Genomic DNA, 57352 nt, shown 5'->3' with positions numbered 1-57352 from the left:
CTCCAGCGCGGCGCCCTCGACGTCGAGCACCGGCAGCCAGCGCAGCCAGCGCGGCAGCCACCAGGCGGCCTTCCCGAGCAGCGCCAGCGCGGCGGGCACCAGCACCATCCGGACGACGAACGCGTCGAACAGGATGCCGATGGCGAGCGCGAAGGCGATCGACTTGATCGTCGCCTCGCCGGCCGGGACGAACCCGGCGAAGACGCTGAACATGATCAGCGCGGCGGCGACGACGACCGGGGCGGCCTGCCGGAAGCCGGTGCGGATCGCCTCCAGCGGCGGGGTGCCGTGGCTGTGCGCCTCGTGCATCCGCGACACCAGGAACACCTGGTAGTCCATGGCCAGGCCGAACAGGATGCCGATGACCAGGATCGGCGTGAGGCTCAGCAGCGGCCCGGTGGTGTCGAGGTTGACCACGTCGGCCAGCCACCCCCACTGGAACACCGCCACGGTCGCGCCGAGCGAGGCGCCGATGGTCAGTAGGAAGCCCAGGACGCCGACCAGCGGCACGAGCAGCGACCGGAAGACCAGCACGAGCAGCACCAGCGCCAGCCCGACGACGAGCAGCAGGTACTTCGGCAGCGCCTGGTCCAGGCTCTGCGCGACGTCGACGCTGACCGCCGTCGCGCCGGTGACGTAGGCGTCGACGCCGTCCAGGTCGGCCAGCTGCGCGCGCAGGTCGGCGACGAGCTGCTCGGTGGCCTGCGTGGTCGGGCCCGACTCCGGGATGACGGTGAGCAGCGCGGCGGTGTCGTCGGCGTTCGGGACCGGCGGCGCGACCAGCGCGACGTCGTCGAGGCCGCTGACCGCACCCGCGGCCTGCCCGGCGGCCTCGGCGGCCCGGTCGCCCTCGAAGAGCACGGTGATCGGGCCGTTGAAACCCTCGCCGAAGCCCTCGGCGAGCAGCGCATCGGCGCGGGCGGCGGAGGTCCCCTCGGCCGGCGACTGGATCAGCGTGGTCTGCATGGAGGCGACCGGGATCGCGATCACGCCGAGGCCCACGATGGCCAGCAGCAGCGAAGCCGTGCGGAACCGGGTGACGGTGCCGACCCAGCCGCCGAGGAGGCCCCGCGTGCGGGCCGGCGCCGGGATCCCGCCGGTCGCCGCGGCACGGCGCTTCCGGGGCAGCACCCGGTGCCCGAGCAGGGCGAGCACCGCCGGCACCAGCGTGAGCGCCACCAGCACCGCGACGACGATCGTCGCGGCCGCGGCCAGACCCATCTGGGTCAGGAACGGGATGCCGGCGACGAACAGGCCGGCCAGCGCGATGACGACGGTGAGGCCGGCGGTGACCACCGCGGAGCCGGCCGTGCCGACGGCCAGCCCGATGGACCGGCGGACGTCGGTGCCCCGCAGCAGCTCCTGCCGGTGCCGGGTGACGATGAACAGCGTGTAGTCGATGCCGACGGCCAGGCCGAGCATCGCGGCGAGGATCGGTGTGGTCGAGGACAGGTCGACGAAGCCGGTGGCGATGGTGATGCCGAGGACGCCGACGCCCACGCCGACGAGCGCCGTCAGCAGGTTCATGCCGGCCACCGCGAGCGCGCCGTAGGTGACGGCCAGGACGACCAGCGCGACGACGACGCCGAGGACCTCGGCCGGGCCGCCGACGGCCGGCACCTCCTCCAGCGCCTGCCCGGTGACCTCGACGGTCAGCCCGGTGTCACGGGCGTCGGCGACGGCGTCGCGCAGCGCGTCCTGCTCCTCGGGGGTCACCCCGCCGGCCTCGGCGTCGTAGGTGACGGTGCTGTAGCCGACCGTCTGCTGCGGGTCGACCGACGGCGCGGCGGGGTCCAGCGGGTCGGTCGCGGACACGACGCCGGGCAGCCCGCCCAGCGTGCCGGCCAGCTCGGTGACCGCGGCGGCGTTCTCCGGCGTGGTCAGCGTGGCGCCCTCGGGGGCGGCGACGACGACCCGCGCGGACACGCCGCCGGCGCCCGCGCCGAACTCCTCGCCGATCCGCTCCAGCGCGGTCGTGGACTCCTGGCCGGGGATGGAGAAGCTGGTCGACGTCGGCCCGGAGAGGGTGACCGCGCCGACGCCGCCGGCCACGAGGACCAGCAGCCACACGGCGAGGACGGCGAACCGGTGCCGCGCGGAGGAGGTCCCGAGACGGGACAACAGGACTGCCATGGACGATCAGGCCTCCGCCTGGGTGGGGTGGGAAGGGGTCGCGCGCGGACGGCGGTGGCCGAGCGCGTCGAAGCAGGTCGCGACGACGTACGGCCGCCACGCCGGGGTCAGGTCCGCCTGGCGGGCCGCCAGGGTGAGGACGGCGAGCGCTCCGAGCGCGCCGACCACGCGGACGCACCGCTCGGGTCCGGCGGTCTCCGGGTCGACACCGAAGGCGGCCAGCGCCATCGCGCCGGCCCCCTCGGTGAGCGACCCCTCGGCGCCGGGCTCGCCCTGCGTGGCCGGCGCCAGGAGCAGGGCGACGACGCCGGGGTGGGCCAGGGCGACGTCGACGAGCACCTCGACGGCGCGGCGGTCCCGGGCCGGGCCCAGCGGCAGGTGCGCCACCTGGTCGAGCACCCGCTCGCCGAGCGTCTCCGCCTGCGCGAGCACGGCCTCGTGCAGGGCGTCCTTGCTGGGGTAGTGGTGCAGCAGCCCGGCCTTGGACAGGCCGACCGCGTCGGCGACGTCCTGCACCGACGTCTTGGCGTAGCCGCGCCGGGCGAAGAGGGCGGCGGCGCGGTCGAGGATCCCCTCGTCGATCTGCTGCCGGAACGGTCGGGCCACGGTGCCAGGCTACGGCCGACCGACCGATCCGGTCGGCGGACCGCCCGATCCGGTCGGCGTGGATTCGCTCACAGCGTCCCGCTGGCCGGGAGTCGCTCCCGGCTCCCCGCGTACGCCGGGCGAGGATGACGACATGACGACACGCAGGAGGGTCGGCCCGGCGGACGCGCGCTCGTGGCTCCTCGTCAACGGCGCCCGTCCCGAGCTCTTCGCGGAGCGGTACGCCTCGCGCGCCGACCAGGTGGTGCTCGACATCGAGGACGCCGTCGACCCGGCCCGCAAGGACGAGGCCCGCGCCGTGGTCGTCGACTGGCTGCGGGACGGCGACCGGTCGACCTGGGTGCGGATCAACGACCACTCGACGCCGTTCTGGGAGGACGACGTCGCCGCCCTCGCCGGCCTGCCCGGGCTCGCCGGCGTGATGCTGGCCAAGACCGAGGCCGGCGAGCACGTCACCGAGACCTTCGACCGGCTCGGCGGCTCGACGCCGGTGCTCGCGCTGGTGGAGTCGGCGCTGGGCATCGAGGAGGCGGTGGGCATCGCCCGCGCCCGCGGCGCCTTCCGGCTCGCCTTCGGCAGCGGCGACTACCGCCGCGACACCGGCACCAGCGCCGACGAGCTGGCGATGGCCTACCCGCGCTCCCGGCTGGTCGTGGCCAGCCGCATCGGTGGCCTGCCCGGCCCGATCGACGGCCCCACGGTGAGCACCAGCCACCCGGTGCTGCGCGAGCAGTCGGCGGTCACCGTGACCCTCGGGCTCACCGGCAAGCTGTGCCTGGACCCCGAGCAGGCGCCGGTCATCAACGAGGTGATCAGCCCCGCGCCGTCGGACGTCGCGTGGGCGCTGGACTTCCTCGCCGACTTCGAGGCGCGCGGCCAGGTCATCCGCGACGGCAGCGACCTGCCCCGCCTGGGCCGGGCCCGCAAGATCGAGCGGCTGGCCGAGACCTTCGGCGTCCGGCCCGCCTGATCGGGTCGCCCGTCGGGCGGGTCGTGGTGCCGGGGGCCTCCAGGGCCCAGGATGGGGCTCTCGTCCCGTCCTGAGCAGGAGGTCCCATGACCCGGCAGCTGCCCCGCTCGGCCTCGGTCGTCGTCGTCGGCGGCGGGGTCGTCGGGCTGGCCACGGCGTACGAGCTCGCCCTGGCCGGGGTGCGCGACGTCGTCCTGCTCGAGCGGGACGCCCTCGGGTCGGGCTCGACGTGCCGGGCCGCCGGGGGCGTGCGGGCGATGTTCTCCGACCCGGTGAACGTCGCCCTCGGCGCCCGCAGCCTGGAGACCTTCCGCGACTTCCCGGCCCGCTTCGGCCAGGAGATCGACTTCGCCCCGGTCGGCTACCTGTTCCTGCTCGACGACGCCGCGGCCGTCGCGGACTTCGAGGCCGCGGTCGCGCTGCAGAACGACCTCGGCGTGCCCAGCCGGATGGTCGACGTCGCCGAGGCGGTGCGGCTGTCCCCGATGGTCGACCCGGACGGGCTGCTGGCGGCGGCGTGGTCGCCCACCGACGGGCACTGCACGCCCGAGTCGGTCGTGCTCGGCTACGCCTCCGCCGCCCGGCGGGCCGGGGTGACCGTGCTGCCGCACTGCCCGGCGACCGGCATCGACGTCCGCGAGGGGCGGGTCACCGCGGTCACCACGGCGGCGGGCACGGTCGAGACCGAGGCCGTGGTCTGTGCGGCCGGCCCGTGGTCGGCGCAGGTCGGCGCCTGGGCCGGCGTCGACCTGCCGGTGAGCCCGCTGCGCCGGCAGATCCTGGTCACCGAGCCGGTGCCCGGCCTGGACCCGCACACGCCGTTCACCATCGACTTCGGCACCTCGTTCTACTTCCACCGGGAGGGCGAGGGCCTGCTCATGGGCATGTCCGACCCCGACGAGACCCCCGGCTTCCGGCTCACCCGCTCCGACGCCTGGCTGCCGCGGCTGGGCGCGGCGATCGAGCGGCGGGCGCCCGCACTGGCCGGCGTCGGCGTCGCCAGCGGGTGGGCGGGCCTGTACGAGATGACCCCGGACCACAACGCCCTCATCGGCCGCGCCGCCGACGTCGAGGGCTTCCTGTACGCCACCGGCTTCTCCGGCCACGGCTTCCTCATGGGGCCGGCCGTCGGGGAGGTCGTGCGGGACCTGTACGTCGGCGCGCAGCCGTTCGTCGACGTCTCCGGTCTGGACGTCCGCCGGTTCGCCGGCGCCGGCGTCCGCCCCGAGCTCAACATCGTGTAAGGACCCCCGTGCCCCCACCGCTCGCACCCTCGCGGCGGGCCCCTGCACGGGGGCCGCGACCACAGAAGGAGTACCCCTGTGACCACCCTGCCCACCGCTGGGGACCTCGCGCGCCTGGCGGCCGACGCCGCCGGCCGGTGCGGCGTCGACCTCGACGCGATCGCGGGCGACTTCCCGGTGACCTCCCCGGTGAACGGGCAGCGGGTCGCCTCGCTGCGCCGGGACACCGCGGCCGACGTCGCGGCCGCCGTCGACCGCGCCGGCGAGGCGTTCCGCACCTGGCGCACGGTCCCGGCGCCGGTGCGCGGCGCGCTGGTCCGGCGGTTCGGCGAGCTGCTGCGCGAGCACAAGACCGACCTCGCCACCCTGGTGAGCGTCGAGGTCGGCAAGATCACCTCCGAGGCGGCCGGTGAGGTCCAGGAGATGATCGACATCTGCGAGTTCGCCGTCGGCCTCTCGCGGCAGCTGTACGGCCGCACGATCAGCTCCGAGCGCCCCGGCCACCGGCTGATGGAGACCTGGCACCCGCTCGGCGTCGTCGGCGTCATCAGCGCGTTCAACTTCCCGGTCGCCGTCTGGTCGTGGAACACCGCGCTCGCGCTGGTCTGCGGCGACCCCGTCGTCTGGAAGCCCTCGGAGCTCGCGCCGCTGTCCGCCCTCGCGTCCGCCGCGCTGCTGGACCGGGCGATCGCGGAGACCGGCGCGCCGGAGGGCCTGAGCCAGGTCGTGCTCGGCGGCGCCGACGTCGGCGAGGCGCTGGTGGAGTCGCCCGGGGTGGCGCTGCTGTCGGCGACCGGGTCGACGCGGATGGGCCGGCTGGTCGGGCCGCGGGTGGCCGACCGCTTCGGCCGGTCGCTGCTGGAGCTCGGCGGCAACAACGCCGCGATCGTCACGCCGTCGGCCGACCTCGACCTCGCCACCCGCGGGATCGTCTTCTCCGCCGCCGGCACCGCCGGGCAGCGCTGCACCACGATGCGCCGGCTGATCGCGCACGTCGACGTCGTCGACGCCCTCACCGAGCGGGTCGCGGCCGCCTACCGCCGGCTGCCGATCGGGTCGCCGCTGGAGCCGGGCACGCTGGTCGGGCCGCTGATCCACGACGCCGCGTTCAAGGCGATGCAGGACGCGCTCGAGGCCGCCCGTCAGCAGGGCGGGGAGGTGCTGGCCGGCGGCGGACGGCGCCTGGCCGACGAGGCGCCGGACGCCTGGTACGCCGAGCCCGCGCTGGTCCGGATGCCCGGGCAGACCGACATCGTCCGGCAGGAGACGTTCGCGCCGATCCTCTACGTGCTGCCCTACCGCACGCTGGAGGAGGCGGTGGCGCTCAACAACGACGTCCCGCAGGGGCTGTCGTCGAGCATCTTCACCTCCGACCAGGCCGAGGCCGAGCGCTTCCTCGCCGCCGACGGTTCCGACTGCGGCATCGCCAACGTCAACATCGGCACCTCGGGGGCGGAGATCGGCGGCGCGTTCGGCGGGGAGAAGCACACCGGCGGCGGCCGCGAGTCCGGCTCGGACGCCTGGAAGGGCTACATGCGCCGGGCCACCAACACGATCAACTTCTCCGGTGAGCTGCCGCTCGCGCAGGGGGTCGAGTTCCCCATCTGACGGCGGCGGGGTGACCCGGGCCGGCCGCCCGGGTCACCCCTCGCCGTGGAGGGCGAGCACCCGCGGGCCGAGGGCGTCCAGGGTCAGTCGTGTCCCGTCGACCGCCACCCGGGTGCGGGTCCGCTCGTGCGGCCGGCGGCCGGCCAGCCGCAGGGCGAGCAGGGCGGCGAGCGCGGGCACCCGGTCGCCGGGGACGGCGACGGGGACCCCCGGGAGCCGGGAGACCGGGCCGCTCCACCCCGGGAGCGTGGCGCTCACCAGGCCGGCGACCCGGACGGAACGGCGGAGGGGGTCGGCCAGGAGCAGGTCGAGCACCTCCTCCGGCCGCTCGCGGGCGGTCAGCACGACCGGCGCGCCGGCCCCGGTCACCCGGTGCGGCCAGGCCGCGTCCCCGCTGTCCACCGCGCCCGGGACGGCGTCGCCGTGCACGAGGGTCACCGGACGGCGCCCGTCCGGCGGCGGCACGTGGTCGCCCGTCGCGGGCGGGAGGCCGACCTCGGCACCGGTGTCGGCCGCGGCGGCCTCGACCAGCCGGGTGACCGTGCCGGCCACGGTGGTGCCGCCGGTGGGGCGGCCGACCGTCCACCCGCCGGGGACCGGCCGCACCCGGACACCGCGGGGAGCGGCGGTCCCGACCACCGCGGCCACCGCCGCCCGCGCCGCGGAGGAGCCGAGGACGGGGGAGGCCCAGTCCTCGGCCGTCCCGGCGCCGCACGCACCGCACACCTGGAGACCTCCGTTCGGCCGGACGGGTGGGTCCCCGCCGGCGGCGGGTGGGGGAGCCGGCCGTCAGGCCCGGCGGGGGCGGCGCGCCGTGAAGTCGTCGGCGATCTCGTCGAAGGTCGTCCACCGGACGCCCTCGTGGGCGTTCACGTGCTCGATGAGCCGCTCGAGCATGAGGAGCACCTGCGGCCGGCCGGAGACGTCGGGGTGCACGGTGAAGGTGACCACCGCGTACTCCATCTCCCGGTGGACCCAGTCGAACTGGTCCTGCCACATCTCGCCGAGGTGGCGGGGGCTGACGAACCCGTGGCTGTTCGGGCTGGCCTTGATGAACATCATCGGCGGGAGGTCGTCGAGGTACCAGTTCGCCGGGATCTCGACGAGGTCGGTCTCCCGGCCCCGGACCAGCGGCTTCATCCAGGTGTCGGCCGGCCGGGAGTAGTCGATCTTCGTCCAGCTGTCGCCGACCCGGACGTAGTAGGGCTCGAAGTCCCGGTGCATGAGCGAGTGGTCGTACTTGATGCCGCGCTCGAGGAGCAGCTCGTTGGTGACGGGGGAGAACTCCCACCACGGCGCGACGTAGCCGGTCGGGCGGCGGCCGGCCCGCTCCTCGATCAGCTCGATGCAGCGGTCGAGCACCGCGGACTCCTGCTCGCGGCTCATCGCGATGGGGTTCTCGTGGCTGTAGCCGTGGACGCCGATCTCGTGCCCGGCCGCCACGCAGGCGTCGAACTGCTCCGGGAACGTCTCGATGGAGTGGCCCGGCCAGAACCAGGTGCTCGGCATCTCGTTGCGGCGGAAGAGCTCGAGCATGCGCGGCACGCCGACCTCGCCGGCGAAGATGCCGCGCGAGATGTCGTCCGGCGAGTCCTCGCCGCCGTAGGACCCCAGCCAGCCGCCCACCGCGTCGACGTCGACGCCGAAGGCGCAGAGGATCTCCTTGGGCATGCACCTCTCCTCTCGGGTTCCCCGGACCGCGGCGTGCGGCCGGGGTCGTACCTGGGGCTCGCCGGTCAGCCGGCGGTCCGGGCCCGCCAGCCGGCGCGGACGGCGTCCGGGTCGCGGTCCAGCGCCAGCAGGACGGCCAGCAGCACGCGCGCCTGGGAGGGCCGGAGCAGGCCGGCGGGGAGCGCCCCCGCGGCCTGCAGGTCGGTCCCCCCGCCGTCGCCGTAGAGGGCGGCGACCGGGCCGGCCGCCACCCGCGTCGAGGTGACGACGACGACGCCGGCGTCGGTGAGCTCGCGGACGGCCCGGCAGATGACGGGGTTGGCGTTGCCGGCGCCCGTCGCCTCCAGGACGATCCCCCGGGCGCCGGCCGCGGCGAAGGCGTGCAGCGCGGTGGCGTCGGCATCGGGGTGGCAGGCCACGACGTCGACGCGGATCCCGGCCGGGTCGACGCGGGCGAGGTCGAGGGGAGCGGAGCGGCGGGCCGAGCGCTCCAGGAGGAGGGCGCCATCCCGGACCCAGCCCAGCGGACCCGCGTCCGGCGCGGTGAAGGTGTCGGCCGCCAGCGTGTGACCCTTGCGCGTGCCCCGCGCCGGGAACACGCGCCCGCCGAAGGCGATCAGGACGCCCTGGTCCCGGGCGGCCGGGCTCGCGGCGACGGTGACCGCGTCGGCGAGGTTGCGCGGCCCGTCGCTGTCCGGGGCGTCCGCCGGCCGCTGGGCGCCGGTGAGCACGACCGGCCGGGGGTCGCGGTGGAGCAGGTCGAGGAAGAAGGCCGTCTCCTCGGTCGTGTCCGTGCCGTGCGTGACGACCACCCCGTCGACCTCCGGGTCGGCCAGCTCCTCGGCCACCGCGGACGCGACGGCGTGCATGCGCTCGAGCGTCATCAGGTAGCTGCCGACGCGCAGCACGTCCCGGACCCGCAGGCGGGTGCCGGTGTCCCCGGCCAGCCGGGCGACGAGGTCGGCCCCGCTGTCCTGCGCCGTCGACACCCCGCCCGCGTCGGCGCGGGTCGCGATCGTGCCGCCGGTCGCGAGCACCGTCACGAGCGCCATGGGGACCTCCGGAACGCGGGCGTCGAGAGCGGGACGGGGTGCGCTGACGCCGCCTTCCGGGCGCCGGGACGCGGCGTCAGCGCACACGCGCCGGTGGCTAGACCGCGGTGGCGGTGACGAAGGTGCAGACGCCGTCGCCGGAGGTGGCCCGCTGCCGGATGCCCAGCAGCCACAGCACCGCCATCTCCACGCGGTAGGCCAGCCGCATCGGCCCGGCGTAGAGGGTGTCGCCGGCGGTGGTGACCTCGATCCGGTCGAACCCGGCCAGCCGCACGTGTTCGGTGAGCATCCAGTCCGGCAGCAGGGTGATGTGGCCGGGGGAGTGGTAGTGGCCCGGGCCGAAGATGTAGGGCGCCCCGCGCAGCAGGGTCAGCAGCCGCGAGTGCGGGTGCGTGACGTTCGGTGTGCTCACCAGCAGCCGGCCGCCGGGGCGCAGCAGGGCCCGGATCGAGCGCAGCACCTGCCGCGGGTTCTCCACGTGCTCCAGCGTCTCCACGCACACGACCAGGTCGAAGGGGCCGCGGGTCTCGTCGGTCCAGTCCGGGTCGTCGAGGTCGAGCCGGGCGATCCACTCGTGCGGCGGGTCGAGGTCGGTGGGGACGACGTCGACGCCCACGTCGCGCAGCCGCAGTGCCAGCGCGCCGCAGCCCGAGCCGACCTCGAGCACCCGCCCGCCGTCGGGGAGCAGCGTCCGGGCCAGGCCCGCGGCGTACTCGTGCACGCCGGGGGCCGCGTGGATGCCGTGCCCCTGGTAGGTGCGGACGGCGGGCGTGCGGCGGCCGTCGCGGTGCTGGACGTCGGTCACCCGTCCACCCTGTCATCGCCGCGCCCGTCGCGCAGACGTCACGCCGGCCACCACGGTGTGTCATCGGCGGTCCACCCGTCGGTCACCTCCGTCCTGAGGATGGAGCGGGGCCGGGACCGCTCCCCGCGGCCGGCCCTCCTGTCGCCGCTCCCGAGGAGAGACGTGTCCGGTCCGCACCACCACCACGACCACCCGCACGACCACGGGCACCACCACGAGCCCGCGGCGTGGACGCCCTACAGCGACGTCTCCGTCCCCGACCAGGACCTCTCGCCCGGTGACCTGTCGCGCCGCCGGTTCCTGCAGGCGGCCGGGGTCCTCGGTCTGACGGTCGGCGCGACGGTGGCCGGCGCGCCCCGGACCGCCCAGGCCGCCCCGCGTGCCGGCAGCGGCAGCGCCGCCTCCTACACCTGGCTCAACGGCGACCACCACATCCACACGCAGTACAGCTCCGACGGCCTCTACACGGTCCGCCAGCAGGTGGAGCAGGCCCGGCGCAACGGCGTGCACTGGATGGTCATCACCGACCACGGCTCGGCCACGCACGCCCGCCTCGGCGTCGACCTGGTCAACCCCGACATCGTCGCCAGCCGCCAGGCCTACCGCGACGTGCTGGTGTTCCAGGGCCTGGAGTGGAACATCCCGGCGGCCGAGCACGGCACCGTCTTCGTCGTGCCGAACAGCAACGAGGTCGCCGTCCTGCGGGAGTTCGAGCAGCAGTTCGACGGCTCCCTCGGCAACACGACCGAGGACCGTGCGGTGGCCGGCATCCGCTGGCTCGGCCAGCAGATGACGAACCGCCGCACCTCCAACGCGCTCTTCCTCGCCAACCACCCCGCCCGCAACGGCATCGACTCGCCGCACGAGCTCCGCGCGTGGCGCGACGCCGACCCGCGGATCGCGATCGGCATGGAGGGCGCGCCCGGGCACCAGGCCGCCGGCATCCCGGCGCCGGAGGGCCCGGGCGAGGCGCGCGGCTACTACGGCAACAGCCCCCGCGCCGACAGCTTCCCCGGGTACCCCCTCGAGTCCTACCGGACCTTCGGTGGCTTCGACTGGATGACCGCCAAGGTCGGCGGTGTGTGGGACTCGCTGCTGGCGGAGGGCCGGCCCTGGTGGATCACCGCCAACTCCGACTCGCACTCGGTCTACCGCGACCAGCTCGTCCGTCCCACCGGCGCGGACTCCAGAACGTACTTCGCCGCCAACGGACGCTACGGCGACCCGGTGGACAGCGGCGTCCCGCAGATCGACCGCGGCGACTTCTTCCCCGGCTACTACTCGCGGACCTGGGTGGGGGCGGCCGGCCGCGACTACGGCGCCGTCATGGACGGCCTGCGGGCCGGGCGCGCGTTCGTCGTCCACGGCGACCTCATCGACGCCCTCGAGGTCAGCGTCCGGGGCGACGGCGGCGGCAACGCGCCGGCCACCCTGGGCGAGCAGGTGCGCGTCGGCCGCGGCGAGAACGTGCACGTGCAGATCCGGATCACCCCGCGCCGCCGGCCCAACGCCCACGGCGACGTGCCGGTCCTGCGCCGGGTCGACCTGATCAGCGGCCCGATCACCGGCGCGGTGTCCGACCGGGACACCCAGACGGCGCCGGAGACCGCCGTCGTCGAGTCCTTCGAGGTCCGCGGCAACGGGCAGGTCGTGGTCAACCACGTGTTCCGGCGGGTCGACCGCCCGTTCTACCTGCGGCTGCGCGGGACGGACGGGAACTTCTCGGCGCCCGGCAGCATCGAGCCGCGGCAGGACCCCGAGGGCAACAGCGACCCGTGGACCGACCTGTGGTTCTACTCGAACCCGGTGTTCGTCACCGTTGGCTGAGTCCCCGTCCGGCGACTGCTGGGTCGCCGTCTGCGGCGACACCGGCACCTCGCCGGCCGCGCTGGCCGAGGTCGAGCACCGGCTGCTCGACCTCGGCCGGCGGGTCGGCGCCACCGAGGTGGCGACGCACGTCGTCCGGTCGGCCGGCGGCAACCACTACGCCGGCTCGCTCCGGGCACCCCGCTCGGCGGAGCTCGACGCCGCCGTCGCGGGGTGGGCCCGTCCCAGGGACGCGGTGGTGGTCGCCGGGGACGCGGACACCCCGCCGGCCGGGGACCCCGGCCACGCGGAGCACGCCGCGGGCGCCGGCCGGGCGCACCGGGAGCGGGCCTCCGGCCGGCTGGTCCGCTTCCCCGGCCAGGAGGACCTGCCCGGCCGGCTGCCGCTGGCCGAGCTGACCACCCGGTCGGCGGTGCAGGCGGTCGACCTCGTCGGCGTCGCCGACGACCCGGGTCTGGTCCTTCGGACGCGCGGGCACGTGCGCCCGGAGTACCGCGACGGCGTCCTCGTGCTGCCGGTGTCCCCGTGGGGAGACGGCGAGGTCGTCCCGTTCGAGTCCCCGAGACAGCGGGAGTGCTGCTCGGACCACTGAACCGGCAGGCGTCAGACGGTGACGCCGTGGTGGACGACGCGGCCCTTGCCCGCGCGCTTGGCGGCGTACATCGCCGCGTCGGCGCGGGCCATGAGCTCGTCGGCGCCCACCGCGGCGTCGCCGGCGGCCAGCGCGACCACGCCGGTGCTGGCGCCGACGGCGCGGGTGCGGCCGGCGACGGTGAACGGCACGGCCATCGCCGCCGTGATGCGGGCGGCGGCCTCCAGCGGGTCGCCGCCGTCCTCGAGCAGCGCGGCGAACTCGTCGCCGCCGAGCCGGGCGACCGTGTCGCCGCCGCGCAGCGCGCCGGTGAGCCGCTCGGCGACCCGGAGCAGCAGCTCGTCGCCGGCGGCGTGGCCGAGGGTGTCGTTGACCGTCTTGAAGTCGTCGAGGTCGAGGAAGACGACGGCGACCGGCCGCATGTCCCGGGCGTGCAGGGCCAGGGCGTGCTCGAGCCGGTCGAGGAACAGCGACCGGTTGGCCAGGCCGGTCAGCGGGTCGGAGAAGGCCAGGTGCCGCAGCTGGGCCTCGCGGGCGGCGAGGTCGGCCGCGAGCCGCGCGTTCTCCCGCACGGTCACGTACTGCCGGACCATGAGCGCGGCGATCACCACGGTGGCGGCCAGCATCTCGCCGGGGGACAGCGGCGTGCCGGCGAGGCTGCGCACCAGCGCGGTGGCCAGCGCGACGACGACCGGGACGTAGGGCAGCAGCGACGCCGCGGCACCGGTGCCGCGGACGCCGCCGCTGCGGCCCTCGGGCCGGGCGCCCGCGAGCGCGGTGCGGCACAGCCCGGCCACGGCGAGCAGGACGAAGGCGGCCGTCCAGCCGACATCGGCGGTCCCGCCGTCGTAGGTGCCGGTGGCCGACAGGTAGGTGAACGCGCTGTCGGCGACGGCCAGCGCGGTGACGCCGGCCGCGACCAGGTTCAGCGGCCGGCGGTCGCCGGGGGTGCGGGTGACCAGGAGGACGGCCAGCACGATCAGGACGACGTCGGTGACCGGGTACGCGGCCAGCAGCAGGCGAGCGCCGACGTCGGGACCGGAGTCGTCGCGCAGCACCGCGCCCAGCGCCGTCTGCCAGCTGACCAGGCCGACCGCGCCGGTGGTCATCACCGCGTCGAGGAGCCGCTGCAGGCGGCCGGTCCGCCCGCCGCCGGCCGGGTGCAGGACCAGGGCCGGCACGGCGAACAGGCAGAAGCCCAGGAAGCCGACGTCGGCCAGCGACGGGAACGGCGCCTCGCCGTGGGCGGCGAGGACGGTCCAGTACGCCTGGCCGAGACCCCACGACGTGCAGGCCAGCGCCAGTAGGGCCCAGGCCAGCCGCAGCCGCAGGCCGCTGCTGTGCGCGGCGAACCGCGCGGTCGCGGCGCCGGCGGCGAGGGCGGCCAGCGTCTGCGTCAGGTCCGAGGCGAGCGCGGCGCCGGACGGCCCGAGGACCGTGGTGGTGAGCGTCCCGGCGGCGGCGAGGGCGACGACGAGCGCCGCCAGGCGCGGGTGCGCCGTCGACCGGACCATGCTGCCGCCCTCGTGCTCGGGAAGGGGTTGTCCTCCTCTGCATCGACCGGTCCGGGCCGCGGGTCGATCACCCGGAGGGGGTGGTCAGCGGCTGAACACCGCCGCCTGCTCCGCGCACAGCTCCGCCAGCGCCTGGGGCGCCGACCGGCACAGCCGCGGGAAGGCGAGGAACCCGTGCGGCATGCCGACGTACTCGGTCAGCCGGACGGGCACGCCCGCGTCCCGGAGCACCGCGGCGTAGCGCACGCCGTCGTCGCGGATGGGGTCGTGCTCGGCCACCTGCACCAGCGCCGGGGGGGGGCCCGCGTGGTCGGTGGCGTACAGCGGCGAGGCGTGCGGGTGGTGCGGGTCGCCGTCGCCGAGGTAGTGGTCGCGGAAGGCGAGGCAGTCGGCCCGGGTGAGGATCGGCGCGTGCGCGTTCCCGTCGATCGACGGGCTGCTCATCGTCAGGTCGACCGAGGGGTAGACCAGCCCCTGGTGCGCGATCCGCGGGCCGGAGCGCTCGCGGGCCATCAGGCAGACGACGGCGGCCAGGTTGCCGCCCGCGCTGTCGCCCATCACCGCGACCCGGTCGGGGTCGGCGCCGAACTCGGCGGCCCGCTCCACGACGTCGGCCAGGGCGGCGTAGCAGTCCTCGGCGGCGGCCGGCCAGCGGTGCCCGGGCGCGAGCCGGTACTCGACGGAGACGACGACGGCGCCCACCGTGGCGGACACGCTGCTGCACAGCCAGTCCGCGGAGTCGAGGTTGCCGAGCGTCCAGCCGCCGCCGTGGAGGTTCACGACCAGCGGCAGCGGGCCGGTCGCCCACTCCGGCCGGTAGGTGCGCACCGGCACCTTGCCGACCTCGCCGCGTGCGGTGCCGTCGGTGAGCCGCACGCCCGGTGCCACGCCGCCGAGCAGCAGGTCGGTGACCGGGTTGTGCGGGACGCGCCGCTGCTGCGCCTTCCGCAGCCGCTCGTCGTCCATCCGCGTGATCGACGTCCGCGCGAGCAGCCGGCCCAGCAGCCGCACCCTCAGGTCCATCCGTGCCATGTGTCCTCCTCCGGGTGGTGCCGATGAGTGGTGCGCCGTCCGCCGGTCTCCCCGGCATGACGTACGAGACGGTCGCCTCGGCGGACGGGACCCGCGTCGCCTACGAGGTCTGGGGCTCCGGGCCGCCGCTGGTCACGGTGTGCGGCGCGACCTGCGACCGCGCGCTGATGCGCCCCACGGCCCGGGCGCTGGGGAGCTCCGCCACGACCGTGGCCTACGACCGGCGGGGCCGCGGCGACAGCGGCGACACCCTGCCGTACGCCGTCGAGCGGGAGGTCGAGGACCTCGCCGCGCTGGTCGGCGCGGTCGGCGGGCACGCGTCCCTGTACGGGCACTCCTCCGGCGCCGCCCTGGTGCTGCGTGCCGTCGCCGCGGGGCTGCCGGTGGACCGGTTCGTCCTCCACGACCCGCCGTTCGCCCCCGACGACGCCGCGTTCCGGGAGGAGAGTCGCGCCTTCGCGGTGGAGACCCTGGACCTGCTGGCCGCGGGGGAGCGGGACGAGGCGATGGACCGGTGGTGCCGCGGCACCGGGATGCCCGACGAGGTGGTCGACGCGGTGCGGGCGACGCCGCGGTGGGCGGAGCTGGTCGCGCTCGCCCCGACGCTCGCCCACGACCTGGCGGTGCTCGACTCCGTGGCGACCGGCGGCGCGGTGCCCGAGGACGTCGCCCGCCGCGCGGCACGGCCCGGGCTCGTGCTGGTCGGCGGCGACAGCCCGCCGTTCATGCGGGAGGTGGCCCGGCGGGTGGCGGACCTCCTCCCGGCCGGCCAGCTGCGCGTGCTCCCCGGCTCCGGCCACGTCGTCGCCCCGGAGGTCCTGGCCCCGGTGGTCGCGGAGTTCCTCCGCGGCTGACGTCCCCCGCACCGGTCAGCGCTCGGCGAACCAGGCGGAGCCGAGGCCGGGGACCAGCAGCAGGCCGTCCCGGACCGGCAGGGGACCGTCGCTGCCGTGCACCTGCGCGAACGTGCCGAACCCGGTGACGGTGTCGGCGTCGACCCGCTGCGGGTGCGGCGAGAAGTTGGCCACCCCGACGAACGTCCCGCCGCGCGGGTGCCGCCGCCGCCAGACCAGCACCGCGTCGTTGCCGACGTCGACGACCGCCGACTCCACCCCGCCGCGCAGCGCCAGCAGCGACCGGCGCACCTCCCCGAGCCGGCGGATGCCGGCCCACACCCGGCCCTCGACGGTGGTGGGGTCGCCGCGCCGGGCCGCCGCGGCCCAGTCCATCCGCGGGCGGTGCATCCAGCGGTTGTCCGGCGCCCGCTCGGGATCGGCGAGGTAGGAGGCGTCGTTGCGCAGTGCCAGCTCGTCGCCCATGTAGAGCAGCGGGACGCCGCCGAAGGCGTAGGCGACCGAGTACAGGAGCAGCAGCCGGCGCACCCCGGCGTCGAGGGCGACCGGGTCGTCGCGGTCGAGGGCGTCCTCGATGCCGCACAGCGACGCCGCCGATCCGGAGATCCGCGCGTCGCCGGTGGCCTCGTTCTCCTGGAACAGCGCGCCGCGGGCGAAGGAGCCGGGGAAACGGCCGGCGTAGAAGTCGTTGAGGAACCGGCGGTGGGCGAACCCGTCGAGGCCGACGGCGGCGGCGTCCTCGTCGGTGACCGCCCAGCCGATGTCGTCGTGGCCGCGGACGTAGGTGCACCAGGTGGTCGTGGGCGGGATCGGCCGCATCCGGCGCAGCGCCTGACGGGCCAGCCGGACGTCCTGGGTGGCCAGGCTGCTCCACAGCAGCACCATGAGCGAGTTGTGGTAGGCCAGCTCGCACTCGGGCCGGTAGCGGTCGTGCCCGCCGAGGTAGGCCACCAGGTCGTCGGGGGAGACGATCGCCTCGGCCTTGAACACCACCCCGGGGGCGGCCAGGCGGGTCAGCGCGTGCAGCAGCTGCAGGAGGGTGTGCCCCTCGGGCTGGTTCTGGCAGCTGGTGCCCAGCCGCTTCCACATGAACGGGACGGCGTCCATGCGGAAGACGTCGACGCCGCGGTTGGCCAGCCACGCGATCTCGCCGGCCATCGCCAGCGTCACCTCGGGGTTGGTGTAGTCGAGGTCCCACTGGTACGGCCAGAACGTCGTCCAGACCCAGCCGCCGGCGCCGCCGAGCGCCTCGGGCACCCAGCTGAACGACCCGGGTGCCCGGTCGGGGAAGACCTCGGGGATCGTCGCGTCGTAGGCGTCCGGCAGCTGTCGGTCCGGGAAGGCGGTGTAGAAGCCGGCGTACGCGGGGTCGCCGGCCAGCCAGCCCTGCGCCCAGGGGTGCTCGCGGGCGGTGTGGTTGAGCACCAGGTCGATGCACAGCGCCATCTCCCGCTCGTGCAGCGCGCTCGCCACCGCCTCGAGGTCGGCCATGGTGCCCAGCCGCGGGTCGACGGCGCGGTAGTCGGCCACCGCGTAGCCGCCGTCGTTCTCGCCCTCCCGCGGCTCGAGCAGCGGCATGAGGTGGAGGTAGGTGGTGCCGAGCTCGGCGAGGTGGCCGAGCCGGCCGGGCAGCTCGGCGAGGGTGCCGCAGAACCGGTCGACGTAGCAGACGTAGCCCTGGACCCGCGCCCGCTGGAACCACGCCGGGTCGATCTCCCGCCGCCGGTCGATCCGCCGCAGCGGCTCCGGTCGCTCGGCCGCGGCGGCCAGTGCGGTGCGCAGCCCGCGGGCGAACAGGTCGTCGGCGGCGTCCCCGTAGAGGAGCGCGAGCGGCTCGTGGACGTCGTGGAGGGCCAGGTCGGCGCGGGCGAGGAAGGCGTCGGCCTCGGCCTCGCCCAGGGCGGCGACCGCCTCGTCCACGATCCGCGGCCGCAGGGCCGTCCACGCCCGGCGGGCCTCCGCCCTCAGCTGCTCGGCCCCCGCGCTCACGTGTCCTGCGTAGCGTGTCCGGGCCGCGCGTGCACCCGGGCGGGCGCCGCACCGGCCACCTCGGCGCCGCCGTCGCCGGTGCCCCAGACTGGCGCCCGTGTCCTCCTCCCCGCTCCCGGTGCCGGTCACCCGGCCCGCGGACGCCGCCGACGTCGTGCTCCTCCCCGCCTCCGACGGGTCCCGCTCCGTGACGGCCGGCGACGCGGGAGTCCTGCGGTGAGCCGCGCCCTCGTCCTCGGCGGCGGCGGCATCGCCGGGATCGCCTGGGAGATCGGGCTGCTGTCCGGGCTGGCCGAGGCCGGGGTCGACGTCCGCGACGCCGACCTCGTGGTGGGCACCTCGGCCGGCTCGATCGTCGGCACGCTGCTGCGCACCGGTCACGACCTGGAGGAGCTGTACGCCGCGCAGCTCGGCCCGGTGCCGGCGACCGAGCGGGCGGTGGCGTTCGACGGCGCCGCCTTCTTCGCCTCGGTCGCCGCCGCGCTGGCCGGTGCGACCGGTGAGCAGGACGCGCGCGCCCGGATCGGCGCGCTCGCGCTGCGCGCGCAGACCATGCCGGAGGCCGAGCGGCGCGCGGTGATCGGCGCGCGGATCGGCTCACCGGAGTGGCCCGCGCAGCGGCTCGTGGTGACCGCCGTCGACACCGCCGACGGCGAGTTCCTCGCCGTCGACCGCGACACCGGCTTCCCGCTGCTCGACGCCGTCGCCGCGTCCTGCGCGGTGCCCGGCGTCTACCCGCCGATCACCATCGGGGAGCGGCGGTTCATGGACGGCGGGATGCGCTCGGCCACCAACGCCGACGTCGCGGCCCGTTGCGCGACGGTGCTCGTCGTCGCGCCGATGGCGGGGATGGCCGGCAGCCCGCTGGGCCCGTCGCTGGACGACGAGCTGGTCACGCTGCGCCGGGAGGGGAAGGCGCACCTGGTGCTCGCGGACGAGGACGCGGTGCGGGCCTTCGGCACCAACCCGCTCGACCCCGCCACCCGGGAGCCCTGCGCCCGCGCCGGCCGCGCCCAGGCCGCCCGCGTCGCCGACGAGGTCCGCGCCTTCTGGGGCTGACGCCGTCCGTCCTCGACCTGGTGCCGTCTCCCGCGGCGCGAGGCGACACAGGTCGACATGCGGCGCCGAGCGGCCTCAGCCGGGCAGGACGCGGACGGCGAGCACGGCGACGTCGTCGTCGGTGCGGCCGGGCAGGGCGCGGGTGAGCAGGCGGTCGCACAGGGCGTCCGCGCTCAGCCCGGACAGCCCGGACAGCGCCTCGGCGGCGGCCGCGAGCCCCTCGTCGATGCCCTGCCGGCCGGCCTCGACCAGCCCGTCGGTGACCAGCAGCAGCGTCTCGCCGGGCGCGATCGCCGCCTCGTGGTCGCGGCGCAGGCCGGGCTCGTCGGTGCCGAGCAGCCGCTCGGGCGGGGTGCGGAGCAGCCGCACCGCGTCGTCGGCGCCGAGCACCAGCGGCGGCAGGTGACCGGCCGACGACCAGCGCAGCAGCCGGCCGGAGCCCGCGGGTGCAGGCTCCAGGTGGGCGACCAGCGCGGTGGCCAGCGTGCCGACGTGCAGGCCGGCCAGCACCCGGTCGACGCGGTCGAGCGTCCGCGCCGGCCCCTCGGGGGAGTCGTAGGCGAGCGTCCGCACCGCGCTGCGCAGCTGCGCCATCGCCGCGGCGGCCTCGACGCCGTGCCCGGCCACGTCGCCGATGACCAACGCCGTCGTCCCGTCGGGACGGGGGAACACGTCGTACCAGTCGCCGCCGACCAGGTGCTGCGACACTGCGGGCCGGTAGCGGACGGCGACCTCGAGGCCGGGCGGCTGCGGCGGCGGGGTGAGCAGGCTGTGCTGCAGCGTCTCGGCGACCCGCAGCTGGCGGCCGTAGAGCCGGGCGTTGTCCAGCGCCAGCGCCCCGCGGCGGGCGACCTCGACGGCGAGCGCGACGTCGTCGGGCCCGGCCGGCGGCCGGTCGCCGCACCGGACGAGGGACAGGACGCCGAACCCCGAGCCACGCGCCTGCAGCGGCACGAACAGGCTCGACCGGGGGTCCAGCCGCTCCCAGGCCGCGCGCACCGGGCCCTCCGGCATCGACTCCGGACCGAGGTCCGCCTCGACGCGGGTCAACTGCACGGGCTCGCCGGAGGCCAGCACCGAGGCGAGCGCCGCCTGGTCGCGCGGGGCGGTGACCCGCCCGGCGAGGTAGGTGTCGACGTCGTCGAGGCGCTCGGGGTCCCGGTGCGCGCGGGCGGAGCTGCCGGGGGCGCCGTCGCCGGCGAGCAGGGTGACCGTGGCCCAGTCGGCGAGGACGGGCACGACGAGGCGGGCGAGCCGGTCGGCGGCGGTGCCGGTGTCCAGGCTCTGGGTCAGGGACTCGGTGACCTCGGCGAGGTAGCGGTAGCGCTCGGCGTCCCCGGTCCCGTCGTCGCTGCTCACCCCGGCTCCGTCCCGGCTCCCCGTCCACGGGGTGCCGGGTACGGAGCGTACGGCAGTCGTCACCACGTCAGCCCCGGCCAGCGCCGCCCGCGGGGCGCCGGCCACGGGCACCACGGCTGTGCGCGGGAGGACCCCGGGCCACACTGGGGGAGGGGACGGGAGGCGGACATGGCGACGGCGAGCATCGGTGCGGCCGACTTCACGACGACGGTGTCCGCGCCGGGCATCGTGCTGGTCGACTTCCGCACGTCACGGTCGGGCAGCAGCCGCGCGTTCACCGCGGTGTTCGACGAGGCCGCGGCGCGGCACCCGGACCTGCGCTTCACCGCCGTCGACACCGAGGCCGAGGCCGCCCTGGCCGCCGAGCTGGGCGTGCGGTCGGCGCCGACGCTGCGGGTCTACCGCGACGGCGTGCTGGTCTTCGCCGAGCCCGGGTGGATCCCGGCGGACTCGGTCGACCTGCTCGTGGACACCGTCCGGGCCCTCGACATGCAGGCGGTGCGGGCGACCTACCCCGAGCCGCTCGACTGAGCCCCGGGGGACGGCCGGTCCCGGGTCAGACCGCCAGGCCGCTGCAGGAGCGGGTGCAGTCGATGCCCCAGACGGCGGCGCCGAGCGCCGTGAAGCGCGCGGTCCGGACCAGCCGCTCGCCGTGGGGTCCGGTCACGATCCGGTCCCCGGCCGGGGACGGCGTCGCGACCGGCCGGGTACCGGGCTGGGTCCCGGGCTGCGTGCCGGTCGCCGGCCGCGTCGGTGCGGACGCGGCGTCGACGTAGGTCAGCCCGGCGGTCAGCACCGTCGAGGTGCCGTCCGGCGCGAACACCCAGACGTCGTAGCTGCCCGCGACCCGGGCCGGCGTCGTGAAGCTCAGACCGGTCGCCGACACCGCGGTCACCGTGGCGGCCGTGGTGGCGCCCACCCGGACGCGGGCGCCCGCCGGGATCGCCTCGCCGGTGACGACCACGCGGGTGCCGCCGGCGGTGCCGACCCGCGCCGGGCTGATCGAGGTCAGCCGGAACGGGCCCACCCGCGGGTAGTCCGTGCGGCCGCCCAGGTCGGGAGCCGGGGCGCCGGGTGCCGGGGCGCCGGGTGCCGGGGTGGTGGGTGCCGGGGTGGTGGGCGCCGGGGTGCCGGGCGCGGGGGTGCCGCTCCCCGGGGCGGGGGTGTCCGGCGTGGACGCACCCGGAGCCGGAGTGCCCGGCGCCGTCGCGCCCGGGGCGGACGCGCCCGGCGTGGAGGCACCCGGCGTGGACGCACCCGGTGCCGGGGTGCCCGGCGCCGACCCGCCCGGAGCCGGGGTGCCCGGTGCCGTCGTCCCCGGACCGGACGTCCCGGGGGTCGGGGTGCCGGGGGTCGGGGTACCGGGGGGCAGGGTGCCGGGGGTCGGGGTGCCGGGGGTCGAGGGTCGCGGCGTCCCGGTACCGGGTGCGGGGGAGCCGGTCCCCGGGGCGGGCGAGCCGGCACCGGGCGCCGGGGACGACGGGGCTGCCGACGACGGGGCCGGCGCGCCGGTGCCCGGGGCCCCGTACGCGACGCCGACCAGCAGCGGGGCCGCGGAGGCCAGGCCGACGTCCACGCCGTCCCGCACCAGCTGCGCGGTGAGCACGTACCGGCCCTGCGCCAGCTCGGTGCTGGGGGTGACCGTCGCCGCGGGACCGGGACGGGAGCCGAGGTCGAACACCACCTGGCCCTCGTCGTCGGTGGTCGCGGTGACGCCGCCGACGGTGACCGGCTGCCGCGTCAGCGCGAAGACCTCGCCGTCGTGCTCCATGCCGAGGCCGAGGCGGACGGAGTACGTGCCGGCCGGCGCGCTGCCGCTGGTGACGACGGTCGGGGCCACCGTGCCCGGCTCGGCGGCCATGCCGGTGAACGTGTGGGTCACCGGGGCCCCGGTCGCGCCCAGCGCCGCCAGCGACAGGCGGCCGCCGGTGACCGACCTCCCGGCGAACGCGGCCACCGGCTGCGCGTCCCGCAGCAGCCGCTGCGCCAGTTCCCCGGCGGGAGCGGTGCGGTCGTGCGCCCGGTACAGCGCGACGGCGGCGGCGACCTGCGGCGCGGCGATCGAGGTGCCGCTGACCGCGGAGTACCCGCCGGTGTTGCTGGGCGCCACCACCAGGTTGCCGGGCGCGAAGACGTCGACCGTGCCGGCCCCGTGGGCGGAGAACGACGCGACGGTGTCGGCCGCGGTGCTCGCGCCCACGGTGAGGACGTTGGGGGCGTTGATGCTCGCCGGGTAGAACGGCGACGTGTCCCGGTCCAGCGCGTCGTTGCCGGCCGCGGCGACGACGACCACGCCCTTGCTGTTGGCGTAGGCGATCGCGTCGCGGAGGATCTGCGCGCCGCCCGGGCCGCCCCAGGAGGCGTTGACGACGTCGGCGCCGTGGTCGGCGGCGTAGCGGATCGCCTGCGCGCCGAGGTACAGGTCGACGCTGCGCCCGCTGCCGATGACCAGCGGCATGACGGTGGCGTCCGGCGCCACGCCGGCCAGGCCCTCGCCGTTGCCCGCACGGGCGGCGGCCGCCCCGGCGACGCCGGTGCCGTGCGAGTTGTCCCCGCCGCCGTTCGTCACGTCGGGGGAGTTCGCGTAGAAGTTCCAGCCGTGGCAGTCGCCGGCGTAGCCGTCGCCGTCGGTGTCGGCCGTCCCGCACGGCTCGTCGGGGTCCGTCCACAGCGCGCCGGCCAGGTCGGGGTGGCTCGCCAGCATGCCGCTGTCGACGACCGCGATGACCGTGCCGCGGCCGGTGCCGGCCTGCCAGCCGGCGGGCGCGCCGACGTCGGCGCCGGCGACCGCGGCCTGGCTGTACGCGTTGCCGCCGGTGTTGGCGAGGTGGTAGCCGAACGAGGCCCAGTACGGGTCGGTGATCTCCCGGCCGAGGGCCTCGCCGGGCACCGACACGGTGACCGCCGCGTCGGGCAGCAGCGCCCGGACGGCGTCGGGGGTGATGCCGTACCCGGCGAGCAGGGCGGTGCCGTCGAACAGCAGCTGCGCGGAGTCGACCCCGGCCAGCTCGTCGAGCGCGGTCAGCGTGGCGGCGTCGATGCCCGCCGGGGCGTCGACGACGAGGCGGGTGCGCCCGTCACCGGCCGGCGCGGGGTCGCCGGCCTCCACCAGCGGCGGGTCGGCGAGCGCGGTGTCGACGGCAGCGGCCCCACCGAAGCCGAGGACGGCCGCGACGACCGCGGCGGTCGCCCGCCCGGCCCGGTTCGCGTGCCAGCCGCCCGGACCCTCCGGTCCTGCAGTCGCCATCCCGCGGCCCTCTCCCCGTCGTCCGTGCGAACGCCGGGAGGGCGCCGCTGACGCCGGGAGCCTCACACGGACCAGTACCGTCCGTATCCGTGTGATGACGGACGGTAGCCCCGAGGAGGGAGAGGGGTCAGCCGGCGAGGACGACGACCAGGGTGCGCGGGCCGTGCACGCCCTCGACCCGCTGCAGCTCGATGTCGCTGGTCGCCGACGGGCCGCTGACCATCGTCAGCGGCGCCACCGGGTCCAGCCGGGCCAGGGCGTCGGGCACGTCGGGCACCACCTGGGCCGTCTCGACCACGCAGACCAGGACGTCGGGCAGCAGCGACAGCGCCCGCCGGCCCGACAGCGGCGACCCGTCGAGGACCAGCGTGCCGGTCTCGGCGATCGCCGTCGCCACGCCGGTCAGGGTCGCGGCGAACGCGGCGAGCTCGACCGCGGGCCGGCCGTCGTCCCCGGCCGAGCCGTCCGGCCGCCACGCGGCCGGCACCCCGGGGGCGACGACGACGCCGGCCGGGTCCCAGCCCGCGCCGAGCGCCGCATCGAGGCCGCGGACGACGGTCGCCGGGACCTCCTCCGGCGCGCACCGCAGCACCGTGGCGCGGTAGTCCTCCACCCGCTCGGCGAGCAGGTCGAGCAGCTCGGCGGCCGGCAGCTCGCGCGGCGCCGGCACCGGCGGGACGGCGACCGACGGCCGGTCGGAGCCCAGGGCCGTCCGGATCCGCCCGAGCACCTCCTCGCGGGCGCTCACCCCCCGTGCTCCTCGGTCCACTGCTGCACGAACGTCCTCCCCGGCGGGGTGGGCAGGTCGCGGGTGCGGGTCCAGGCGCTCGCCGGCGGCGGCAGCATGGCCGGCAGCGTCGGCTTCCCCCGGGCGAACAGCCGGCCGAGCCCGGCGGCGCGCTGGGCCAGGTGCCACAACCGCGGGCTGCTCATCACCCGCGACAGCCCGCGGAAGGCGACCGCCTCCGCCGTCGGCCGCTCCTGCGCCTCGACGTGCTCGGCGCGCAGGTGCACGAGGATCGACGGGATGTCGATGGCCACCGGGCAGACGTCGTAGCAGGCGCCGCACAGCGACGAGGCGTACGGCAGCGAGGCGTTGTCCTCGACGCCGGTCAGCTGCGGGGACAGCACCGCGCCGATGGGGCCCGGGTACACCGAGCCGTACGCGTGCCCGCCGGTGCGCTCGTACACCGGGCACACGTTGAGGCAGGCCGAGCAGCGGATGCAGTGCAGCGCCTCGCGGCCCACCTCGTCGGCGAGCACCGCCGTCCGGCCGTTGTCGAGCAGCACGAGGTGGAACTCCTGCGGCCCGTCGCCGGGGGTCACGCCGGCCCACAGCGAGGTGTAGGGGTTCATCCGCTCGCCGGTGGAGGAGCGGGGCAGCAGCTGCAGGAAGACGCCGAGGTCCTCCCACCGCGGCACGACCTTCTCGATGCCCATGACGGTGATCAGCGTCTGCGGGAGCGTCAGGCACATCCGGCCGTTGCCCTCGCTCTCGACGACGGCGAGCGTTCCGGTCTCGGCGACGGCGAAGTTGGCCCCGCTGACGGCGACCCGCGCGCGCAGGAACCGCTCGCGCAGGTGGGCGCGGGCGGCCATGGCCAGCTGCCGCGGCTCGTCGGTCAGGCCGGGGTCGACACCGGGGATGGTGCGGCTGAAGATCTCGCGGATCTCCGAGCGGTTCTTGTGGATCGCCGGCACGAGGATGTGCGACGGGGTGTCCTCGCCCAGCTGCACGATCAGCTCGGCGAGGTCGGTCTCGACGGCCTCGATCCCGGCGGCCGCCAGGGCCTCGTTGAGGCCGATCTCCTGGGTGGCCATCGACTTGACCTTGACCACCTCGTCGCTGCCGGTGGCCCGCACCAGCTCGGTGACGATGCGGTTGGCCTCGGCGGCGTCGCGCGCCCAGTGCACCGTGCCGCCGCGTGCGGTGACCTGCCGCTCGAGCTCCTCGAGGTGCTCGTCGAGCCGGGCCATGGTGGCGGCCTTGAGCGCCTTCCCGGCCTGGCGCAGCTGCTCCCAGTGCGGCACCTCCGACACGACGGCGGCGCGCTTGCCGCGGATCGTCGTCGTGGCGCGGCCGAGGTTGGCGCGCAGTTGCCCGTCCCGCAGCGCACCCCGCGCCGCCTCGGGGAACGGCTGCGTGCCGCGCAGGTGACCGACGCCACGGGGCGCGGTCGGCAGGCCGAGGAACGTCGTCCCGGAGCGGGGCGCGCCCGGCTCGAGCGGCGTCGGCTCCGAGGGGGCGGCAGAGACGGCCATTCCTGCCGCCCTCAGGCCCGGACCGCGGGGCGGGTGGACTGGGTCGGGCTCACGTCGTCCTCCGTCGAGGCGAGGATCTCGGCCAGGTGCACCGTCCGGGTGCCCGAGCGCAGCCGGGACAGCCCGCCGCCGATGTGCATCAGGCAGGACGCGTCGCCGGCGGTGCACACCTCGGCGTGCGTGGACAGCACGTTCGCCATCTTGTCGGTGAGCATCGCCGTCGAGGTGTCGGCGTTCTTCACCGCGAACGTGCCGCCGAACCCGCAGCAGGACTCCGCGCCGGGCAGCTCCACCAGGTCCAGCCCGCGGACGGCGCGCAGCAGCTGCAGCGGCCGGTCGCCCACCCGCAGCAGGCGCAGCGAGTGGCAGGTCGGGTGGTAGGTGACCCGGTGCGGGTAGTAGGCGCCGACGTCGGTCACGCCGAGCACGTCGACGAGGAACTGCGACAGCTCGTGGGTGCGCGCGGCCAGCGCCTCGGCCTCGGCGGCCAGCCGCTCCTCGCCGGCGCGGCGGGCGACCGCCGCCTGCTGGTGGTGGATCGAGGCCACGCACGACCCCGACGGCGCCACGACCGCCTCCGCGCCGGCGAACGCCCGCACGTGGTTGGCCACGATCGGCACCGCCTCGCGCCGGTAGCCGGTGTTGACGTGCACCTGCCCGCAGCAGGCCTGCGTCGGCGGCACGACCACCTCGTGGCCCAGCCGCTCCAGCAGCCGCGCGGTGGCCATCGCGACCTGCGGCACCACCGTGTCCACCAGGCAGGTGGCGAACAGCGCGACCCTCACGGCGTCCCCTCTCTGTCGCGGAAGACCATGCTCGACTCGCGGACGACGAGCGTCGGCTCGAAGACCTCCTGCACGTGCACGTGCCCGTCGCCACGCGCCTCGTCCAGCAGCAGCTCGGCGGCCCGCGACCCCAGCGCCGCCCGCGGCTTGCGCACCGAGGTCAGCGGCACCGCGGCGGCCGCGGCGAAGTCGATGTCGTCGTAGCCGACGATCGCGAAGTCGTCGGGCACCCGCACCCCCTGGCGGACCATCTCCTGCAGCACGCCGAGGGCCAGCAGGTCGTTGGCGCACACCGCGGCGGTGGGGCGGCGGGCCGCGGGCAGGCCGACGATGCGCGCGGCGGCCTCCCGGCCGCCCGCGACGGTGAGGTGCTCGGGGGAGAGGACCAGCAGCGCGTCCTCGTCGCCGGTGGCCTCCCGGACGGCGGCCACGACGCCGGCGTGCCGCTCCTGCACCTGCGGCAGGCCGGACGCGCCGCCGATGAACGCGATCCGCCGGTGCCCGCGCTCGAGCAGGTGCTCGGCGGCCAGCCGGCCCCCGAGGACGTCGTCGACGGCGACCGCGCACTGGTCGGGGCCGCTCGCGCGCCGGTCGACCAGCACCACCGGCACCCCGCGGCGGCGCAGCGAGTCCAGGTGCGGCGACGGCTTCGCGGTCGGGGTGATGAGCACGCCCTGCACCCGCTGCTCGGCGAGCACGTCGAGGTGGGCGGCCTCCTTCTCCGGGCGGTCGTCGGAGTTGCACAGGATCACCGCGAGGCCGGCCGGGTCGACGACGTCGTCCACGCCGCGCGCGACGTCGGTGAAGAACGGGTTGGCGATGTCGAGGACGACCAGCCCGATGGTCCGGCTGCGCCCGGCGCGCAGGTGGCGGGCCGACTCGTTGCGCACGAAGCCGAGCGCGGCGATCGCCCCGAGCACCCGCTCGCGGGTCGGGCCGCTCACCACGTCGGGGCGGTTGAGGACGTTGCTCACCGTCCCGACCGAGACGCCGGCGTGCTCGGCGACGTCGCGGATGCTCACCGGCACGGCGTCTCCTCGCGGGGTCGGAGTGGGGTGACGGAGGACACCGTCCGGCAGCGATGGTCGTCGGTGGACTGAAACGTGTCAAACACCGGTCACGGGCCCGACACGCGGTGTTGACACGTCTCGAAACGCCTCCCTATGGTCTGCGCCACAGCACGCCTGAATCGTTTCACAACGGAGGTGGTCGTCGTGGACCACGCCTCGGCGCCACCCGCGCCGCCGGCGACCGGTCGGGCACGGGACGGCACCGTGGTCCTGGCCCTCGAGGACGTCGGCAAGAGCTTCGGCGCGGTCGCCGCGCTGCGCGGTGCGCAGCTCGAGCTGCGCGCGGGGGAGGCCCACGCGCTCGTCGGCGAGAACGGTGCCGGCAAGTCGACGCTGGTCAAGATCCTCGCCGGCGTGCACGGCCCGGACACCGGCCGCGTGCTGCTCGACGGGCAGCCGGTGACCCTCGCCGACCCCGCCGCCGCGCGGGCCGCCGGCATCGCGGTCATCTACCAGGAGCCCACGCTGTTCCCCGACCTGTCGGTCGCGGAGAACATCTTCATGGGCCGCCAGCCGCTGCTGTCGGGCCGGCGCATCGACCGCCGCGAGCTCGGCCGCCGCTGCCGGGCGCTGTTCGACCGCCTCGGCGTCGCGCTCGACCCCGACCGCCCGGCGCGCGGGCTGTCGATCGCCGACCAGCAGATGGTCGAGATCGCCAAGGCGCTGTCGTTCGACGCGCGGGTGCTGGTCATGGACGAGCCGACCGCCGCGCTGTCCGGCGTCGAGGTGGAGCGGCTGTTCGCCGTCGCCCGGTCGCTGCGCGACTCCGGCGCCGCGGTGCTGTTCATCTCCCACCGGTTCGACGAGGTCTTCGACCTCTGCGACCGGATCACCGTCATGCGCGACGGGCAGTGGGTCTCCACCGACCCCACCCGCGACCTCACCGTCGACCAGGTGGTCCGCCGGATGGTCGGCCGCGAGGTCTCCTCGCTGTTCCCCAAGGTCGACGTCGACCCCGGCGACGTCGTGCTCGAGGTGCGCGGCCTGACCACCCGCGGCGTGTTCGCCGACGTCTCCTTCGACGTGCGGGCCGGCGAGATCGTCGCGCTGGCCGGCCTGGTCGGCGCCGGCCGCAGCGAGATCGTGCGCGCGGTCTTCGGCGTCGACCACTACGACGCCGGCTCGGTCCGGGTGTCCGGGAAGGCGCTCAGGAAGGGCGACCCGGCCGCCGCGATGGCCGCCGGCATCGCGCTGGTCCCCGAGGACCGCCGCCAGCAGGGCCTGGTCATGGAGCTGTCGGTGGAGAAGAACGCCACCCTCACCCGCCGCTGGAAGCTGGCGCGGGCCGGTCTGCTCAGCTCCCGCGCCGAGCGGGCGCAGGCCGCCGAGTGGTCGAAGCGGCTGCAGGTCAAGGCCGGGAAGCTGTCCGACCGGGTGTCCACGCTGTCCGGCGGCAACCAGCAGAAGGTCGTCCTCGCCAAGTGGCTGTCGACCGAGCCGCGCGTGCTGATCGTCGACGAGCCCACCCGCGGCATCGACGTCGGCACCAAGTCCGAGGTGCACCGGCTGCTCTCGGAGCTGGCCGCCGAGGGACTGGCCGTCGTCATGGTGTCCAGCGAACTGCCGGAGGTGCTCGGCATGGCCGACCGCGTCCTCGTCGTCTCCGAGGGCCGCCTCGTCGACGACATCCCCCGCGCCCGCGCCGACGAGGACAGCGTGATGCTGGCCGCGACCGGCCAGGGCTCCTCGACCGCGGGGGCCGCCCGGTGAGCGCGCCCCTGACCAAGCCCCCCGCCGCGCTGCCGGAGGAGCTGGCCGCGCCCGAGCGCACCGGCCGCCGCGGGTCGGCGCTGGTCCACCGGCTGTTCGTGGTGCGCGAGCTCGGCATCCTCGCCGCGCTGGTGCTGCTCGTCCTCGTGACGGTGATCGCCAACCCGCGCTTCCTGTCGGGGCAGAACGTCCGCGACCTGCTGCTGTCGGCGGCGATCCTCACCGTCCTGGCCGCCGGCCAGACGATGGTGATCATCACGCGCAACGTCGACCTGTCGGTCGGCTCGGTGCTGGGCCTGTCGGCCTACGCCACCGGCACGCTGCTGGTGGTCGCCCCGGGCACGCCGGTGGTCGTCGCGGTGCTCGCCGGCATGGCGGTCGGCGCGGTGTGCGGCCTGGTCAACGGTCTCATCGTGGCCACCGCCGGGGTGCCCTCCCTGGTGGTCACCCTCGGCACGCTCTACGCCTTCCGCGGGCTGGACTCGCTGTGGGCCTCCAGCGCCGACCGGCTGCAGATCAACGCCGCCGACCTGCCCGCCGGGTTCAAGTCCCTGGGCGGCGCCCGGCTGCTCGGCGTCCCGGTGCTGTTCCTCGTCGCCGTGGCCGTCGTCCTGGTCGTCGGCTACTACCTGCGGACCTTCCGCAGCGGCCGCGAGCTGTACGGCATCGGCTCGGCGCCCGAGGCCGCGCGGCTCTCGGGCATCCCGGTCGGCCGGCGGGTGCTCACCGCCTTCGTCGTCAACGGGGCCCTCGCCGGGCTCGCCGGCGTCCTCTACGCCGCGCGGTTCCAGACGCTGGACACCACCGCCGGCACCGGCCAGGAGCTGTTCGTCGTCGCCGCCTGCGTCGTCGGCGGGGTCGCCATCTTCGGCGGCAGCGGCTCGGTCTACGGCGCCGCGCTCGGCGCGCTGCTGCTCACCACGATCGGCACCGCGCTCCCGCAGCTGGGGCTGGACCCGTTCTGGCGGGACGCCGCCGTCGGCGCGCTGATCCTCGCCGCCATCGCTCTGGACCGGGCGCTGCAGCTGCGCCTGGCCGCCCGCCTCCGGGGGAGGAACGCCCGCCGTGACCGTTGAGACCGCTCCCGCCCCGGCCGCCCCGGCCGCCGCGCCGGCCCGCCGCGGGTTCACCCTGCCCGGCGGCAGCGTCATCACCACGTTCCTCGTGCTGTTCCTGGTCATCGCCTCCGTCACGGTCGAGGGCTTCGCCAGCACCCGCAACGCCGGCTTCCTGCTGCTCGACGTCGTGGTCATCGCGCTCATCGCGCTGCCGCTGACGCTCGTGGTGATCACCGGCGAGATCGACCTGTCGGTGGCCAGCACCGTCGGCCTGTGCAGCGCGGTCATGGGCCAGCTGTGGGTCGCCGGGCTGCCGCTGGAGGGGATCATCCCGCTGGTCCTCGTGCTCGGCGGCGTGCTCGGCGCGGTCAACGGCTTCCTCGTGACGAAGCTGGGGCTGCCCTCGCTGGCGGTCACCATCGGCACGCTGGCGCTCTACCGCGGCCTGGCGTTCGTCGTCCTGGGCGACCAGGCGGTGGCCGACTTCCCGCGCGCCTGGACGACGTGGGCGATCAGCTCCATCGGCTCGACCGGCATCCCCACCGTCGTCGTCCCGCTGCTGGTGCTGGTCGCGATCACCGCGGTCGTCCTGCACGCCACCCCGATCGGCCGCTCGCTGTACGCGATGGGCAACAGCGAGGACGCCGCCCGGTTCAGCGGCATCGACGTCGGCCGCACCAAGCTGTGGCTGTTCGTCGCCACCGGCGTGATCAGCGCCCTCGGCGGCGCCTACTGGACCCTCCGCTACGGCAGCGCCCGCGCCGACAACGCCACCGGCCTGGAGCTGCAGGTCATCGCGGCGATCCTGCTCGGCGGCGTGTCGATCTTCGGCGGCAGCGGCGGCCTGCTCGGCGTCATGGCCGGCGCCCTGCTGCTGGCCTCGGTCCGCAACGCGCTGCAGCTGGTCAACGTGCCCTCGGACGTCCTGAACATCGTCACCGGCGTCCTGCTGATCACCGCCGTCGTCGCGCCGCAGGTCGCCGCCCGGGTCAGGGGCCGGCGCCGACGGCCGGCCGCCACCTGACTTCCCCTGCACCAGAACCGCACCACCGCACCACCCGACCCCACCCACCCGAAGAGAGGGACCCCGATGTCGCTGTTCCTGACCAGCCGCCGCCTGCGCGGTGGCCTGACCGGCGTGGCGGTGGCCGCCGTCGTGCTCACGACCGCCGCCTGCGGCGGGACCACCCGCGGCGAGGACGAGGGGAGCAGCGGCGGCGACGACGCCGCGGGCGCCTCCGCGAACCCGGACGCCGAGATCCCCGCGGACCTCGCGATCGCCTTCCTGCCCAAGCAGCTGAACAACCCCTACTTCGACGTCGCCGCCACCGGCTCCGAGCGCGCCGTCGGCGAGGTCGAGGGCGAGTTCAGCCAGGTCGGCCCGTCGGAGGCCAGCGCCTCCTCGCAGGTCAGCTACATCAACACGCTGACCCAGCAGGGCGCCGACGTCATCCTCACCTCGGCCAACGACCCCAACGCCATCTGCAGCGCCCTGGACCAGGCCCGCAGCGGCGGCGCCAGCGTCGTCACCTTCGACTCGGACACGAACCCCGAGTGCCGCGACCTGTTCATCAACCAGGCCACGGCCGAGGGCATCGCGCAGACCCAGATCGACCTCATGGCCGAGCAGATCGGCGGCGCCGGGCAGGTCGCCATCCTGTCCGCGACGGCGAACGCCACGAACCAGAACGCCTGGATCGAGCTCATGACCGAGTACGCCGCGCAGGAGTACCCGGACATGGAGATCGTGACGACGGTCTACGGCGACGACGAGGACGAGAAGTCCTTCCAGGAGACCCAGGGTCTGCTGCAGACCTACCCGGACCTCAAGGGCATCATCTCGCCGACCACCGTGGGCATCTCCGCCGCGGCGCGCTACCTGTCCGGCTCCGAGTACAAGGGCCGGGTCGCGCTGACCGGCCTGGGCACCCCGAACCAGATGCGCGAGTTCGTGCAGGACGGCACGGTGACCGCCTTCGCGCTGTGGAACCCCGAGGACCTCGGCTACCTGGCCGCCTACGCCGGCGCCGCGCTGGCCGCCGGCCAGATCACCGGCGAGGAGGGCGAGACCTTCGAGGCCGGTGACCTCGGCGAGTACGAGGTCGGCGCCGACGGCGTCGTCGTCCTCGGCGAGCCCACCGTGTTCAACGCCGACAACATCGACGACTTCGACTTCTGAGTCGTCGCACCCGGTCCCGCCGCCGGCCCCGGCGGCGGGACCGGGACCCCCGCAAGGAGACCCCGTGCCCCGCGCCTGCTTCACCCTCCAGGTCCGCCCGGACCGGCTCGCCGAGTACCGCGAGCGGCACGCCGCCGTCTGGCCGGAGATGCTGCGCGCCCTGCGCGACGCCGGCTGGGGCGCCTACCAGCTCTACCTGCGCGAGGACGGCCTGCTCGTCGGGGTCGTCGAGACCGACGACCTCGCCGCCGCCCAGGCCGCCGTCGACGCCACCGACGTGAGCGCCCGGTGGGAGGCCGAGATGGCTCCCTTCTTCGCCACCGGCGACGGCCGCGGCAAGGCCTCGCTCGACCTCGTCTTCGACCTCGACGCCCAGCTCGCGGCGCTGGGGTCGCCTGCATCCGCCCCGAACGGAGACCCCTCGTGACCGACCCCGGCACCCCCGATCGCAGAGCCCGTGCCCTCGCCGCGCTGGCCGAGCAGACCATCGAGCTGCCCTCCTGGGCGTTCGGCAACTCCGGCACCCGGTTCAAGGTCTTCGGCCAGCCGGGTGTCGCCCGCGACCCGTTCGAGAAGATCGAGGACGCCGCCCGGGTGCACCGGTACACCGGCGCCGCGCCGCGGGTGTCGCTGCACATCCCCTGGGACCTCGTCGACGACTTCTCCAAGCTCGCCGCGCACGCCGCCGACCTCGGCGTCTCGATCGGCGCGATCAACTCCAACCTGTTCCAGGACGACGACTACCGGCTCGGGTCGCTGACCCACCCGGACAAGGCCGTGCGGGACAAGGCGATCGCCCACCACGCGCAGTGCGTCGACGTCATGCGCGCCACCGGCTCGACCGACCTCAAGCTGTGGCTGCCCGACGGCACCAACTACGCCGGCCAGGACGACCTGCGCGCCCGGCAGGACCGGCTCGCCGACTCGCTCCAGCAGGTCTACGCGCTGCTCGACCCCGGCCACCGGCTGCTGCTCGAGTACAAGTTCTACGAGCCCTACTTCTACGCGATGGACATCCCCGACTGGGGCACCTCGCTGCTGCACTGCCTGGCCCTCGGCGACCAGGCGACGGTCGTGCTCGACACCGGCCACCACGCGCCGGGCACCAACATCGAGTTCATCGTCATGCAGTTGCTGCGGGTGGGCCGGCTCGGCGCCTTCGACTTCAACTCCCGCTACTACGGCGACGACGACCTCATCGTCGGCTCGGCCGACCCCTTCCAGCTGTTCCGGATCATGAACGAGATCGTGGCCGCCGACGCGCTGCGCCCGGAGTCGCGGGTCAACTTCATGCTCGACCAGTGCCACAACATCGAGCCGAAGATCCCCGGCCAGATCCGCTCGGTGATGAACGTGCAGGAGGCCACGGCCAAGGCGCTGCTGGTCGACCGCGAGGCGCTGGCCGCCGCGCAGCAGTCCGGTGACGTGCTCGCCGCGCACGGCGCGCTGAACGACGCCTTCGCCACCGACGTCCGCCCGCTGCTCGCCGAGCTGCGCGAGTCGAAGGGCCTCGACGCCGACCCGTACGCCGCCTACGCCCGCTCCGGCCACCAGGAGCGCATCGCCCGCGAGCGCATCGGCGGCACCCAGGCCTCCTGGGGCGCTTAGTCCCCGTGCCCTTCCGCGGAAGTGCACCTCCGTCCCGCGGGCTCTCGGTGCGGAGAGCCCACCCCTCTCCGACAGGAACGGCCATTTCTGCCATCACCGGAAGGAAGCACCCCCGTGACCAACCCCGTCGTCCGTGAGCTGCTCGAGCGCAGCAACCGGCTGGGCGCCGACCCGCGCAACACCAACTACGCCGGCGGCAACACCTCCGCCAAGGGCACCGAGACCGACCCGGTGACCGGTCAGCCGGTCGAGCTGCTGTGGGTCAAGGGCTCCGGCGGCGACCTCGGCACGCTCAAGGAGGCCGGCCTGGCCGTGCTGCGGCTGGACCGGCTGCGCTCGCTGGTCGACGTCTACCCGGGCGTCGACCGCGAGGACGAGATGGTCGCCGCGTTCGACTTCTGCCTGCACGGCCGCGGCGGCGCCGCCCCGTCGATCGACACCGCCATGCACGGCCTCGTCGACGCCGCGCACGTCGACCACCTGCACCCCGACTCCGGCATCGCCCTGGCCACCGCGGCCGACGGCGAGGCGCTGACCCGCGAGTGCTTCGGCGACCGCGTCGTCTGGGTGCCGTGGCGCCGCCCCGGCTTCCAGCTGGGCCTGGACATCGCCGCGATCAAGGAGAAGAACCCGCAGGCCATCGGCTGCGTCCTCGGTGGACACGGCATCACCGCGTGGGGTGCCACCGCCGCGGAGGCCGAGGCGAACTCGCTCGACGTCATCCGGACCGCCGAGCGCTTCCTCGCCGAGAAGGGCGAGGCGGAGCCGTTCGGCGCCGTCGTCCCCGGCTTCGAGGCGCTGCCCGAGGCCGAGCGCCGGGCCAAGGCGGCCGCGCTCGCGCCGGTGATCCGCGGGCTGGCGAGCACCGACAAGCCGCAGGTCGGCCACTTCACCGACTCCGACGTCGTGCTGGAGTTCCTGTCGCGGGAGAAGCTGCAGCCCCTCGCCGCGCTGGGCACCTCCTGCCCGGACCACTTCCTGCGCACCAAGGTCCGGCCGCTGGTCGTCGACCTCCCGGCCACGGCGCCGCTGGAGGACATCGTCGCGCGGCTCGAGGAGCTGCACGGGGAGTACCGCGCCGAGTACGCCGCCTACTACCAGCGGCACGCGACGCCCGACTCGCCGGCGATGCGCGGCGCCGACCCGGCGATCGTGCTGGTCCCCGGCGTCGGCATGTTCAGCTTCGGCGCCGACAAGCAGACCGCGCGGGTGGCCGGCGAGTTCTACGTCAACGCCATCAACGTCATGCGCGGCGCGGAGGCCGTCTCCGCCTACGCGCCGATCGACGAGAGCGAGAAGTTCCGCATCGAGTACTGGGCGCTGGAGGAGGCCAAGCTCCAGCGGATGCCGAAGCCCAAGCCGCTGGCCACGCGGGTCGCGCTGGTGACCGGCGCGGCGAGCGGCATCGGCAAGGCGATCGCCGTGCGGCTGGCGGCCGAGGGCGCCTGCGTCGTCGTCGCCGACCTGGACCTGCAGAAGGCCACCGACGCCGCGGCCGGGATCGGCGGCCCCGACGTCGCCGTCGGCGTGGCCGCCGACGTGTCCGACGCCGAGGCCGTGGCCGCCGCGTTCCGCGAGGCGGTGCTCGCCTTCGGCGGGGTGGACCTCGTCGTCAACAACGCCGGCCTGTCGATCTCCAAGCCGCTGCTGGAGACCACCGAGCGCGACTGGGACCTGCAGCACGACGTCATGGCCAAGGGCAGCTTCCTCGTCTCCCGCGAGGCGGCCCGGATCATGATCGACCAGGGGATGGGCGGCGACGTCGTCTACATCTCCTCGAAGAACTCCGTGTTCGCCGGGCCGAGCAACATCGCCTACTCCTCGACCAAGGCCGACCAGGCCCACCAGGTCCGGCTGCTGGCCGCCGAGCTCGGCGAGCACCAGATCCGGGTCAACGGCATCAACCCCGACGGCGTCGTCCGCGGGTCGGGCATCTTCGCCGGCGGCTGGGGCGCCCAGCGCGCCGCCGTCTACGGGGTGCCGGAGGAGGAGCTCGGGCAGTTCTACGCCCAGCGGACGCTGCTCAAGCGCGAGGTGCTGCCCGAGCACGTCGCCGACGCCGTCTTCGCCCTCACCGGCGGGGAGCTCACCCGCACCACCGGCCTGCACGTCCCGGTCGACTCCGGGGTCGCCGCGGCCTTCCTCCGCTGAGCGGGCGGCGGAAATGGCCATCTCCGCCGCCAGGGAGCTGTCCCTCGCGGCCGTCGACCTGGGCGCCTCCAGCGGCCGGGTCATGGCCGCGAGGGTCGGCCCGGGGCGGCTGGACCTGACCGAGCTGCACCGGTTCCCCAACCGGCCGGTGCGCACGGCGGGGACGCTGCACTGGGACGTCCTCGGCCTCTACGCCGGCGTGCTCGACGGGCTGCGCGCGGCCGGCCGGGAGGCCGACGGGCTCGACGGCATCGGCATCGACAGCTGGGCGGTCGACGTCGGCCTGCTCGACGCCGACGGCGCGCTGCTGGGCAACCCGGTGCACTACCGCGACGCCCGGCACGAGACCGCCGTGCCGGCGGTGCACGCCGTCGTCCCGCCCGACGAGCTGTACCGGGTCAACGGGCTGCAGCACCTGCCGTTCAACACCGTGTTCCAGCTCGCCGCGATGCGGGGGACGGCGCGGTTCGCCGCCGCCCGGCAGGCGCTGCTCGTCCCGGACCTGCTCGCGTACTGGCTCACCGGCGCGCGGGTCGCGGAGGTCACCAACGCCTCCACGACCGGGCTGCTCGACGCGACGACGCGGCAGTGGGCGACCGGCCTGCTCGACCGGCTGGAGCTGCCGCGGGACCTGCTCGCGGACCTCGTGCAGCCCGGCGAGGAGATCGGCCGGCTCACCGCGGACGTCCGCGCCGAGACCGGCCTGGGCGAGGTGCCGGTGCTCGCCGTCGGGTCGCACGACACCGCGTCCGCGGTGGCCGGGGTCCCGGCGCGCGGTGACCGGTTCGCCTACGTCTCCTGCGGCACGTGGTCGCTGGTCGGGGTGGAGCTGGAGAAGCCGGTGCTCACCGAGGCCGGCCGGACGGCGGGCTTCACCAACGAGCTCGGCGTCGACGGCACCGTGCGCTACCTGCACAACGTGATGGGGCTCTGGCTGCTGCAGGAGTCGCTGCGGACCTGGGCCGCGGCCGGGCTGCCGGCGGACCTGCCCGAGCTGCTCGCCGCGGCCGCGCCGGTGCCGGCGTTCACGGCGGTGGTCGACGTCGACGACCCGCGGTTCCTGCCGCCCGGCGACGTGCCCGCCCGCATCGCGCAGGCGTGCGCCGAGACCGGGCAGACGCCGCCGCAGAGCCAGGCCGAGACGGTGCGTTGCATCGTCGACAGCCTCGCGCTGGCCTACCGGCGGACGGTGCGGGCGGCGGTCGGGCTGTCCGGGCGGGACGTCGACGTCGTCCACCTGGTCGGCGGGGGAGCGCGCAACGCGCTGCTGTGCCAGCTCACCGCCGACGCCTGCCAGCGGCCGGTGCTCGCCGGCCCGGTGGAGGCCGCGGCGCTCGGCAACACGCTGGTGCAGGCCCGCGGGCTCGGCGCGCTGGAGGGCGGCCTGGGGGAGATGCGCCGGCTGCTGCGCACCACGCAGGCGCTGGTGGAGTACCGGCCGTCGGGGTCCGACGCCGGCTGGGCCGCCGCCGAGGCGCGCATCGCCCGCTGACCGCGGCGCCGGCCCTTGCCCGCGTCCCGGCCGGGCGCGGACCATCGGCGCACGCACCCGACGGCGTCGAGGAGGGGCCGTGACCCAGCCGGCTGAGCGGACCGACGGCGACTACGGCTACGACATGGCCCACGAGGCCGCCGGCGGGGCGGGGCCCGCGCCGGTGCCCCCGGTGGGCGCCGAGCCGGCCGACCGGACCGGGCACGACCCCGGCGGCGACTACGGCTACGACGAGGTGCACACCGCCTGACGTCCTGCCGGCGCTCGTGCTCTGCCCCCACCGGCGGGGCAGAGCACGACCGCGCGCGGGAGAGGTCAGCCGCCGGCCTGGCGCAGCAGCGCGTCGCGCTCGTCACCGTCGTCGCGCAGCGGGCGGGCCGCGGTGTCCACCTCCTCGACGGCGTCCTGCGGGTCGACCGGCTCGGGCAGGGTGCGGAACCGCTCGCGCGGGTCCTCGGGGGCGGTCACGCCCGCAGCATCCCGCGCCGGACCGGCTACAGCGAGGGCACCCAGCGCGCCGGGCGCTTCTCCCGGAACGCGGCGATGCCCTCCTGGCCCTCCTCCCCGGCGAAGGCCCGGGCGGAGAGGTCCAGCAGGTCCTCGAACGAGCCGCGCAGCCCGCCGGCCCGCAGCAGCCGCTTGGTCTCCGCCAGCGCCCACGGCGACCCGGCGGCCAGCGCCAGCACCTGCCCGTCGACGGCGGCGTCGACCTCGTCGTCGGGTGCGACCAGGTCCACCAGCCCGCCGGCCGCGGCGGTGGTGGCGTCGAACACCTCGCCGGTGAGCATGAGCCGGTGCGCCGCGTGGGGCAGCATCCGCGGCAGCACGACCGCGGAGATCACCGCGGGCACCAGCCCGAGCCGCACCTCCGACATCCCGAACGTCGCCGAGGACGCGGCCACCACGACGTCGCAGGCGGCGGCCAGACCGACCCCGCCCGCCCGCGCCGGCCCGCGCACCGCGGCCACCACCGGCTTGGGCGCGGTCCAGACGGTCCGCAGCAGGTCGGGGAGCTCGCGCACCCCCTGGTCGCCGGCACCGGCACCGGCGGCCTCGGACAGGTCCATCCCCGAGCAGAACACCCGCCCGGTGTGGTCGAGCACGACCACGCGCACCGCGTCGTCGGCGAGCGCGGCGTCGAGGGCCTCGCGCAGCTGTGCGCGCAGCGCCCGGGAGAGCGCGTTGCGGTTGGCGGGGGAGTCCAGCACCAGCCGGGCCACGCCCCCCGCGACGGTCACCTGCAGCAGCCGGTCCTCGCCCACCCGGGCATCCTGCACCGGGGTGGCGGGGCCGCGGCACACTGGGAGCAGATGACCACCACCCTGCCGCTGCTGCCGGCGCGTCCGCCCGCGGACGACGACCTGCCAGCCGGTGCCCGCGAGCACCTGACGACGACGCCGTTCGGGCTCTACGTGCACGTGCCGTTCTGCGCCACCCGCTGCGGCTACTGCGACTTCAACACCTACACCTCCGACGAGCTCGGGCCCGGCGCCAACCGTGCCGAGTACGCGGGCACCGCGATCGCCGAGCTGCGCCGCGCCGCGCGGGTCCTGGGCCCCGACCTGCCGACGGTCTCCACCGTCTTCGTCGGCGGCGGCACCCCGACGCTGCTGCCGGCCGACGACCTCGCCGCCGTGCTGGCCGCCGTCCGTGAGCTGTTCCCCGTCGCCCCCGACGTCGAGGTGACCACCGAGGCCAACCCCGAGTCGGTGACGCCGGCGTCGCTGGCCACCCTGCGCGCGGCCGGCTTCACCCGGCTGAGCCTCGGGATGCAGTCCGCCGCCGAGCACGTGCTCGCGGTCCTCGACCGGCGGCACACCCCCGGGCGCGCCGTGCAGGCCGCGCGGGAGGCGGTCGCGGCCGGCTTCCAGCACGTCAACCTGGACCTGATCTACGGCACGCCGGGCGAGACCGACGCCGACTGGGCCGCCTCCCTCGACGCCGTCCTCGACGCGCCGGTCGACCACGTCAGCGCCTACGCGCTGATCGTCGAGGACGGCACCCGGCTGGCCCGGCGGATCGCCCGCGGCGAGCTGCCGATGCCCGACGACGACGTCCTCGCCGACCGCTACGTGCAGGCCGACACCGTGCTGCGCGGCGCCGGGTTCGACTGGTACGAGGTGAGCAACTGGTCGCGGGGCGACGCCGCCCGCTGCCGGCACAACGAGCTGTACTGGGCCAACGCGAACTGGTGGGGGATCGGCCCGGGCGCGCACAGCCACGTCGGCGGCGTGCGCTGGTGGAACGTCAAGCACCCCGCGGCCTACGCGCAGCGGCTCTCGGCGGGGGAGAGCCCGGCGGCCGACCGCGAGGTGCTCGAGCCCGCCGACCGCGCGCTGGAGACGGTCATGCTCGGCCTGCGGCTGCGCGACGGGCTGCCGCTGACCGCGCTGTCCGACGCCGGCCGGCTGCGCGCCGCCGAGGCGGTGGTCCGCGGCCTGCTGGAGCCCGGCGCGCACGAGGCGGGGCGTGCGGTGCTCACCGACCGCGGCCGCCTGCTCGCCGACGCCGTCGTCCGGGACCTCACCGACTGACGGGTGTCACGGCGGGACGGCGACGTCCGGCAGGTCCGGGACCGGGACCGGCAGGTCTACGGTCGGGCGCCGTGGACGCCCACTCCCGGTGGCGGCAGATCGGCTGGTCCCTGCCCTGGCTGCTGTTCCAGGTCTTCCCCCTCGCCGACCTGCTGACCACCGACCGGCCGACGGCGGTCCGGGTGGTCGCCGGCGCCGCGCTGCTGGGGTTCACCGCCGTCTACCTCGACGTCTTCCGCCGGTCGTTCGGCAGCTGCGACCCGGCCGGGTCGTCCGGCCGGCTGGCGGTGGTCGCCGCGCTCGGGACCGGCCTCGCCGTCTGGCTGGGCCCGGCGTGGGCGGGCCTGCTGATCTACGTGTCGGCGGCCTCGGCGGCGGCGCTGCCGCGGCGCTGGGTGTGGCCGGCGGTGCTCGCCGCCGCCGCGGTGTGCGCCGGGGTCGTCGCGGCCGACGGCCAGTTCGCGAACCTCTTCATCCTCCCGGTGATGTGCGTGCTCACGGCGTTCGCGATGCGCGGCACCCGCCACCTGGTCGAGGTCAACACCGAGCTCGTCGCGGCCCGCGAGGAGCTGGCCCGCAACGCCGTCGCCGAGGAGCGGCTGCGCTTCGCCCGCGACCTGCACGACCTGCTCGGCCACAGCCTGTCGCTCATCGCGCTCAAGAGCGAGCTCGCCGGGCGGCTGGCGGAGGTCGACCCGGCGCGGGCGCGCACCGAGATGGCCGACGTCGAGGCCGCCGCCCGCCGGGCGCTGGCCGAGGTCCGCGACGCCGTCAGCGGCTACCGCCAGGTCAGCTGCGCGCAGGCGCTGGCCGAGGCGCGCGCGGCGCTGTCCGGCGCCGGGATCGCCGCCCGCCTGCCGGCCCGGGTGCCCGCGCTGCCCGGCCCGGTCGACGCCGCCCTGGGCTGGGTGGTCCGCGAGGCGACGACGAACGTGCTGCGGCACAGCGGCGCCCGGACGGTCACCGTCACCCTCGCCGACGACGGCGCCGACGCGGTGCTCACCGTCAGCGACGACGGCCGCGGCCCCGCCGACGACACCGCGCCCGGCTCCGGGCTCACCGGCCTGTCCGAGCGGGTGGGCGCGCTCGGCGGCCGGCTCACCGGCGGCGCCGGGCACGACGGCGGCTACGAGCTGTGCGCGGTCCTGCCGCTGGTGCCGGTCCCCGCCGCGGCGGTGGCCCGGTGATCCGGGTGCTGGTGGCCGAGGACCAGTCGATGGTCCGCGGCGCGCTGCGGGCGCTGCTGGAGCTGGAGCCCGACATCACCGTCGTCGCCGAGGTGGGCCGGGGCGACGAGGTGCTGGCCGCCGCCCGGGAGCACCGCCCGGACGTCGCGCTGCTCGACATCGAGATGCCCGGGCGGGACGGCCTGGAGGCCGCCCGCGAGCTGGCCGCCGAGCTGCCGGGCGTGCGCGCCGTCGTCCTCACCACCTTCGGCCGGCCGGGGTTCCTGCGCCGCGCCATGGAGGTGGGTGCCGCGGGCTTCCTGGTGAAGGACGCGCCGGTCGCGGAGCTCGCCCGGTCCATCCGCGCCGTCGTCGCGGGGGAGCGGGTGATCGACCGGGAGCTGGCCGCCGCCGCGCTGGCGATCGGCGCGACGCCGCTGTCCGCGCGCGAGGCCGACGTGCTGCGCGAGGCCGCCGACGGCGCCACCGTCGCCGACGTCGCCCGGCGGCTGTTCCTGTCCGAGGGCACGGTGCGCAACTACCTGTCCTCGGCGATCGGCAAGACCGGTGCCCGCACGCGGGTGGAGGCCGCCCGCGTCGCCGCCGACAGGGGCTGGCTGTGAAAGGACCCCCTCGCCCCCACCCCTCGCTCCGCTCGGGGCGGGCCCCTGCGAGAGGGCCGCCTGAGACGAGCGAGCCGGACCGACTAGAGCTCCAGTTTCATCCCGACGTGCGAGGCCACGAAGCCCAGCCGCTCGTAGAAGCGGTGCGCGTCGGTGCGGCGGGTGTCGGTGGTGAGCTGCAGCAGCGCGGCGCCGCGCCGGCGGGACTCCTCGGCGCACCACCGCAGCAGCGCCTCGCCGAGTCCCCGCCCGCGGGCGGGGGCGGCCACCCGCACGCCCTCGACCTGCGCGCGCAGCGCGCCGCCACGGGACAGCCCGGGCAGGAACGACAGCTGCAGGGTGCCGACGACGGCGCCGGCGTCCTCGGCCACGACCAGCAGGTGCGCGGGGTCGGCGTCGACGGCGGCGAACGCCCGCTCGTACGGCGCGGGGTCGGCCGACTCCCGGGTCGCGCCCAGCGGGTCGTCGGCCAGCAAGGCCACCACCGGGGGCAGGTCCGCGACGGTCGCCTCCCGCAGCAGCACCCCGCCGTCGAGCCGGACCGGCTCCATCAGGCCAGGTTCGCGGGCATCAGCGCGTCGAGGTCGAGCACGCGGACGTGGATGACCGAGCGCTGCTGCAGGGCCGCCCGCAGCGCGCGGTGCAGGCCGTCCTCGAGGTAGAGGTCGCCGTGCCAGTGGACGGCGTGCGGGAAGAGGTCGCCGTAGAAGGTCGAGTCGTCGGCGAGCAGGGTGTCCAGCGCCAGTTCGCGCTTGGTGGTGACGAGGGTGTCGAGCCGGATCTGCCGGGGCGGGATCATCGCCCAGTCCCTGGTGGACAACCCGTGCTCGGGATAGGGACGCCCGCTCCGCACCGCTTTGAAGATCAGGGACCCGACCTCCGTCCGAAAGCTGCCCCGTACCGGCACCGACGCGTCCGAGCCTATCGGCCTGCCGCCTGCCGTGCCGGGCACCCACCGGGGTGGTGGACCCCGTCACGTCCGCGACGGAACCGCTCCCTGGTCGTATGCTGGATTGGCACTCGGTCCGTGCGAGTGCCAGCCCGGCCGGGACGTCCGGCGGGTGGGCCGGAGCCTCCCGGGGCTCCCCGCACGGCGACGTCGACCGGTTCGGGGAGGTGTCACCGTGGCGCACGACGAACGGCGCCTGCAGGTCCTGCGGGCCATCGTGCAGGACTTCGTCTCCACCAACGACCCCGTGGGCAGCAAGGCCCTGGCCGAGCGGCACGACCTCGGGGTCTCGCCGGCGACCATCCGCAACGACATGGCCGTCCTCGAGGAGCAGGGCTACATCACCCAGCCGCACACCAGCGCCGGCCGGGTGCCCACCGACAAGGGCTACCGCCTGTTCGTCGACCGGCTCTCGGCGGTCAAGCCGCTGTCGCCCGCCGAGCGCCGCGCGATCGAGCGGTTCCTCGACGGCGCGGTCGACCTGCACGACGTCCTCGGTCGCACGGTGCGCCTGCTGGCCCAGCTGACCCACCAGGTCGCCGTCGTCCAGTACCCGACCCTGTCGCGCAGCGCGGTGCGCCACCTCGAGGTGGTGCAGCTGACCGGCGCGCGCCTGCTGCTGGTGCTCATCACCGACACCGGCCGCGTCGAGCAGCGGGTCGTCGACTGCCCGGTCGACGTCGGCCGCGACGACGTCGCCGACCTGCGCGCCACGCTCAACGCCGCGTTCACCGGCGCCCGGCTCGCCGACGCCGGCAGCAAGGTCCCCGACCTCGTGGAGACCGCGCCGGAGCACCTGCGGGCGCTGGTCGCCGCGGTCAGCGCCGCGCTGATCGAGACCCTGGTCGAGCCGGGGGAGGACCGCCTCGTCATCGGCGGGACGGCGAACCTGGCCCGGGTCGCGCTCGACCCGGGCAGCCTCCGCCCGCTGCTGGAGGCGCTGGAGGAGCAGGTCGTCGTCCTCAGGCTGATCAGCGAGGTCGACAACAGCGGCGCGGTGCTCGTGCGCATCGGCGAGGAGAACGCCCACGAGGCGCTGGCCGGTGCGTCGGTCGTCTCGGTGGGGTACGGCACCGGTGACCGGGCGCTGGGCGGGCTGGGCATCGTCGGCCCGACCCGCATGGACTACCCAGGCAACATGGCCGCGGTGCGAGCCGTGGCCCGTTACGTCGGCCAGTTGCTGGCCGGGAGCTGAGGTCTCGACCCCCCATGGCAACCGACTACTACGGCGTGCTCGGGCTTCCCCGGGGCGCCTCCGACGCCGACATCAAGAAGGCCTACCGGCGGCTGGCGCGCGACCTGCACCCCGACGTCAACCCCGACCCGGAGGCCAAGGAGCGCTTCCAGGAGGTCAGCCGGGCCTACCAGGCGCTGACCGACCCGGACAAGCGGCGCATCGTCGACCTCGGCGGCGACCCGTTCGACAGCGGCGCCGGCGCCGCTGCGGGCTCCCCGTTCGGTGGGGCCGGCTTCGGCGGGCTCGGCGACATCATGGACGCCTTCTTCGGCGGCGGGATGGGCACGCGCGGGCCGCGCAGCCGCGTCCGCGCCGGCGACGACGCCCTGATCGCGCTGGAGCTCGACCTCGAGCAGACGGTCTTCGGCACCACCGAGACGATCACCGTCGACACCGCCGTCCTGTGCGGCACCTGCGCCGGCGCCGGCACCGCGCCGGGCACCCACCCGACCACCTGCGCCACCTGCTCGGGCCGCGGCGAGGTGCAGAGCGTGCAGCGCTCCTTCCTCGGCCAGGTCGTCTCCAGCCGGCCGTGCCCGACCTGCGCCGGCACCGGCCAGGTCATCCCCGACCCCTGCCCCGAGTGCGGCAGCGAGGGCCGGGTCCGCTCCCGGCAGGACATCCAGGTCAAGGTGCCCGCCGGCGTCGAGGACGGCATGCGCATCCGGCTGACCGGCCGCGGCGAGGTCGGCCCCGGCGGCGGCCCCGCCGGCGACCTGTACGTGGAGATCCGCGAGCGCCCGCACCCGGTGTTCACCCGCGACGGCGAGGACCTGCACTGCCACGTCGCGCTGCCGATGACGGCCGCGGCGCTGGGCACCACGCTCCCGCTGACCCTGCTCGACGGCGAGGACACCGACGTCGACGTCCGTCCCGGCACCCAGGCGGGCACCGTGCTCACCCTCCGCGGCCAGGGCGCGCCGCGGCTGCGGGCCACCGGCCGGGGCAACCTGCACGTGCACGTCGACGTCCAGACGCCGACCCGCCTCGACGCCGAGCAGGAGAAGCTGCTGCGCGAGCTGGCGGTGCTGCGCGGCGAGGACCGCCCCGGCCCGGCGGAGACCCACGGCGGCTTGTTCTCCCGGGTCCGGAACTCGTTCAAGTGAGCGTCCCGGCCCCTGACGACGCCCGGCCGGCCCTCGACGGCTCCCCGCTGTTCCTGCTCGACGAGCTGCCGGGTGCCGACGAGGTGCTCGTCGGCGGCGCCGAGGGCCGGCACGCCGTCGACGTACTGCGGCTGACCGCCGGGGAGGCGGTGCGGGTCGGGGACGGCCGTGGCGCCGTCGTCGAGGGCACCGTGCTCGACGCCGGGCCGGCCGGGCTGCGCGTGCAGGTCACCGCCCGCCACGACGTGCCCCCCGCCGAGCCGGAGTTCGTGCTGGTCCAGGCGCTGCCCAAGGGCGACCGCGGCCCGCTGGCCGTGGAGCTGGCCACCGAGCTCGGCGTCGACCGGGTGGTCCCGTGGGCGGCCGCGCGCTGCGTCACCCGCTGGCGCGAGGACCGCGTCGAGAAGGGCCTGGCGAAGTGGCGGGCCGCGGCGCGGGCGGCGGCCAAGCAGTCGCGGCGGCCCCGGGTCCCCGAGATCGGCGACCTCATGACCACCCGGCAGGTGTGCGGCGAGCTCGCCGACGTCGACCTCGCGCTGGTGCTGCACGAACAGGCCCGCCGCCCCCTGGCCGGGGTGGACGTCCCCGCCAGCGGCACGGTCGCCGTCGTCGTCGGTCCGGAGGGCGGGCTCACCGACGGCGAGGTCGTGGCCCTGCGCGCGGCCGGTGCCCAGGCGGTGCGGCTCGGGCCGGAGGTGCTGCGGACCTCCACCGCCGGCGCCGCCGCGCTGGCCGCCCTGTCGGTCCGCACCCGCTGGGCCTGAGGGCGCGCACCTCCGCGGGAGTGCCCGCCTCCTCCTAGGGTCGGCGGCGTGACCGACTGCCTCTTCTGCCGGATCGTCGCCGGGGAGATCCCGGCCGACGTCGTGCACGACACCGACCGCACGCTGGCCTTCCGGGACGTCAACCCGCAGGCGCCCACGCACGTGCTGGTCATCCCCAAGCAGCACCACGCGACGGCGGGGCTGCTCGTCGGCGCCGACCCGCAGCTGCTCGCCGAGGTGGTGGCCGCCGCGCACGCGGTGGCGATCCAGGAGGGGCTGGCCAGCGAGGACGGCACCGAGCCGGGCTACCGGGTGGTGGTCAACACCGGCCCGCAGGCCGGGCAGACCGTCCACCACCTGCACCTGCACGTCCTCGGCGGCCGCGACCTCCGCTGGCCCCCGGGCTGAGCCCGGCGGGCCGCCTGGCAGGGTGGCCGGCATGACCGACGCCGGCAGCGCCGCCCCCGTCCGGATCGAGCGGGACGGCGACGTCGCCGTCGTCGTGCTGGACGCGCCGCCGCTCAACCTGTTCGACGAGTCGGTGTTCGCCGCCTTCGAGCAGGTCGTCGCCGAGCTGGTCGCCCTCACCGAGCCCGGCCGGCCCGACCGCGCCCGCGCGGTGCTGCTCGAGGCCCGCGGGAAGGTCGTCTCCGGCGGCGTCGACGTGCACGCCTTCCGGGAGATCGCCGAGGGCCCCGCCCCCGCCCAGGAGGGCACGGCGCTGTGGGCGCGGCTGCTGCGCATCGCCCAGACGCTGGAGGACCTGCCCGTCCCCACCGTGTTCGCCGCGCACGGGCTCACCCTCACCGCCGCGTTCGAGCTGGCGCTGGCCTGCGACGTGCTGCTGGCCGCCGAGCGCGCCTCGTTCGGGCTGGTGGAGATCGTCGTCGGGCTGACCCCGTCGATGGGCGGGCCGCAGCGGCTGGCCGAGCGGGCCGGGCCGGCGCGGGCGAAGGAGCTGGTCTTCACCGGCGAGCGGTACCCGGCCGCGGTGCTGGAGCGGTGGGACGTGGTCAACCGGGTCCTGCCCGACGACGGCTTCGCCGAGGCCGCCCGCGCCTACGCCCGCCGGGTCGCCGCCGGCCCCACGCTCGCGCACGCCGCCACCAAGCGCCTCGTGACGACGGCGGTGCGGCACGGCGCGCGGGCCGCCGACGAGATCACCCCGCAGGTCTCCGGGGCGCTGTTCGCCACCGACGACCTGCGCGGCGCCGTCGCCTCCTTCCTGGCCGACGGGCCGGGGAAGGCCACCTACTCGGGGCGGTGACCTGCGCGCGGGCGCGGGTTCCCGGTGGCCGGGCGCGGGTAGAGTCGAGGCGTTCAGTCCCCGTGCCAGGAAGGCAGGGTCGAGGGTTCTTGCCCGACACCTCCCCGAACGTCCCCGTGCCGGGCGCCCCCACGTCCCGCGAGGCCTCCGCGCAGGCCGTCGCCGCGGACAGCGCCAGCACCCTCGCCGGCGCCACACCCGCCGCGGTCCGCGCCACCATCACCGTCCCGGACTCCGTCTCGATGGTCGCCCTGCTCGGCTCCGGTGACGAGCTGCTCCGGCTGGTCGAGTCCGAGGTCGAGGCCGACGTGCACGTCCGCGGCAACGAGATCGCCGTGACCGGGCAGCCGGCCGACAACGCCTTCGCCGTCCGCGTGTTCGACGAGCTCATCGCGCTGATCGGCACCGGCCAGGCGCTGCGCCCGGACTCGGTGCGCCGGGTCATCGGCATGCTGCGCAGCGGCGGCTCCGAGCGGCCGGCCGACGTCCTCAGCCTCGACATCATCAGCCGCCGCGGCCGCACGATCCGGCCCAAGACGCTGAACCAGAAGCGCTACGTCGACGCGATCGACGCGCACACCGTCGTCTTCGGCATCGGCCCGGCCGGTACCGGCAAGACCTACCTGGCGATGGCCAAGGCGGTGCAGGCGCTGCAGACCAAGCAGGTCAACCGGATCATCCTCACCCGCCCCGCGGTCGAGGCCGGCGAGCGGCTGGGCTACCTGCCCGGCTCGCTCAGCGAGAAGATCGACCCGTACCTGCGCCCGCTCTACGACGCGCTGCACGACATGGTCGACCCCGAGTCGATCCCGCGGCTCATGCAGTCGGGCACCATCGAGGTCGCGCCGCTGGCCTACATGCGCGGCCGCACGCTCAACGACGCGTTCGTGATCCTCGACGAGGCGCAGAACACCACCGCCGAGCAGATGAAGATGTTCCTCACCCGGCTCGGCTTCGGCTCGAAGATCGTCGTCACCGGTGACGTCACGCAGGTCGACCTGCCCGGCGGCGCGCAGAGCGGCCTCAAGGTGGTGCGCGAGATCCTCGACGGCATCGACGACGTGCACTTCGCCAACCTGACCAGCTCCGACGTCGTCCGCCACCGGCTGGTCGGCGACATCGTGGACGCCTACGAGCGGTGGGATGCCGCCCACCAGCAGGGTGCCGGCCGTCCCGCCGGGCCGGCCCGGCCCGCGCGGCCGACGCGCCGGCAGGGGAGCTGAGCGCCGTGCCCGTCGAGGTCGCCAACGAGTCCGAGATCGCCGTCGACGAGGCGGAGCTGACCGGCATCTGCCGCTACGTCCTCGCCGAGATGGGCGTCAACCCGATGGCCGAGCTGTCGGTGCTGTGCGTCGACCCGGACTACATGTCCGTGCTGCACGAGCGCTGGATGGGGGAGAAGGGCCCGACCGACGTCCTGGCCTTCCCCATGGACGAGCTCGACACCGCCCGGCCCGACGACCCCGAGCCCGGCCCCGCCCTGCTCGGCGACGTCGTGCTGTGCCCCTCGGTCGCCGTCCGGCAGGCCCGCGCCGCCGGTCACTCCATGGACGACGAGCTGCTGCTGCTGGCCACCCACGGCGTGCTGCACCTGCTCGGCTACGACCACATGGAGCCCGAGGAGGAGCGGGAGATGTTCGGCCTGCAGACCCGCCTGCTGGAGGGCTGGCGCTCCGCCCCGCGGCAGCCGGTCACCGGGGAGCCGGCCGAACGGGGTCCCGGGACGCGGTGACGCGATGAGCGCCGGTGCGGTCACGCTTCTGGTCGTCGCGATCTGCCTGGTGCCGCTGGCCGGGCTCTTCGGCGCCATGGACGCCGCCCTGCAACGGGTGTCCCCGGCGCGGGTCGAGGAGCTGCGCCGCGACGGCGTCCGGCGGGCGGCCACCCTGGAGCGGGTCCTCGACGATCGCGCCCGCCTGGTGGCGCTCCTCCTGCTGCTGCGGATCGTCTGCGAGATGGTCGCCGCGGTGCTGGTCGCGGTGCTGCTGGTCCGGGCGCTGGGCATGGGCTGGCAGGCGGTGCTCGCCGCCGCCGGCGTGATGACCGTCGTCAGCTACGTGCTGGTCGGCGTCGGGCCGCGGACGCTGGGCCGCCAGCACGCCTACCCGCTCGCGCTGGCCACCGCCGGGGTGGTGCGGCTGCTGGGCCGGGTGCTCGGCCCGGTCGCGACGCTGCTCATCCTGATCGGCAACGCGATCACCCCCGGCCGCGGCTACCGCGACGGCCCGTTCTCCACCGAGGTCGAGCTGCGCGAGCTGGTCGACCTGGCCGAGGAGCGCGGCGTCGTGGAGTCCGGCGAGCGGAACATGATCCACTCAGTGTTCGAGCTGGGCGACACCATCGCCCGCGAGGTCATGGTGCCGCGCACCGACGTCGTCTGGATCGAGCGCACCAAGACCGTCCGGCAGGCGCTGGCCCTGGCGCTGCGCAGCGGGTTCAGCCGCATCCCGGTGATCGGCGAGAACGTCGACGACGTCGTCGGCGTCGTCTACCTCAAGGACCTGGTGCGCCGCTCGCAGAACCTCGGCGAGGGCCGCGGCCCGCGGGTCGAGGAGCTCATGCGGCCGCCGGCGTTCGTGCCCGAGTCCAAGCCGGTCGACGAGCTGCTGCGCGACATGCAGGCCCGCCGCATCCACATCGCGATCGTCGTCGACGAGTACGGCGGGTTCGCCGGGCTGGTCACGATCGAGGACATCCTCGAGGAGATCGTCGGGGAGATCGCCGACGAGCACGACGCCGTCCAGCGGCCGCCGGTCGAGCACCTCGACGACGGGTCGGTGCGGATCACCGCCAGGCTGCCGGTCGAGGACCTCGCCGAGCTGTTCGACGTCGAGCTGCCCCGCGACGACGACGTGGAGACCGTCGGCGGCCTGCTCGCCCGCGAGCTCGGGCTGGTGCCGATCGAGGGCTCGGCGGCGGAGGTCGCGGGCCTGCGGCTGGTCGCCGAGAGCACCGGCGGGCGGCGCAACCGGATCGACACGATCCTCGTGTGCCGGGTGCCCGACGCGGACCCCGAGCACCGGTCCGGGGCCACCCGGGCCGAGGTCCCGGCCGCCGTCGAGAACTGACGTGGAAAGCTGACCCCCCGTGCCCGACCTGCAGCCCGAGGACGCCAAGCTCGTCACCCTCGCCCGCTCCGCGCGCGGCCGCACCGGTGCCCCGGAGGGCGCGGCGGTGCGCGACACCGACGGGCGCACCTACGTGGCCGCCAGCGTCGCCCTGCCCTCGCTGCGGCTGTCCGCGCTGCAGGCGGCCGTCGCCGCAGCGGTGTCCAGCGGCGTCGAGGGCCTGGAGGCGGCGGCGATCGTGTCCGACGCCGACGCCGTCGAGCAGGAGGGCCTGGCCGCCGTGCACGACCTGACTCCGTCGGCCCCGGTGCACCTCGCCGGCCCCGACGGGGTGCTGCGCGCCACCTCGTGAGCACGCCGCCCCTGTCACCCTCCGGTGGGAGACTGGGCCGGTGAGCACGCCGGACCAGCCGTACCGCAGCGGCTTCGCCTGCCTGGTCGGCCGGCCGAACGCGGGCAAGACCACGCTGACCAACGCCATCGTCGGCGAGAAGGTCGGCATCGTCAGCAACCGGCCGCAGACCACCCGGCACGCCATCCGCGGCGTCGTGCACCGGCCCGGCGGGCAGCTCGTGCTCGTCGACACCCCGGGCCTGCACAAGCCGAAGAGCCTGCTCGGCCGGCGGCTCAACGACGTCGTCCGGGACACGCTGTCCGAGGTCGACGTCGTGGTGTTCTGCATCCCGGCCGACCAGCCCGTCGGCACCGGTGACCGGTTCATCGCCCGCCAGCTGAAGGAGGTCACGGCGCCGGTGGTCGTCGTCGTGACCAAGACCGACGCCGCGTCGAAGAAGCAGGTCGCCGAGCAGCTCGTGGCCGCCAGCCAGCTGGTCGAGGCCGCCGAGGTCGTGCCGGTCAGCGCGGTGGAGGGCGACCAGGTCGAGCTGCTGGAGGACCTGCTGGTCGGCCTGCTGCCCGAGGGCCCGCCGCTGTACCCCGAGGAGCAGACCACCGACGAGGACACCGACCGCCAGATCGCCGAGCTCATCCGGGAGGCGGCGCTGGAGAAGGTGTTCCAGGAGGTGCCGCACTCCCTCGCGGTCACCGTCGAGGAGCTGAACCGCCGACCCGACCCGAAGCGGGAGGGCGCGGAGCTGGTCGAGGTGCACGCGCTGCTGCACTGCGAGCGCCCCAGCCAGAAGCCGATGCTGCTGGGCAAGGGCGGGTCGGTCATCAAGGCGATCGGCACCGAGGCCCGCGCCGGGCTCGAGCAGCTGCTCGGCGCCCGGGTCCACCTCGACCTGCACGTGACCGTCCTCGGCGAGTGGCAGGACGACCCGAAGAAGCTGAACAGGCTGGGCTATTGAGCACCACGCCGAAGTCGCTGTACCGCGACGAGGGGATCGTCCTGCGCACCCAGAAGCTGGGGGAGGCCGACCGGATCGTCACGGTCCTCACCCGCCGGCACGGCAAGGTGCGCGCGGTGGCCAAGGGCGTGCGCCGCACCAAGAGCAAGTTCGGCGCCCGCCTCGAGCCGTTCAGCCACGTGGACGTGCAGTTCTACACCGGCCGCAACCTCGACATCGTCAGCCAGGCGGAGTCCATCCGCTCCTACGGCTCGGTCATCGCCGCGGACTACCGCGCCTACACCGCCGGCACCGCGGTGCTCGAGACCGCCGACCGGCTGACCGCGGAGGAGAAGGAGCCCTCGCTGCGGCTGTTCCTGCTCGTCGTCGGCGCACTGCGGGCCCTGGCCGAGCAGACACACCCGGCCGGGCTGGTGCTCGACGCGTTCCTGCTGCGCGCGATGTCGGTGGCCGGCTGGGAGCCCGCGCTCGGCGACTGCGCCCGCTGCGGCCTCGAGGGGCCGCACCGGCACTTCTCCGTCCCGGCCGGCGGCACCGTCTGCCCCGGCTGCCGCCCGACCGGCTCGGCCATGCCCAACCCGGTCACCATCGGCCACCTGGAGGCGCTGCTGTCCGGCGACTGGGCGACCGCCGAGTCCAGCGAGCAGCCGCAGCGCCGCGAGGGCAGCGGGCTGGTGGCCGCGCTGCTGCAGTGGCACCTCGAGCGCGGGCTGCGCTCGCTGCCGCTGGTGGACCGCTCGGACCCGTCGGCCCCACGCCGGGAAGTGAGCCTGCTGAGTGAGGCGTGAGGTCAAGCCGCCGAACCCGCACCCCTCGGGCGTCCGCCCGCCCGAGCTCCCCGCCGACAAGGTGCCCCGGCACGTCGCGATCGTCATGGACGGCAACGGCCGCTGGGCCAAGGAGCGCGGCCTGCCCCGGACGGCCGGCCACGAGGCGGGGGAGTCCTCGCTGTTCGACTGCGTCGAGGGCGCCATCGAGCTCGGCGTGAAGGCGATCAGCGCCTACGCGTTCTCCACCGAGAACTGGCGGCGCAGCCCCGAGGAGGTCCGCTTCCTCATGGGCTTCAACCGCGACGTCATCCGCCGCCGCCGCGACGAGATGCACGACCTCGGCGTCCGGGTGCGCTGGGCCGGCCGCCGCCCGCGGCTGTGGCGCAGCGTCATCAAGGAGCTCGAGGTCGCCGAGGAGCTCACGCAGGACAACGACGTCCTCACGCTGACCATGTGCGTCAACTACGGCGGCCGCGCCGAGATCGCCGACGCCGCCGCGGCCATCGCCCGCGAGGCCGCCGCGGGCCGGCTGGACCCGGGCAAGGTCGACGAGGACACCGTCGCCCGGTTCCTCGACGAGCCGGACATGCCCGACGTCGACCTGTTCGTGCGCAGCTCCGGGGAGAACCGGACGAGCAACTTCCTGCTGTGGCAGTCGGCCTACGCCGAGTTCGTCTTCCTCGACACCCTCTGGCCGGACTTCGACCGCCGGCACCTGTGGGCCGCGTGCGAGGAGTACGCCTCCCGCCAGCGCCGCTTCGGCAAGGCCTAGGCACCCGCCCCCACCCTCGCGGCGGGGTGGGCGGGCCGGGCGGGCCGGGCGGCTCACCTGCGCCGGAGCCCCGAGCGGGCCCCCCGCGGACGCCCGAGCGGACCCGCGGCGACGGTTCGGTGTCCCGCGCCGGAATCCGTTGACAGTGCGTGGCGACGACCTGACAGTGGCGGCTCCCCCCGACAGAGGACGGAAGACCCCCACCGTGAGCGAGAGCACGATCGCGTCCCAGCACGCCCGGACCCCGGCGCCACCGCAGCCCGGTGACCTGAACGACCAGCTGATCGCCAGTGACTTCTGGACCGACCAGATGCTGGCCGACGCCGGCATCCCCGTCGTCGACGTCCCGTTCGTCACCTTCGGTGGCGGCATCGGGTCGTTCGTGACGGTCGACTACCTGCGGATCTGCGGTGTCCCGACGAGCGCCATGCGCGTGCTCACCCCGCTGAAGACCCCGTGGGAGAGCTACGAGTACCTGACGACGGTGTCGCAGATCCCGCGCGGTGAGCGGCTGCGGTCGGACTCGTCGTCGTGCCCGGACAACATCTGGGGCTTCCCGAGCTACGCCATCCGCGAGGCCCTGCAGGGCAATCTCAAGCAGGCCTGGAACGTGCTGGTCGAGCCCGTCTTCGCGAACTACTACACCCCCAAGGCGGGGCACGCGTTCGAGTCGATGGAGAAGGAGATGTACCGGATCCGGTACCCGGAGATGGTCGTCCACGGCCAGGTCCGCATGGTCCGGCGCCGGGTGGGCGGCGGGTACTTCACGATCCTGACCCCGCCCGAGGGCGCGACGCCGACCAAGCGGATCGCGTACCGCAGCACGTGGGTGCACGTCGCCGTCGGCTATCCGGGCCTGAAGTTCCTGCCCGACCTGCAGCGCTACCGCAACGAGTACAACGACTACGGCAAGGTCGTGAACGCCTACGAGCGGCACGAGCAGGTCTACGAGCGGCTGCACCAGCGTCCCGGCACGGTGCTCATCCGCGGCGGCGGCATCGTGGCCTCCCGCGTCCTGCAGCGGCTGATCGACGACCGCGACCGGCTCGGCCTGCAGACCCAGATCGTCCACCTGTTCCGCACCTACGTGGACAGGCCGCACGGCACCGGCATCCTCAAGCGCCGCAAGGGCGCCGACGGCTGGGCCTACCAGGGCTTCAACTACCCGAAGTCGGTGTGGGGCGGGCAGCTCAAGCAGCAGGTCCGCAAGAGCGAGGGCGCCGAGCGCAAGCGGCTGTACGAGGAGATGGGCGGCACCAACACCCCGGTCCGCCGGGACTGGAAGGAGCAGCTCAAGCGCGGCCGCGCCGAGGGCTGGTACCGGGTGATGATCGGCAAGATCGAGGAGATGAAGCCGGTCGGCGACCTCGTCGAGGTCACCGTCAGCACCCCGGACCAGGGGCCGCACACCGGCACCTTCCACGCCGTCATCGACTGCACCGGCCTCGAGGCCGACATCCGCGAGCACCGCGTGCTGGCCGACCTGCTCGACCACTCCAACGCCACCCGCAACCCGGTGGGCCGGCTCGACGTCCAGCGGGACTTCGAGGTCACCGGCACGCGGAACGGCGGCAAGATCTACGCCTCCGGCAGCGCCACCCTCGGCGGCCCGTTCCCCGGCGTCGACACCTTCTTCGGCCTGCAGATCGCCGCGCAGGAGATCGCCGACGACCTCATCAGGCAGGGGTTCGCGCAGAAGCTGGGGCCGGGACGGTCGACCAGCCAGTGGTGGAAGTGGGTCCGCAACAAGCAGATCTGACCGACCCGCCCCCGACTCGACGACCGACGTCCGCGACGACCGAGAGAGACGACACCGTGCTGCCCACCCTGAACGGCCGCATCCAGACCAGGATCTTCCTGCTGGCCATGGTCGGTTCGATCTGGACCCTGATCATCACCCCGGTGCTCCCGACCGGGGCCTCCCTCGGCGCCTCCTACGGCGCCACCTTCTCCGTGCTGCTGGTCGTGCTGGTGCTCGGCGTGCTGTGGGAGCTCGTCTACCACGGCATCCAGCAGTTCCGGTGGGAGAAGGACTGGCCGACGCTGTTCGGCCTGCTCACCGGCATCCCCGAGGGCCTGCTCGTCTGGTTCCTCTTCGCCGGCGGGGCGATCCCGTGGATCGACTCGCTGCCCGGCCCGGCGTTCGCCATCCACTTCGTCAGCACCTGGCTGATCGTGTGGCTGGTCGCCAACGGCCCGATGCGCGTGCCGTTCGTCCACTGGCGGATCAACGGCGGGAGGCTCATCTGATGTCGGCCCCCACGCCTCCGCTCACCGGCACGACCGGAGCACCGGCCACCGTGCCGCCGTTCGACCAGGTCGCCGTCCGGGTCGCACCCGGTCCCGACCTCGTCGTCCGGATGCCCGGGGTGCTCCTGGTCGTCGGCGTCACCACGCAGCCGTCCGGCCCCGCAGCCCCGGCGGCGCGGCCGGCGCTGGTCGGCTGGGGCTCCGCCCCGGTCCCGCCCGCGCCCCCCGCCGCCCCGGCCGGCGACGTGCTCGTCGGCGAGCTGGTCACGCTCTGCCGCCGGGTGTCCGCGGCCGGCTCCCGCGCCCCGGGCCGCCGGCTGCACGAGGAGCTGCGCACCTGGCTCGGCACCGTGACCGAGCCCCCGTCGTTCGCGGTCGCCGCCGCCACCGAGGACGGGCTGACGCTCGTGCTCGCCGGCGGCGGCAGCGCCGAGGTGCCCGACCTGGGGCTGCGGCTCACGCCGGCCCAGGGGGAGAAGCTGGACAACGGCACCCTCGTGCTCGACCGCTTCGTCACCTGGCCGCCGGCCCCGCTGCACCTGTCGGCCGGCTCGCCCGCCGACACCGCGCCGCACCCGCTCGCCGACCTCGAGGCCGGTGCGGTCCCCGGCGCGGCCGCGGTGCTCTCGCCGGCCCCCGCGCCGTCGGCCGCCGCCCCGGTGCCGTCGGGCACCATGCAGGTCCGGCTGCCGGCACCGCACGCCCGGGTGCCGCTGTCGACGGCCAAGCCGCCGGCCCGCCCGGTGCCCGTCGCGCCCGCCGGGGCCCCGGCCGGTCACGACTCCGCCGGTCACGACCACGCCGGTCACGACCACGCCGGTCACGACCACGTCGGTCACGACCACGCCGGTCATGACCACGCCGGTCACGCGCACGCCGCCCCGGCGTCCCTCGCGACCCCGGCACCCGCCGTCGCCCCGGCTCCGGCCGCGCCGCCGGCGCCCGCGCCGGTGGAGCTGCCGGCGCCGGAGCGGTCGGCGCTGCTGTTCGGCGCCGCCGCCGAGGTGGAACCGGTGCGGCAGCCGCTGCCGACCCCGGGCCAGGAGTCGGCGCCCGCCGCCGCGGAGCCGGAGGACGAGCGGCCCCGGGTCAAGGGCATCCTCTGCAAGAACGGCCACCTCAACGACCCGCGGGCCGGTTTCTGCGCCCTCTGCGGCATCCGCACGACGCAGCAGACGGCGGTGGTCGTCGAGGGCGTGCGCCCGCCCCTGGGGCTGCTGGTCTTCGACGACGGCGCCACGGTGAGCCTGGACATGGACTACCTGCTCGGCCGCGAGCCGGAGACCGACGAGCGCGTCGCCTCCGGCCAGGTGCGACCGCTGCTGGTCCTCGACCAGACCGGCGGCGTCAGCCGGCACCACGCCGAGATCCGGCTCGAGGGCTGGGACGTGCTGCTGCTCGACGTCGGCTCGGCCAACGGCACGCTCGTCGCCCCGCGCGGGGCCCCGGGCTGGTCCTCGCTCGTGCCGCACCAGCCGATCCGGCTGACCCCGGGCACGGCGGTCCGCATGGGCGGTCGCCAGTTCGCCTTCGAGTCGCAGCACGGCGGCTACTGACCCGCCCCTCCGCACTCCCACCGGCGCCCGCTTCCCCACCCGGGGAGGCGGGCGCCGGTGGCGTTCCGGGGCCGGGCCGCGGAGGGGCCTGCGCCCGCTCGTGCTC

The 57352-nt window shown here is 75.6% G+C and carries 55 protein-coding genes (1 of these 55 cut by a window edge); 36 read left to right on the top strand and 19 right to left on the bottom strand.

Annotation, left to right across the window (positions count from 1 at the left end):
* Together ACI798_RS15550 and ACI798_RS15545 are read right to left on the bottom strand one after the other, a co-directional pair.
* A protein-coding gene (locus ACI798_RS15550) for an MMPL family transporter (protein ID WP_457048327.1) crosses the window boundary here: on the bottom strand, positions 1 to 2133 show its 5' portion. 51 nt of this gene lie to the left of the window's left edge; only the first 2133 of its 2184 coding nucleotides appear in the window; the start codon lies at positions 2131 to 2133; its stop codon lies beyond the left edge, outside the window.
* A 6-nt stretch (positions 2134 to 2139) separates the two neighbouring features.
* Positions 2140 to 2739 (bottom strand): TetR/AcrR family transcriptional regulator, encoded by a 600-nt coding sequence (locus ACI798_RS15545; RefSeq protein WP_456941681.1) that lies wholly within the window; start codon positions 2737 to 2739, stop codon positions 2140 to 2142.
* Between the two features lie 133 nt (positions 2740 to 2872).
* On the opposite strand from ACI798_RS15545, the gene ACI798_RS15540 reads away from it, so the two are divergent.
* From ACI798_RS15540 to amaB, 3 genes are all read left to right on the top strand, one after another.
* Positions 2873 to 3709, top strand: a complete 837-nt coding sequence (locus ACI798_RS15540) for an HpcH/HpaI aldolase/citrate lyase family protein (RefSeq protein ID WP_456941682.1) — start codon at positions 2873 to 2875, stop codon at positions 3707 to 3709.
* A gap of 86 nt (positions 3710 to 3795) precedes the next feature.
* Positions 3796 to 4953: an NAD(P)/FAD-dependent oxidoreductase gene (locus tag ACI798_RS15535; RefSeq protein WP_457048326.1), complete on the top strand. Its 1158-nt coding sequence runs from the start codon at positions 3796 to 3798 to the stop codon at positions 4951 to 4953.
* A 78-nt stretch (positions 4954 to 5031) separates the two neighbouring features.
* Entirely contained in the window at positions 5032 to 6561 is a 1530-nt protein-coding gene (amaB, locus tag ACI798_RS15530; RefSeq protein ID WP_457048325.1) for an L-piperidine-6-carboxylate dehydrogenase, read from the top strand.
* A 33-nt stretch (positions 6562 to 6594) separates the two neighbouring features.
* On the opposite strand, the gene ACI798_RS15525 is transcribed toward amaB, so the two are convergent.
* The 4 genes from ACI798_RS15525 to ACI798_RS15510 form a co-directional block, all read right to left on the bottom strand.
* Positions 6595 to 7287: a hypothetical protein gene (locus tag ACI798_RS15525; protein ID WP_456941685.1), complete on the bottom strand. Its 693-nt coding sequence runs from the start codon at positions 7285 to 7287 to the stop codon at positions 6595 to 6597.
* A 63-nt stretch (positions 7288 to 7350) separates the two neighbouring features.
* Complete coding sequence (locus ACI798_RS15520; protein ID WP_456941686.1) at positions 7351 to 8232, bottom strand: polysaccharide deacetylase family protein; 882 nt, start codon at positions 8230 to 8232, stop codon at positions 7351 to 7353.
* Positions 8233 to 8297: 65 nt separating this feature from the next.
* Positions 8298 to 9284 (bottom strand): asparaginase, encoded by a 987-nt coding sequence (locus tag ACI798_RS15515; RefSeq protein WP_456941687.1) that lies wholly within the window; start codon positions 9282 to 9284, stop codon positions 8298 to 8300.
* A 97-nt stretch (positions 9285 to 9381) separates the two neighbouring features.
* Positions 9382 to 10089, bottom strand: coding sequence for a class I SAM-dependent methyltransferase (locus ACI798_RS15510; RefSeq protein ID WP_456941688.1), 708 nt, complete (start codon positions 10087 to 10089; stop codon positions 9382 to 9384).
* Positions 10090 to 10251: 162 nt separating this feature from the next.
* Between ACI798_RS15510 and ACI798_RS15505 the strand changes: the two genes are divergently transcribed.
* A complete protein-coding gene (locus tag ACI798_RS15505; RefSeq protein ID WP_457048324.1) occupies positions 10252 to 11916 on the top strand; it encodes a CehA/McbA family metallohydrolase in 1665 nt (554 codons plus the stop codon).
* On the top strand, positions 11909 to 12508 hold the full coding sequence (locus ACI798_RS15500) for a hypothetical protein (protein WP_457048323.1): 600 nt from the start codon (positions 11909 to 11911) through the stop codon (positions 12506 to 12508). Before ACI798_RS15505 ends, ACI798_RS15500 begins: the two co-directional genes overlap by 8 nt.
* Positions 12509 to 12519: 11 nt before the next feature.
* On the opposite strand, the gene ACI798_RS15495 is transcribed toward ACI798_RS15500, so the two are convergent.
* Positions 12520 to 14022 (bottom strand): diguanylate cyclase domain-containing protein, encoded by a 1503-nt coding sequence (locus ACI798_RS15495; protein ID WP_457048322.1) that lies wholly within the window; start codon positions 14020 to 14022, stop codon positions 12520 to 12522.
* An 84-nt stretch (positions 14023 to 14106) separates the two neighbouring features.
* Positions 14107 to 15054, bottom strand: coding sequence for an alpha/beta hydrolase (locus tag ACI798_RS15490; protein WP_457048321.1), 948 nt, complete (start codon positions 15052 to 15054; stop codon positions 14107 to 14109).
* 56 nt (positions 15055 to 15110) lie between these two features.
* Between ACI798_RS15490 and ACI798_RS15485 the strand changes: the two genes are divergently transcribed.
* On the top strand, positions 15111 to 15908 hold the full coding sequence (locus ACI798_RS15485) for an alpha/beta fold hydrolase (protein WP_456941692.1): 798 nt from the start codon (positions 15111 to 15113) through the stop codon (positions 15906 to 15908).
* A gap of 15 nt (positions 15909 to 15923) precedes the next feature.
* Here ACI798_RS15485 and ACI798_RS15480 read toward each other — a convergent pair whose 3' ends face one another.
* The gene (locus ACI798_RS15480; protein ID WP_456941693.1) at positions 15924 to 17897 is read right to left on the bottom strand and encodes an alpha-amylase family protein; all 1974 of its coding nucleotides are present in this window, start codon (positions 17895 to 17897) and stop codon (positions 15924 to 15926) included.
* 97 nt (positions 17898 to 17994) lie between these two features.
* Between ACI798_RS15480 and ACI798_RS15475 the strand changes: the two genes are divergently transcribed.
* Both ACI798_RS15475 and ACI798_RS15470 read left to right on the top strand, forming a co-directional pair.
* The gene (locus tag ACI798_RS15475; protein WP_456941694.1) at positions 17995 to 18117 is read left to right on the top strand and encodes a hypothetical protein; all 123 of its coding nucleotides are present in this window, start codon (positions 17995 to 17997) and stop codon (positions 18115 to 18117) included.
* Positions 18114 to 18956, top strand: a complete 843-nt coding sequence (locus ACI798_RS15470; RefSeq protein WP_457048320.1) for a patatin-like phospholipase family protein — start codon at positions 18114 to 18116, stop codon at positions 18954 to 18956. Before ACI798_RS15475 ends, ACI798_RS15470 begins: the two co-directional genes overlap by 4 nt.
* A gap of 75 nt (positions 18957 to 19031) precedes the next feature.
* On the opposite strand, the gene ACI798_RS15465 is transcribed toward ACI798_RS15470, so the two are convergent.
* The gene (locus ACI798_RS15465) at positions 19032 to 20315 is read right to left on the bottom strand and encodes a PP2C family protein-serine/threonine phosphatase (protein WP_457048319.1); all 1284 of its coding nucleotides are present in this window, start codon (positions 20313 to 20315) and stop codon (positions 19032 to 19034) included.
* 168 nt (positions 20316 to 20483) lie between these two features.
* Between ACI798_RS15465 and ACI798_RS15460 the strand changes: the two genes are divergently transcribed.
* On the top strand, positions 20484 to 20846 hold the full coding sequence (locus tag ACI798_RS15460) for a thioredoxin family protein (RefSeq protein WP_456941698.1): 363 nt from the start codon (positions 20484 to 20486) through the stop codon (positions 20844 to 20846).
* Between the two features lie 25 nt (positions 20847 to 20871).
* On the opposite strand, the gene ACI798_RS15455 is transcribed toward ACI798_RS15460, so the two are convergent.
* The 5 genes from ACI798_RS15455 to ACI798_RS15435 all read right to left on the bottom strand — a co-directional run bounded on the left by ACI798_RS15455 (position 20872) and on the right by ACI798_RS15435 (position 27637).
* On the bottom strand, positions 20872 to 23562 hold the full coding sequence (locus tag ACI798_RS15455; RefSeq protein WP_457048318.1) for a S8 family serine peptidase: 2691 nt from the start codon (positions 23560 to 23562) through the stop codon (positions 20872 to 20874).
* A 127-nt stretch (positions 23563 to 23689) separates the two neighbouring features.
* Positions 23690 to 24310 carry a LutC/YkgG family protein gene (locus ACI798_RS15450; RefSeq protein ID WP_456941700.1) on the bottom strand — a complete coding sequence of 207 codons (621 nt, stop codon included), beginning with the start codon at positions 24308 to 24310 and terminating at the stop codon, positions 23690 to 23692.
* On the bottom strand, positions 24307 to 25824 hold the full coding sequence (locus ACI798_RS15445; protein WP_457048317.1) for a LutB/LldF family L-lactate oxidation iron-sulfur protein: 1518 nt from the start codon (positions 25822 to 25824) through the stop codon (positions 24307 to 24309). Before ACI798_RS15445 ends, ACI798_RS15450 begins: the two co-directional genes overlap by 4 nt.
* Before the next feature lie 11 nt (positions 25825 to 25835).
* Positions 25836 to 26609, bottom strand: a complete 774-nt coding sequence (locus ACI798_RS15440; protein WP_456941702.1) for a (Fe-S)-binding protein — start codon at positions 26607 to 26609, stop codon at positions 25836 to 25838.
* The gene (locus tag ACI798_RS15435) at positions 26606 to 27637 is read right to left on the bottom strand and encodes a LacI family DNA-binding transcriptional regulator (RefSeq protein WP_456941703.1); all 1032 of its coding nucleotides are present in this window, start codon (positions 27635 to 27637) and stop codon (positions 26606 to 26608) included. The genes ACI798_RS15440 and ACI798_RS15435 overlap by 4 nt, the downstream gene beginning before the upstream one ends.
* 186 nt (positions 27638 to 27823) lie before the next feature.
* On the opposite strand from ACI798_RS15435, the gene ACI798_RS15430 reads away from it, so the two are divergent.
* The 9 genes from ACI798_RS15430 to ACI798_RS15390 all read left to right on the top strand — a co-directional run bounded on the left by ACI798_RS15430 (position 27824) and on the right by ACI798_RS15390 (position 38127).
* Positions 27824 to 29389 carry a sugar ABC transporter ATP-binding protein gene (locus tag ACI798_RS15430; protein ID WP_457048316.1) on the top strand — a complete coding sequence of 522 codons (1566 nt, stop codon included), beginning with the start codon at positions 27824 to 27826 and terminating at the stop codon, positions 29387 to 29389.
* Positions 29386 to 30465, top strand: a complete 1080-nt coding sequence (locus tag ACI798_RS15425; protein WP_456941705.1) for an ABC transporter permease — start codon at positions 29386 to 29388, stop codon at positions 30463 to 30465. Before ACI798_RS15430 ends, ACI798_RS15425 begins: the two co-directional genes overlap by 4 nt.
* Positions 30455 to 31471, top strand: coding sequence for an ABC transporter permease (locus ACI798_RS15420; RefSeq protein WP_457048315.1), 1017 nt, complete (start codon positions 30455 to 30457; stop codon positions 31469 to 31471). Before ACI798_RS15425 ends, ACI798_RS15420 begins: the two co-directional genes overlap by 11 nt.
* 66 nt (positions 31472 to 31537) lie before the next feature.
* Complete coding sequence (gene rhaS, locus ACI798_RS15415) at positions 31538 to 32626, top strand: rhamnose ABC transporter substrate-binding protein (protein ID WP_456941707.1); 1089 nt, start codon at positions 31538 to 31540, stop codon at positions 32624 to 32626.
* Positions 32627 to 32690: 64 nt separating this feature from the next.
* On the top strand, positions 32691 to 33053 hold the full coding sequence (locus tag ACI798_RS15410) for an L-rhamnose mutarotase (RefSeq protein ID WP_457048314.1): 363 nt from the start codon (positions 32691 to 32693) through the stop codon (positions 33051 to 33053).
* Positions 33050 to 34234 (top strand): L-rhamnose isomerase, encoded by a 1185-nt coding sequence (gene rhaI / locus ACI798_RS15405; protein WP_456941709.1) that lies wholly within the window; start codon positions 33050 to 33052, stop codon positions 34232 to 34234. The genes ACI798_RS15410 and rhaI overlap by 4 nt, the downstream gene beginning before the upstream one ends.
* 114 nt (positions 34235 to 34348) lie before the next feature.
* Entirely contained in the window at positions 34349 to 36385 is a 2037-nt protein-coding gene (locus ACI798_RS15400; RefSeq protein WP_457048313.1) for a bifunctional aldolase/short-chain dehydrogenase, read from the top strand.
* Between the two features lie 13 nt (positions 36386 to 36398).
* The gene (locus tag ACI798_RS15395; RefSeq protein WP_457048312.1) at positions 36399 to 37877 is read left to right on the top strand and encodes a rhamnulokinase; all 1479 of its coding nucleotides are present in this window, start codon (positions 36399 to 36401) and stop codon (positions 37875 to 37877) included.
* 79 nt (positions 37878 to 37956) lie between these two features.
* The gene (locus ACI798_RS15390) at positions 37957 to 38127 is read left to right on the top strand and encodes a hypothetical protein (protein WP_456941712.1); all 171 of its coding nucleotides are present in this window, start codon (positions 37957 to 37959) and stop codon (positions 38125 to 38127) included.
* A 65-nt stretch (positions 38128 to 38192) separates the two neighbouring features.
* On the opposite strand, the gene ACI798_RS15385 is transcribed toward ACI798_RS15390, so the two are convergent.
* Together ACI798_RS15385 and ACI798_RS15380 are read right to left on the bottom strand one after the other, a co-directional pair.
* Entirely contained in the window at positions 38193 to 38345 is a 153-nt protein-coding gene (locus tag ACI798_RS15385) for a hypothetical protein (RefSeq protein WP_456941713.1), read from the bottom strand.
* Positions 38346 to 38371: 26 nt separating this feature from the next.
* Positions 38372 to 39139: an enoyl-CoA hydratase-related protein gene (locus ACI798_RS15380; protein WP_457048311.1), complete on the bottom strand. Its 768-nt coding sequence runs from the start codon at positions 39137 to 39139 to the stop codon at positions 38372 to 38374.
* Between the two features lie 48 nt (positions 39140 to 39187).
* Here ACI798_RS15380 and hemW point away from each other — a divergent pair, with 48 nt between their 5' ends.
* From hemW to ACI798_RS15365, 3 genes are all read left to right on the top strand, one after another.
* On the top strand, positions 39188 to 40411 hold the full coding sequence (gene hemW, locus ACI798_RS15375; protein WP_457048310.1) for a radical SAM family heme chaperone HemW: 1224 nt from the start codon (positions 39188 to 39190) through the stop codon (positions 40409 to 40411).
* A gap of 71 nt (positions 40412 to 40482) precedes the next feature.
* Positions 40483 to 41598, top strand: coding sequence for a sensor histidine kinase (locus ACI798_RS15370; protein WP_457048309.1), 1116 nt, complete (start codon positions 40483 to 40485; stop codon positions 41596 to 41598).
* Positions 41595 to 42200 carry a response regulator gene (locus ACI798_RS15365; RefSeq protein ID WP_456941717.1) on the top strand — a complete coding sequence of 202 codons (606 nt, stop codon included), beginning with the start codon at positions 41595 to 41597 and terminating at the stop codon, positions 42198 to 42200. The genes ACI798_RS15370 and ACI798_RS15365 overlap by 4 nt, the downstream gene beginning before the upstream one ends.
* A gap of 83 nt (positions 42201 to 42283) precedes the next feature.
* Here ACI798_RS15365 and ACI798_RS15360 read toward each other — a convergent pair whose 3' ends face one another.
* Together ACI798_RS15360 and ACI798_RS15355 are read right to left on the bottom strand one after the other, a co-directional pair.
* Entirely contained in the window at positions 42284 to 42751 is a 468-nt protein-coding gene (locus ACI798_RS15360) for an N-acetyltransferase family protein (protein WP_456941718.1), read from the bottom strand.
* A complete protein-coding gene (locus tag ACI798_RS15355) occupies positions 42751 to 43107 on the bottom strand; it encodes a type II toxin-antitoxin system VapB family antitoxin (protein WP_457048308.1) in 357 nt (118 codons plus the stop codon). The genes ACI798_RS15360 and ACI798_RS15355 overlap by 1 nt, the downstream gene beginning before the upstream one ends.
* Before the next feature lie 217 nt (positions 43108 to 43324).
* Here ACI798_RS15355 and hrcA point away from each other — a divergent pair, with 217 nt between their 5' ends.
* The 15 genes from hrcA (at position 43325) to ACI798_RS15280 (ending at position 57246) form a co-directional block, all read left to right on the top strand.
* Positions 43325 to 44344, top strand: a complete 1020-nt coding sequence (gene hrcA, locus ACI798_RS15350; protein WP_456941720.1) for a heat-inducible transcriptional repressor HrcA — start codon at positions 43325 to 43327, stop codon at positions 44342 to 44344.
* A 14-nt stretch (positions 44345 to 44358) separates the two neighbouring features.
* Positions 44359 to 45492, top strand: a complete 1134-nt coding sequence (gene dnaJ / locus ACI798_RS15345; RefSeq protein WP_457048307.1) for a molecular chaperone DnaJ — start codon at positions 44359 to 44361, stop codon at positions 45490 to 45492.
* On the top strand, positions 45489 to 46256 hold the full coding sequence (locus ACI798_RS15340; protein WP_456941722.1) for a 16S rRNA (uracil(1498)-N(3))-methyltransferase: 768 nt from the start codon (positions 45489 to 45491) through the stop codon (positions 46254 to 46256). Before dnaJ ends, ACI798_RS15340 begins: the two co-directional genes overlap by 4 nt.
* 48 nt (positions 46257 to 46304) lie before the next feature.
* Entirely contained in the window at positions 46305 to 46664 is a 360-nt protein-coding gene (locus ACI798_RS15335) for a histidine triad nucleotide-binding protein (RefSeq protein ID WP_456941723.1), read from the top strand.
* Positions 46665 to 46695: 31 nt separating this feature from the next.
* Positions 46696 to 47523 carry an enoyl-CoA hydratase/isomerase family protein gene (locus tag ACI798_RS15330; RefSeq protein WP_457048306.1) on the top strand — a complete coding sequence of 276 codons (828 nt, stop codon included), beginning with the start codon at positions 46696 to 46698 and terminating at the stop codon, positions 47521 to 47523.
* Between the two features lie 89 nt (positions 47524 to 47612).
* Positions 47613 to 48746: a PhoH family protein gene (locus ACI798_RS15325; protein ID WP_457048305.1), complete on the top strand. Its 1134-nt coding sequence runs from the start codon at positions 47613 to 47615 to the stop codon at positions 48744 to 48746.
* A 5-nt stretch (positions 48747 to 48751) separates the two neighbouring features.
* Positions 48752 to 49255 (top strand): rRNA maturation RNase YbeY, encoded by a 504-nt coding sequence (ybeY, locus tag ACI798_RS15320; protein ID WP_093580955.1) that lies wholly within the window; start codon positions 48752 to 48754, stop codon positions 49253 to 49255.
* 4 nt (positions 49256 to 49259) lie between these two features.
* Positions 49260 to 50591, top strand: a complete 1332-nt coding sequence (locus ACI798_RS15315) for a hemolysin family protein (protein WP_457048304.1) — start codon at positions 49260 to 49262, stop codon at positions 50589 to 50591.
* A gap of 19 nt (positions 50592 to 50610) precedes the next feature.
* A complete protein-coding gene (locus ACI798_RS15310) occupies positions 50611 to 50943 on the top strand; it encodes a cytidine deaminase (protein ID WP_456941727.1) in 333 nt (110 codons plus the stop codon).
* 40 nt (positions 50944 to 50983) lie between these two features.
* Positions 50984 to 51898 (top strand): GTPase Era, encoded by a 915-nt coding sequence (era, locus tag ACI798_RS15305; RefSeq protein ID WP_456941728.1) that lies wholly within the window; start codon positions 50984 to 50986, stop codon positions 51896 to 51898.
* Positions 51895 to 52686, top strand: coding sequence for a DNA repair protein RecO (recO, locus tag ACI798_RS15300; RefSeq protein ID WP_456928418.1), 792 nt, complete (start codon positions 51895 to 51897; stop codon positions 52684 to 52686). The genes era and recO overlap by 4 nt, the downstream gene beginning before the upstream one ends.
* Entirely contained in the window at positions 52676 to 53440 is a 765-nt protein-coding gene (locus ACI798_RS15295; protein ID WP_456941729.1) for an isoprenyl transferase, read from the top strand. The genes recO and ACI798_RS15295 overlap by 11 nt, the downstream gene beginning before the upstream one ends.
* A gap of 205 nt (positions 53441 to 53645) precedes the next feature.
* A complete protein-coding gene (locus ACI798_RS15290) occupies positions 53646 to 55199 on the top strand; it encodes a hypothetical protein (protein ID WP_457048303.1) in 1554 nt (517 codons plus the stop codon).
* A 56-nt stretch (positions 55200 to 55255) separates the two neighbouring features.
* Complete coding sequence (locus ACI798_RS15285; protein ID WP_457048302.1) at positions 55256 to 55690, top strand: hypothetical protein; 435 nt, start codon at positions 55256 to 55258, stop codon at positions 55688 to 55690.
* The gene (locus tag ACI798_RS15280; RefSeq protein WP_457048301.1) at positions 55690 to 57246 is read left to right on the top strand and encodes an FHA domain-containing protein; all 1557 of its coding nucleotides are present in this window, start codon (positions 55690 to 55692) and stop codon (positions 57244 to 57246) included. Before ACI798_RS15285 ends, ACI798_RS15280 begins: the two co-directional genes overlap by 1 nt.
* Positions 57247 to 57352: the final 106 nt, after the last annotated feature.

It is taken from the genome of Geodermatophilus sp. SYSU D01045 (assembly GCF_054050295.1).
Note: the sequence above shows the minus strand (reverse complement) of the source record. Positions and strands in the feature narration are given on the sequence as shown.

Coding starts and splice junctions, on each gene's coding strand:
- ACI798_RS15485 (WP_456941692.1), top strand. CDS start 15,111: ATGACGTACGAGACGGTCGCCTCGGCGGACGGGACCCGCGTCGCCTAC.
- ACI798_RS15330 (WP_457048306.1), top strand. CDS start 46,696: ATGACCGACGCCGGCAGCGCCGCCCCCGTCCGGATCGAGCGGGACGGC.
- ACI798_RS15280 (WP_457048301.1), top strand. CDS start 55,690: ATGTCGGCCCCCACGCCTCCGCTCACCGGCACGACCGGAGCACCGGCC.
- ACI798_RS15395 (WP_457048312.1), top strand. CDS start 36,399: ATGGCCATCTCCGCCGCCAGGGAGCTGTCCCTCGCGGCCGTCGACCTG.
- ACI798_RS15455 (WP_457048318.1), bottom strand. CDS start 23,562: ATGGCGACTGCAGGACCGGAGGGTCCGGGCGGCTGGCACGCGAACCGG.
- ACI798_RS15495 (WP_457048322.1), bottom strand. CDS start 14,022: ATGGTCCGGTCGACGGCGCACCCGCGCCTGGCGGCGCTCGTCGTCGCC.
- ACI798_RS15540 (WP_456941682.1), top strand. CDS start 2,873: ATGACGACACGCAGGAGGGTCGGCCCGGCGGACGCGCGCTCGTGGCTC.
- ACI798_RS15520 (WP_456941686.1), bottom strand. CDS start 8,232: ATGCCCAAGGAGATCCTCTGCGCCTTCGGCGTCGACGTCGACGCGGTG.
- hemW (WP_457048310.1), top strand. CDS start 39,188: ATGACCACCACCCTGCCGCTGCTGCCGGCGCGTCCGCCCGCGGACGAC.
- dnaJ (WP_457048307.1), top strand. CDS start 44,359: ATGGCAACCGACTACTACGGCGTGCTCGGGCTTCCCCGGGGCGCCTCC.
- ACI798_RS15535 (WP_457048326.1), top strand. CDS start 3,796: ATGACCCGGCAGCTGCCCCGCTCGGCCTCGGTCGTCGTCGTCGGCGGC.
- ACI798_RS15490 (WP_457048321.1), bottom strand. CDS start 15,054: ATGGCACGGATGGACCTGAGGGTGCGGCTGCTGGGCCGGCTGCTCGCG.
- ACI798_RS15515 (WP_456941687.1), bottom strand. CDS start 9,284: ATGGCGCTCGTGACGGTGCTCGCGACCGGCGGCACGATCGCGACCCGC.
- ACI798_RS15445 (WP_457048317.1), bottom strand. CDS start 25,824: ATGGCCGTCTCTGCCGCCCCCTCGGAGCCGACGCCGCTCGAGCCGGGC.
- rhaS (WP_456941707.1), top strand. CDS start 31,538: ATGTCGCTGTTCCTGACCAGCCGCCGCCTGCGCGGTGGCCTGACCGGC.
- ACI798_RS15315 (WP_457048304.1), top strand. CDS start 49,260: ATGAGCGCCGGTGCGGTCACGCTTCTGGTCGTCGCGATCTGCCTGGTG.
- ACI798_RS15360 (WP_456941718.1), bottom strand. CDS start 42,751: ATGGAGCCGGTCCGGCTCGACGGCGGGGTGCTGCTGCGGGAGGCGACC.
- ACI798_RS15460 (WP_456941698.1), top strand. CDS start 20,484: ATGGCGACGGCGAGCATCGGTGCGGCCGACTTCACGACGACGGTGTCC.